Below are 57,671 nucleotides of genomic sequence, written 5' to 3'. Positions count from 1 at the left end.
CTGGCTATGGAGAGGAAACTAGCGAAGATGTTGATAATCCAATCCTTGAAACCCCTCCTGTTGTCCAAGAAGAATGGGTCAAAGAACTGACCAAGATTCCTGGGGTTGATGGCTACTATGTTGGTAATACAGCCAATGCTACTATCTCCTTTCAGAAGAAAAAATCTGAAGGGGTGAATATTATGGGAGTCAATGATACCTATTTCTCTGTTAGAAAATTTGAATTGGTTTCAGGAAGAAAACTAAATGCCTCAGATTACCAGAGTTTTTCTCGGGTCATCATGCTGGATGAAGGCTTAGCTTCGACCTTGTTTGGAACGGAAAGTGCTCTCAACCAAGTGGTTGCTGTCGGAGACAATAACTATCGGGTGGTAGGAATCTTCAAGGATCCAAATGCTGGATCTGCATTATATGGGGCTTCTTCTGGAGGAAGTGCCTTGATGGCTAATACCCAAGTAGCTTCAGAATTTGGAACAGAAGAAATTTCCACTATTGTGGTGCATATTCCTGATGTCAAACAGATTAAATCAACTGGAATCGAAGCAGCGAAAAAATTAACCGAGCTATCAGGAGTTCGCCAAGGGGAGTTCCAAATTTTTAATATGGATAGTCTCTTAGAGCAGACCAATCAAATGCTCAGTATTATGACAACAGTCATTGGTGCGATTGCAGGAATTTCCCTTCTCGTTGGTGGGATTGGGGTCATGAATATCATGTTGGTTTCTGTGACTGAGCGGACACGTGAAATCGGTCTAAGAAAAGCACTTGGAGCTACTCGTAGCAAAATCTTGATTCAATTCCTCATCGAATCAATGGTCTTGACCATGATGGGAGGAATTCTCGGTTTGGGATTGGCCTATGGTGTCAATGCTCTCATCGCCACAGCTGCTGCAGGTGCTCTAGAAGGGCCTCCAGTCGTCTCCATGTCAGTGGCTATTGGAAGTATCATCTTCTCAGCTTGTGTCGGAATTATCTTTGGTATCCTACCAGCTAGCAAGGCATCAAAACTAGACCCAATTGAAGCCCTACGCTATGAATAAGGTAGAATGACTTGAATGATGGATTGGGACAATCGTCGTGTTCCCTTCTGAAATCTAGGAATGTGATAGGAAAGGTAGCAAACTCCCTTTCCTTCCATTCCTTTTTTCATTTTTCCTGCTCAAGAATAGTGTATTTCCCCGGTAAATATGATAAAATAGGGGAGAATAACTTAGGAGGTTCCAAATGACTACTGAACATATGGAAGAATTAAATGACCAGCAGATTGTCCGTCGCGAAAAAATGGCGGCCCTTCGTGAACAAGGAATCGACCCATTTGGAAAGCGATTCGAACGTACTGCTGATTCTGGTCAATTAAAAGAAAAATATTCAGAATTAGATAAAGAACAACTTCATGACTTGAACGAGACAGCTATTATTGCAGGCCGTCTCGTGACCAAACGTGGAAAAGGGAAGGTTGGTTTTGCCCACCTTCAAGACCGTGAAGGTCAAATCCAAATTTACGTTCGTAAAGACGCGGTTGGTGAAGAGAATTATGAAATTTTCAAAAAGGCCGACCTTGGAGATTTCCTTGGTGTAGAAGGAGAAGTGATGCGGACAGACATGGGTGAGCTTTCAATCAAAGCTACTCACATCACTCATTTATCTAAAGCCCTTCGTCCCTTGCCTGAAAAATTCCATGGGCTTTCAGATGTGGAAACCATCTACCGCAAACGCTACTTGGACTTGATTTCTAACCGTGAAAGCTTTAACCGCTTTGTAACTCGTTCAAAAATCATTTCAGAAATCCGTCGTTACTTGGATGGTCAAGGCTTCCTTGAGGTAGAAACACCTGTCCTTCACAACGAAGCTGGTGGAGCATCTGCGCGTCCATTTATCACTCACCACAATGCCCAAAACATTGATATGGTCCTTCGGATTGCGACTGAGCTTCACTTGAAGCGCTTGATCGTTGGTGGAATGGAACGCGTCTATGAAATCGGACGTATCTTCCGTAATGAAGGAATGGATGCTACCCACAACCCTGAATTCACATCAATCGAAGTCTACCAAGCCTATGCTGACTACCAAGATATTATGGACTTGACAGAAGGCATTATCCAACACGCTGCTAAAGCCATTCATGGGGATGGTCCAGTTAACTACCAAGGAACTGAAATCAAGATCAATGAACCCTTTAAACGGGTTCACATGGTGGATGCCATCAAGGAAATTGCTGGCGTTGATTTCTGGAAGGAAATGAGCTTTGAAGAAGCAGTAGCCCTTGCCAAAGAAAAACATGTGCCAGTTGAAAAACACTACACTGAAGTAGGTCACATCATCAATGCCTTCTTCGAAGAATATGTGGAAGAAACCTTGACACAACCAACCTTTGTCTATGGACACCCTGTAGCTGTATCTCCATTGGCCAAGAAGAATGATGAAGATCCTCGTTTCACGGATCGTTTTGAGCTCTTCATCATGACCAAGGAATATGCCAATGCCTTTACAGAATTGAACGACCCAATCGACCAATTGGAACGCTTCAAAGCGCAGGCACGCGCCAAAGAATTGGGAGACGATGAAGCGACTGGTATTGACTACGACTATATTGAAGCTCTTGAATATGGTATGCCACCAACAGGAGGACTCGGAATCGGTATCGACCGTCTCTGCATGCTCCTTACTGACACAACTACTATTCGGGATGTTCTTCTCTTCCCAACTATGAAATAAGATAAAAGAAAACACTGATCGCAAGATCAGTGTTTTTTAGTCTTCCAAATAAGAGGTGTCATTCCAAGTTTCTAAGTGATAGTGCTCAAAATCATCTGTTGTCAAAATGGTCACACTGGCATTATTGAGGCCACCGTTTTTACGGAGTTCCTCTGGTTTATAGCCAAGTAGGGTCCGAATGGAAGCTGTTAAATTCGCCCCATGTCCAACGATAAGAACGGTATCGAACTCTTTTCCTTTCAGGCTTTTCACAAAATCACAGGTACGCTTGGTTGTTTCAGAAACGGATTCTGCCTCAAATAGGTCGTGATGGAATTGTGATAGATCGTGTCGGAAAGCCTTCATTTCCTCAGGATAGAAAGCTTTCAACTCCACAATTTTTCCACCTTCTAGCCTACCAAGCTGCCATTCCCGTAGAGCAGGAGTCTCTTGGAGGGAGATGGGATGCTGATTTTGTTTGAGGATGATTTGAGCAGTATGGACAGCTCTTGGCAAGTCGCTTGCATAAGCTGCATCAAAGCATGTTTGAGATAGATGCTGACCCAAGGCTTTCAACTGCTGGATGGAAGATTCTAAAAGCGGGGAGTCGCCATTTGCCCCTTGAATACGGCCTTCCTCGTTCCACTCCGTGCGTCCATGACGGACAAAATATAGTTTCATAGTGGTTTTATCCTTTACTCGACCAAGTCCTCAAAGCTAGCCTTGACAAAATCAGCTAAGTCTTGCGCCTTGATTTGAATACTGTGACCAACTTCACCTGCAGAGACAATCATCTGATCAAGTTGCAAGGCAGATTGGTCAATGAAAATGGGGTAGTTGTGTTTTTGTCGAATGCCAACAGGATTATTGGCCCCGTGAACATAGCCTGTTGTTTTTTCTAAATCTTTCTGTGGAATCATACTGACTTTTTTATTGCCAGATAGTTTGGCCAATTTTTTCTCTGACAAGTGGGCAGAGATGGGAACAATTCCGATAACAGGACCAGTTTTATCACCTGTAAGGGCCAATGTCTTATAAATTTGCTCAGTCCTAATTCCTTCTGGAATCATTCCTTCAAGGGCATTGATTTGTAATCCCATATGGGGGATTTTTGCTTTTTGTAAAATTTGTTCAACCAATGTTTTTTTTACTTTTTGTTTTTTTGCCATCTCACTATTGTCTTTCTCTAAATTTCCTAATATTATATCATACTCTTTGAGTTGCAGTTTAAGAGAAAAAGAGGCAGAGGCCTCTTTTAATTCTTTTCTACTGTGAATAGTTTTCGGTAGATTTTTTCTTGATCTTGTGTGGGTGCAATCTGGTTCAAGTCCAAGTAGTGGGTGAAGCCATTCAATTGCCCTTGAGAGGTGTACTGGTGAAGATCATACTCATCATCAGTAGATGGCGCCGCATTGTAATAGCCATCATCATAACCATAAGTTGGAATCCAGAGGGCGGTAAATTTATCAGTGGAGATACTATGTTCTTCCATGAAATAGGTCCCAATATAGATTCCGATATTTTTGGCTCCCAATGATGCTAGCTTGGCACGGAAGGCTTCCACTCCAGCGTTCATATCACCCATGGTTTTTTCTTCTACATCCAGCCAATAATAGGTTGGTTTGTATTTTTTGGATGCCTGATAGAACTCTTCTGCTTCCTTTTCCATTTCTTTCTTGTCCTTGGCAGCTACGTAAGCATATACCGCAACTGGAATATCTCGTTTTTGAAACTCTTTAATATGAGTTTCGTATGATTTGTCTATTCCATTTAAATAAGTCGCAGCATTTTCTTTTTTAGCTTGAGCGCCACTATGAACGCGAACAATGACTCCAGAAACATTCTGTGCTAAGAGATCATAATCAATCTCGCTTGGTAATTGCCAACCAGAGATGTCAATAATTGGTCGATTCAAAAATTCTTGATCTAGTTCTTCTACTGAGTCAGAAGAAGAACTAGATGGGACTTTTGATTGATTGGTTTTCTTTGCCTCTTGTGTAGTCTTGCTTCTAGCAAGTTGATTCCTTTGAATATCTGCTACTGTTTTAGAAATGAGCAGAAAGGAAAAGATGCTTAGGAAAAAGACGAAGAGGACAATTGGTTTAATCCTTTTTCTCATACAGAATCATTTTACCGCAAAAGATGGAAAAAGGCAAAACAAAGAGTCTGAAAGCACAAAAACAAACGATTGTCGTAAAGATGCGGATTACTTTTTTGGACTAAGCTAGTAGGAGGAATAAAAAAGGGCTAGACTGATCTGATTAATCCTCTATGACAGGTGAAAACCGAATCTTATTTGGTATTTCCTTTTTTTTACTATTGAAAGGTGATATAATGAAGACTGAAAATTAGAAGTATGGGTGTTACATGAAATTAGAAAAACGTCATTTTTTAAACTATTCAATCCTGATTCCGTACCTCCTTTTGTCAATATTAGGATTGATTATTGTCTACTCGACAACGAGTGCATTAGCCATCCAAAAAGGAGTTAGTCCTTTTGGGATGATCAAAAGCCAGGGAATCTTTTTTGTTCTGAGTTTGGTTACCATTCTCTTTATCTATAAGGTGAAATTGAATAACCTTAAGAAAAAGGCTTTCATTGGGATTGTTATCATTGCGGAGACGATCCTTCTCTTGCTATCGCGTTTTATCACAGACACGGTGAATGGGGCGCATGGGTGGTTGAATTTTGGAGGTTTCTCTATTCAGCCAGCTGAGTACTTGAAAATTATCCTAGTTTGGTATTTGGCCTTAGTTTTCTCTAAAAAGCAAGAAGAGATTCAGCAATATGATTACCAGGCACTTACCCATAATCAATGGATTCCTCGTGATTTGGCAGATTGGCGTTGGATGGTGCTCTTCTTGATCGCTATTGTAGTCATCATGCCAGACTTAGGAAATGCGACCATTCTTGCACTGACAACCTTAATTATGATTAGTGCAAGTGGGATAGCTTACCGCTGGTTCTCAAGTCTATTAGCTATCCTAGTGGGGGGATCGACTGTTCTCCTTTATTCCATCAAGTTAATTGGGGTTGAGAGATTTTCTAAAATCCCTGTCTTTGGATATGTAGCGAAACGTTTCAGTGCTTTTTATAATCCCTTTAATGATTTATCAGATTCTGGACACCAATTGGCCAATTCCTATTACGCCATGAGTAATGGGGGCTGGTTTGGCTTAGGGCTTGGAAATTCGATTGAAAAGCAAGGGTATTTGCCAGAAGCACATACAGACTTTGTCTTTTCGATCGTCATTGAAGAACTTGGTTTTGTGGGAGCTAGTCTCATCTTAGCCTTGTTGTTCTTCTTAATTTTGCGTATTATTCTTGTGGGGATACGGGCAAGAGATCCATTTAATTCGATGATGGCCATCGGTATAGGAGGGATGCTTCTGACTCAAACCTTTATTAATATTGGTGGGATTTCTGGGTTGATTCCTTCGACAGGGGTGACCTTCCCCTTCCTATCACAAGGAGGAAATAGTTTGTGGGTCTTATCTATTGCGATTGCCCTTGTCTTGAATATTGATGCGAGTGAAAAGCGCGCCCTAGCTACTCAAGAGGCCCCTTCTTACGAGAAGCCTCAGAAAATCCAAAGCTATTACTAAACCGGAGTGAGTAAAGAAAGGAGTTATCATGACTTTACAAAAACTAGAGAGCTATACCAACAAAGAGATTATCAAAGAAGAAGTTGAGATTTTAACCACTATTTTAGAAGACATTGCTAAAAATTTGGTGAGTCCAGAAACCTTTGATAAGATTCTTGAATTGAAAAAACTATCTGTCTCAAAAGACTATTTAAAATTGGATCAAATTGTTAGAGAGCTATCAAATGAAGAGATGATCGTGATTTCTCGATACTTTGCCATTCTCCCCTTATTGATTAATATCTCTGAAGATGTCGATTTGGCTTTTGAAATCAATCATCAGAATAATGTGGGACAGGACTATCTAGGAAAACTATCGTCAACCATCCGCCAGGTGGCTGAGACTGAAAATGCTCAGGAAATTTTGGAACGCCTCAACGTGGTACCAGTATTGACAGCTCATCCTACCCAAGTGCAACGGAAAACCATGTTGGACCTAACCACTCAGATTCACAGCCTTTTGCGCCAACATCGGGATGTGAAAGCAGGCTTGATGAACGAGACCAAATGGTACAATAATTTGCGTCGAAACATTGAAATTATGATGCAAACCGATATGATCCGTGAAAAGAAACTCAAGGTAACAAATGAGATTACCAATGTCATGGAATACTATAATAGTTCCTTCCTTCAGGCTGTTCCTAACTTAATGTTGGAATACAAACGTCTTGCCAAGGAGCAAGGGATCGAGTTACAGCAACCTAAACCGATTACGATGGGAATGTGGATTGGTGGAGACCGGGATGGGAATCCTTTTGTAACTGCTGAGACCTTGAAGCGATCAGCTACCATTCAAAGTGAAGTTATTCTAAACTACTATATTCAGAAAATATCTAGCCTATATCGGAATTTCTCCCTTTCTACCAATCTTTCAAAAACCAGTCAAGCGGTTGAAGAGATGGCGGCCCGTTCGAGTGATACCTCTGTCTTTAGAGAGAAGGAACCCTACCGTCGAGCCTTCCATTATATTCAATCCAAATTGGTCCAAACCTTATTGAATATTAAGGAATGGTCAGTAGTTGGCTCAACAGTAGATGAGCGCCATCCGATTGAACGTCTTCTCGGTGCTCACACCCATCAACAAGGAGTGGTTTCCGATTATATCGGTACCCGTATCAGTGGTGCTATCCAAGAGTTGGCAGAAGATCGTCCTCCTTATTACGAAACAGTTGAAGAATTTAAACAGGATTTGACCCTGATTCAAGAATCATTGATTGAAAATAAGGCAGAGGCTTTAATCTCAGGTGAGTTTGCTGAGTTATTAGAAGCAGTAGAGGTCTTTGGTTTCTTCTTGGCTTCGATTGACATGCGTCAAGATTCGAGTGTTCATGAAGCCTGTGTGGCAGAACTATTAAAAGAAGCAGGGATTAATGATCACTACAGTGATTTGTCAGAAGACGAAAAGTGCGAGTTGCTGTTACAAGAGTTGTTAGAAGATCCTCGGATTTTATCTGCTACCCATGCAGAAAAATCAGAATTGCTTGAGAAAGAATTAGCTATTTTCCAAACAGCGCGTGAATTAAAAGACCGCTTAGGAGAAGATGTCATTCGTCAAACCATTATTTCTCATGCAACCAGTGTATCGGATATGCTTGAGTTGGCCATCATGTTGAAAGAAGTGGGACTGATTGACAAGGAAAGCGCACGTGTGCAAATTGTTCCTCTCTTTGAGACGATCGAAGACTTGGACCAATCTGAAGATACGATGAGAAAGTATCTGTCACTTCCAATTGCTAAACGCTGGATTGCTTCTAAGAACAACTACCAAGAAATTATGCTTGGATACTCAGATAGTAATAAAGACGGTGGTTATCTATCTTCTTGTTGGACTCTTTATAAGGCCCAACAACAATTAACAGCGATTGGCGACGAATTTGGTGTCAAGATCACCTTCTTCCATGGCCGTGGTGGAACGGTTGGTCGTGGTGGTGGCCCAACCTATGAAGCTATCACCTCACAACCATTGAGATCCATCAATGATCGAATTCGTTTGACTGAGCAAGGTGAGGTCATTGGCAACAAATATGGGAATAAGGATGCAGCTTATTACAACTTAGAAATGTTGGTCTCTGCAACGATTAACCGGATGATTGCTAAGAAGAAGAGTGAAAAGAGCATGTCCGACCAGTACAATGAGATTATGGATCAGATTGTCAATCGTAGCTACGATATTTATCGTGAACTGGTTTTTGGCAATGAACATTTCTATGATTACTTCTTCGAATCCAGTCCAATTAAGGCCATTTCTAGTTTCAATATTGGTTCGCGTCCAGCAGCCCGTAAGACCATCAAAGAAATCGGTGGCTTGCGTGCCATTCCTTGGGTCTTCTCATGGTCACAGAGCCGCGTGATGTTCCCTGGCTGGTACGGTGTAGGGTCCAGTTTTAAAGAATTTATTGATGCAGACCCTGAAAACATTGAAACCTTGCGTTATATGTACCAAAAATGGCCATTCTTCAAGTCTCTTCTTTCAAACGTAGATATGGTGCTCTCAAAAGCCAATATGAACATCGCATTTGAATATGCCAAGCTGTGTGAAGAAGAGGAAGTTCGTGATATCTTCAATATTATCCTGGATGAATGGCAACTGACCAAGGATGTTATTTTACAAATTGAAGGGCATGATGAACTCTTAGCTGAGAACCCTTATCTAAAAGATAGTTTAGATTATCGTATGCCATACTTTAATGTTCTGAACTATATCCAATTAGAATTAATTAAACGCCAAAGACGTGGTGAATTGCCTGCAGATCAGGACAAGTTGATTCATATCACAATCAATGGTGTCGCGACAGGATTGCGTAATTCTGGTTAATCGTGAACCCTAAAAACCAATCTCAATTAGAGGGATTGGTTTTTTACTGGAATAAATTGGAAATGTTTGTGAAAAAACAGAAAATAGGAGAGAAATAATGAAATAACTAGCTGTTTGTTTCAAAGAAGTAATGGAAGTATAAATTCACAAACTTCCATTTGGACAAATTCATTTAAGAAAAAAGAAATAAGAAAAAAAGCTAGTAAAACACTTGCAATTTAGACGAAATTTGATAAAATAGTAAGGAAAGTTAGACTGTATTGCCTACTGTCTATCTATAAAATATATTTTATTGGAGGCTTTTACTCAAATGGCAAAAGAAAAATACGATCGTAGTAAACCACACGTTAACATTGGTACTATCGGACACGTTGACCACGGTAAAACTACCCTAACTGCAGCTATCACAACTGTTTTGGCACGTCGCTTGCCTTCATCAGTTAACCAACCAAAAGACTATGCGTCTATCGATGCTGCTCCAGAAGAACGCGAACGCGGTATCACCATCAACACTGCGCACGTTGAGTACGAAACTGAAAAACGTCACTATGCTCACATCGACGCTCCAGGACACGCGGACTACGTTAAAAACATGATCACTGGTGCTGCCCAAATGGACGGAGCTATCCTTGTAGTAGCTTCTACAGATGGACCAATGCCACAAACTCGTGAGCACATCCTTCTTTCACGTCAGGTTGGTGTTAAACACTTGATCGTCTTCATGAACAAAGTTGACTTGGTTGACGATGAAGAATTGCTTGAATTGGTTGAAATGGAAATCCGTGACCTTCTTTCAGAATACGATTTCCCAGGTGATGACCTTCCAGTTATCCAAGGTTCAGCTCTTAAAGCTCTTGAAGGTGATTCTAAATACGAAGACATCATCATGGACTTGATGAACACTGTTGATGAGTACATCCCAGAACCAGAACGCGATACTGACAAACCATTGCTTCTTCCAGTCGAAGACGTATTCTCAATCACTGGACGTGGTACTGTAGCATCAGGACGTATCGACCGTGGTATCGTTAAAGTCAACGACGAAATCGAAATCGTTGGTATTAAAGAAAAAATCCAAAAAGCGGTTGTTACTGGTGTTGAAATGTTCCGTAAACAACTTGACGAAGGTCTTGCAGGGGACAACGTTGGTGTGCTTCTTCGTGGTATCCAACGTGATGAAATCGAACGTGGACAAGTTATTGCTAAACCAGGTTCAATCAACCCTCACACTAAATTCAAAGGTGAAGTTTATATCCTTACTAAAGAAGAAGGTGGACGTCACACTCCATTCTTCAACAACTACCGTCCACAGTTCTACTTCCGTACAACTGACGTAACTGGATCTATCGAACTTCCTGCTGGAACTGAAATGGTAATGCCTGGTGATAACGTGACTATCGACGTTGAGTTGATCCACCCAATTGCCGTTGAAAAAGGTACTACATTCTCTATCCGTGAAGGTGGACGTACTGTTGGTTCAGGTATGGTTACTGAAATCGAAGCTTAATTCGATCTAGTTCCCAGATTAACAATTATATAGACAGACAAAAAACCCCGTGAAGACGGGGTTTTTATTATGCTAAAAAGCAAAATGATCTTGTGCAACCTTTCATTATGACGAAAATTATGGTAAAATAGGTTATATAAAATTAGAAAAACGAGGTGTGTGAAATGTCACGTAAACCATTTATTGCTGGTAACTGGAAAATGAACAAAAACCCAGAAGAAGCAAAAGCATTCGTTGAAGCTGTAGCATCAAAACTTCCTTCATCTGACCTTGTTGAAGCTGGGATTGCAGCTCCTGCCCTTGATTTGACAACTGTTCTTGCTGCGGCTAAAGGTTCAAACCTTAAAGTTGCTGCTCAAAACTGTTACTTTGAAAACGCTGGTGCCTTCACTGGTGAAACTAGCCCACAAGTTTTGAAAGAAATCGGTACTGATTACGTCGTGATCGGTCACTCAGAACGTCGTGACTACTTCCATGAAACTGATGAAGATATCAACAAAAAAGCAAAAGCAATCTTTGCTAATGGTTTGCTTCCAATCATCTGTTGTGGTGAGAGCCTTGAAACTTACGAAGCAGGAAAAGCTGCTGAATTCGTAGGTGCTCAAGTATCTGCGGCTTTGGCTGGATTGACAGCTGAGCAAGTTGCTGCATCTGTAATCGCTTATGAGCCAATCTGGGCTATCGGTACTGGTAAATCAGCTTCACAAGACGACGCACAAAAAATGTGTAAAGTGGTTCGTGACGTTGTAGCAGCTGACTTTGGTCAAGAAGTAGCTGATAAAGTACGTGTTCAATACGGAGGTTCAGTGAAACCTGAAAACGTTGCAGAATACATGGCTTGTCCAGATGTTGATGGAGCTCTTGTTGGTGGTGCATCACTTGATCCAGAAAGCTTCTTGGCATTGTTGAACTTCGTAAACTAATGCAGAATAAAAAAGGCGAGGGACTTCTCGTCTTTTTCATATGAAAAAACCAGCTAGAAGGCTGGTTTTTTTTATGAACGTCCTAAGATTCGTTTGATCAAGGACAAGGTTTTAAATTTCAGAGGATTTGGGTAATATCGGAAGGTTCCCATCTTACGGACAATATATCCGTTGAAGTTTTGTTTGAAACGAAGAACACCGTCTGAGCCGTCAAAGATTCCTTGAATGCCTAGGAAATTGTATAAGGTGATTCCTTTTTCTAGTGCGCGCTTCATTGCATGGTATTGAATCAAGAAGGCGGCAGAAAATTTCTGATATTTGGTATACGAACCACCAAATAAATAGGTCACTTCTGATGGATTATAGATGATGAGGGCGCAGGCCAAAGGAACAGTTTCAGCAGTTTCATCAGCCAAGGTCTCTCGGACAATTGTCTTTTGTTTCTCTAATTTTTGTAGCTGTTGCTCATATTGTTTAGATGAAGGATTTAGTAAGGAAATCTTCTGGTCTAAGTAAGCAAGTGCATCAGTTGTATTGATTTCAGCAATGAGAAATTCTGCATTATCCTTAAAGGTATCATAGAGATCGTAGTAGTAGTCTAGACTCTTGTCTTCAAATCCTTGACGTTTTCCAGTTTCTTCAATAATTTTTTTAAACTGAGGGATCTCATCTCTACTAATATTTCGGATGGAAATGTCATAGTTAAGGGCAGTCGTAATATTACGGCTACAGTTTTTGTTGAAGGATTTTAGGAGAGATTTCGCATCATAATCAGTTAGGTCTTTCAGATAATGCCAAACAGGTTCTCCTCCTGGATAGCCTACTTGTAAGCCATCAAATTGATAGCCAAGATCCAGTAATGAATGGAGAAGTTGTTTTTGCTCTTCTTCGGTCGGGTTTCCATTGCTATCGAAAACTTGATAGTGGTCATAAGGTTTTAAAATAAATTCGATACCACCATTTTCTTTTACATAATCCTGCAATGCTTCGTAAAAATCTGGTAGGTAGCGAGCATCCGTCACGATTGGTCCACTATTGATTTCGTAATGCAAGCCTCCCGTCATGGGTAGGCTATATAAAATGGCAGAGATAGCTAATGTTCCTTGCTCTTCCCATCCAATATATTGAATAGTTGCGCCTCTTTTTTGAAGCAAATCAGCCATTTCAATACTCTGTAAAAAAGAGTGATTGGAAGTAGTGAGAGAGTGTTGGTAAAATTCTTCCCTACTAATAATATTGAATGTCATAGGTCACCTTACTGTTTATTTCTTAGTTTTTTTCGTAATTGATAGGCTTTGTTAACAAGGGGATAAAGAATACTTGTTGGGAGGTTGAATTCGCCAACAAATTCTTCGATCATTGGATTAAATTTTGACTTGAAGTGGTAGAGTCCTCCATCTAAATGGTTCTCAACTCCTCCCATATTTTGCCAATCAGCTCCACGGTCAAAGGCATGCTGGGCTGTTTCATACCAAGTCAAAATAGCTGGTTGATAACGGCGGAAGTTCTCATCCATCCCTGCATAGACATTCTCTGAAGTGCCTCCAAATTCAAGAGTCAAGGTTCCAGAAAGAGAAACGATTTCTTGGCCGTCTTTTAGCTCTTGATTGAGAAATTGGATTTCTTCTTCCAAACGTTCTTTTTCTTGACGGTTGTTGTCAATCTTGCCTGGTTTTGTTTTTTCGTTAAAACGACTAGCTTCTGCTTGATTTTTTTCCAGTTGCTCTTTGAGTGAAGCAAGGCGTTGAGCCAAGTTAATTCTTGATAGAGTGATGTAAGATTGTCCTGCATAGGTTGTTAGCAGTTTCTCATAATAGTCTTTTCCACGAAGATGGATACCTTTACGAGCCTCTGTTTTTTTCATTAGAGCTGCAAATTCGTCTAAGAGTTCAGTGCCTCCAAAGATGACTTCGACTCCTTTATTTCGGGCGGTCCGAATGGCTTGCTTGGTGGATTTAGACAGTTGGTCCTCTGTGAAGTATTCCTTGTAGATATTGGCCTGGAAACGTGGTTGAATGGTTTCCCCCATATCTTCCGTCCGACCAACCCATTCCACTCCACATTCTTTTAAAGATTGGATAATCTCTAAAGTAGCCTCTTGATCCTTTGCCTCTTGGCCAATTAACCCTTTTCTAAGGAAAAGAGAGGGATCAAATTTGGCGAAAACAGCTCGCTTACTTTTAGCATATGTTTTGATGGATTGGAGCATAAAGGACACTAATTGGCTATTTTGGTAATCCATTATAGGTCCACGTGGGATATAGAGCATAGTAAAACCAAGTGGGAGTGGTTGGATTAAAATACTTGCAACTGCAACTAGTTTTTGATCTTGGTAAATCCCAAGGCGTTCATTGCCCCAGTTATCTTTGATCTTTGCCCAATCTGAGCTTTGAAGCAAATTGGTTTGGGGGCTATTTTTAACGAATTCATCATGTTCTTCGGCTGTAATACCGATTTTATAACTATACATTAATGGAGTACCCACTTTCTAAGGGCGTAAGCGACACCCGACTCATCGTTGGAGCGCGTGACGACTTTAGCGATCTTTTTTAATTCAGGACTGGCATTGTCCATTGCTACAGGGAGACCAGCAACCTCTAGCATAGCCTGGTCGTTTTCTTGATCTCCGACCGCCATCACTTGGTCTGGACTTAGGTTTAACTTGGACGCTAACTGTAAGAGGGCTTGACCTTTATTTACTGTCTTAGGTAATATCTCAAGGTAAAAAGGTGCGGAACGCACAATCGTAAAACGATCGTAAAAATTATCCGGAATAGCGGAGAGGACCGTTTCTAAGATGTCAGGTTCATCGACATACATACACTTGAGAACCGTATGATGCTCCATTTCTTCAGGAGTCCGATAGAAAAGATCCGAGTGGACCAATTTGGCTTCATGGATGGTATAGGTACCAATGTTACGATTAGCTGTATAAATGCCAGACTTGGTACTAGCGTGCATAGGAACAGCTAACTTACGAGCTAGCGCTTCAATATCCAAATAATCGTTGTAGGAGAGGTGTTCTTCATAGAGAGTTTCACCAGTGTGGGCGTCTTGAATCAGTCCCCCATTGAAGGTGATGACGAGGTCACCTGGTTGATCCAAATGAAGTTCCTCCAACAATCGAAGGACACCAGAACGAGGACGACCAGTTGCTAAGACAACATGAACCCCTTGAGCTTTGGCATCTTGGATAGCCTGGAAAACTTCGGGGGTTACTTGGCCGTCAGACGTTAAAAGGGTTCCATCGATATCCAAGGCAACAAGTTTAATGTTCATGTTTCTCTCCTGTGAAGGTATCGTTGATAATATAGGACTGGAATAATTGTAGTTGAGGTGTAAACAAGCTATTTTCAAGCAACATTTCTTTCGGGAAATAGAAGCGGTTATCCCCTTGTCTACTACCAGCTAAGGAAGCAACGATAGGAGAGAGTAGGGATAGCTCAGCTAATTTACCATCCTTTTGGATGATCTCAATTTGAGTACGAGGTTTTTCTGAATCTGGCCGGTAAACGTCGTAAGGAAGGTCAAAGTTTCGATGGATAGCTGTATAATAGATTGGATCAAAACCAACCTCTTGAATCAGTTGTTTGAGAGCAGCTAATTGTTCTTCATCCTTATCTTGAAAGAGAATGGATTTGAAAACCTTGCGATTGATAAAACGCTGGGCCAAATCAGAGAGAACAGAATCAGGACTCTCCATCCAAGATTGAAAATAGGTATTCATGACGCCGTCGTCCAAAGCCAAGTAATCGGCAAGGTTCACTTGGTGTTCAAAGAATGGAATCAAGCGAGGTGAAGTCGCGTGAAAGAACTCCTTGTGCGTAGCATAGAGATGACGTGCTCGCTTGAGTAGGTTTTGCAATAGGACTTCCATTGCTCTAGTGGCTGGGTGAAAGTAGACCTGCATATACATTTGGTAACGAGAAACAACATAATCTTCAACCGCATGCATCCCATTGACCTGAAAGGCAATCCCGTTTTCTACTGGACGAATAACACGCAAAATACGAGTTAAATCAAAGTTTCCGTAAGAGGCACCAGTGAAGTAGGCGTCTCGTAGAAGGTAATCCATGCGATCGACATCAATCTGACTAGAAATTAACTGCACCACTTGTTTATTAGGGTAGGTGTGGTCGATAACACTGGCAACCTTTTGAGGGAAATCTGGAGCTACTTGAATTAAAATCTGGTAGATTTCCGTTTCAGGACAGGTAATGATTTCCTGGGTCATTTTTTCATGATCTGTATCAAATAGTCCTTCAAAGGTATGTGAATAGGCCCCGTGTCCAATGTCATGGAGCAAGGCGGCAACCATGGTAAGGAGGGATTCACTCGAGTCCCATTGGTCGGTATATTTCTCATCAAAGATAGATAAGATACGACGAGCAATTTCGTAGGCTCCTAGACAGTGCGAAAAACGACTATGCTCGCCCCCATGAAAGGTAAACCCAGAGGTTCCCAACTGTTTGATGCGACGTAGTCGTTGAAATTCTTTTGTATTAATGAGCTTGTAAATGACTGGGTGATCCACGTGGATATAGTTGTGCACAGGATCCCGAAATACTTTTTCATTCATGCCTCTATTATAGCAGAAAACAGCTTAAATTGGTATCGAGAGATGGTTGCAATAGGAAAAAGAAAGAAGTTTTTGGTAAAATAAAGGAAAGAGGGAAAGGATGGGAACTTTTGAAAATTAGAATACAAAATCAGATTCAATTTGATGATCAACTCGAAGTGATGGATCAATATTACGAAGGGGAATGGAAGGAAAAGGGTGGCTATCACTATCTGCTTTACGTCAACGAAGAAGGAGAAAAAGTAGCTTTGAAATTCCATGATCAAGAATTGACCATGACTCGCTTCTCAACTCCAAAATCCATCATGAAATTTATGACTTCAGAGAAAGGTCATGCACTCATTCCAACTCCCCTAGGCATGCAGCAATTTGTGATTGATACCAAGGAATATGTATTGGAGCAAAATAAGCTTGGTTTGTCCTATCAGTTGTTGACGGCAGATGAAAGTCAGCAATTCGCTACCTATCACTTAGAATTGACTTGGGAAGACTAGTTTATCAGTAGTTTTTCTTGATTTTTTTACGAGTTGTGGTATAATGAAACCACTCAAGGGAGTAGCTGGCGGATTTCCCGCGATAGTGTCGTCATTACGAATTATTTCCGGCACTATATTAAACAGCGAGACTTGTTTTTTTAAAAAACAGGTCTCTTTTTTGTAAAAAGAGGCCAAAAAAGGAGGAGACTGTTTTGTCAAAAGAACAAAATAAAGACTTGTTTTACACTCAAACCGCAGAAGAAGTCCTAAAGAAATTGGACTCATCTATCGAAGGTTTGTCAACTGCTCAAGCTCAAGAACGCTTAGCGACTTATGGTCGTAATGAGTTAGAAGAGGGTGAGAAACGTAGCCTACTAGCTAAATTCCTTGATCAATTTAAGGATTTGATGATTATCATCTTGCTAGCGGCAGCGGCACTTTCTGTGATTACAGAAGGGATGGATGGTTTAACAGATGCGATTATCATCTTAGCTGTTGTTGTCTTGAATGCTGCCTTTGGGGTTTACCAAGAGGGGCAAGCTGAAGCGGCCATTGAAGCTCTGAAAAATATGTCTAGCCCCATGGCCCGTGTTCGTCGTGATGGTCATGTTATTGAGATTGACTCAAAAGAACTGGTGCCTGGGGATATCGTCTTGCTAGAAGCGGGAGATGTGGTGCCTGCTGATATGCGCTTGTTTGAAGCAGCTTCCCTTAAAATTGAAGAAGCAGCTCTTACAGGGGAGTCTGTTCCAGTTGAAAAAGATGTGACAGGACTTGTTGAAGCAGATGCTGGTATCGGGGACCGTGTTAACATGGCTTACCAAAACTCTAACGTAACTTACGGTCGTGGTATTGGTGTCGTAACCAACACTGGTATGTATACAGAAGTTGGTAAGATTGCGGACATGTTGGCCAATGCAGACGAAACGGAAACACCGTTGAAGCAAAGCTTGACTCAATTGTCTAAGACTTTGACTTACTTAATAGTTGTGATTGCAGTGATTACCTTCTTGGTTGGCGTCTTCGTTCGTGGAGAACATCCATTGGAAGGTTTGATGGTGGCGGTAGCCCTTGCGGTTGCGGCTATTCCAGAAGGACTTCCTGCTATTGTCACCATCGTTCTCTCTTTGGGAACGACAACCCTTGCAAAACGGAATTCCATCGTCCGTAAATTACCAGCGGTTGAAACGCTTGGTTCAACAGAAATCATCGCATCTGATAAAACAGGTACTTTGACGATGAACCAAATGACGGTTGAGAAGGTTTATACCAACGGTCAATTGCAAAGCTCGGCAGCAGAAATTGCTGCTAGCAACAATACGCTTCGTATCATGAACTTTGCCAATGATACCAAGGTGGACCCAGCTGGTAAGTTGATTGGGGATCCAACTGAGACTGCTTTAGTACAGTTTGGTTTGGACCACAATTTCGACGTCCGTGAAGTCTTGAAGGATGAGCCACGTGTGGCTGAATTGCCATTTGACTCAGACCGGAAACTCATGTCTACCATTCATAAGGAAGCTGATGGCTCTTACTTTATCGCTGTGAAGGGTGCCCCTGACCAATTGCTCAAACGTGTGACTCGTATTGAAGTCAATGGGGAAGTTCGCCCAATCACAGAGGAAGATAAGAAAGCTATCCTTGCTACCAACAAAGACTTGGCCAAACAAGCCCTTCGTGTCTTGATGATGGCTTATAAGACAAGCAATGAAATTCCAACCTTGGAATCTGAAATTGTTGAATCTGACCTTATCTTCTCTGGTTTGGTCGGCATGATTGACCCTGAACGTCCAGAAGCTGCAGAAGCTGTTCGTGTCGCTAAGGAGGCAGGCATTCGTCCAATCATGATTACTGGTGACCACCAAGATACAGCGGAAGCTATCGCCAAACGTCTTGGAATCATCGATCCAAATGATACAGAAGACCATGTCTTCACTGGTGCTGAGTTGAATGAACTCACTGATGAAGAATTCCAAAAAGTCTTCAAGCAATACTCTGTTTACGCGCGTGTATCGCCTGAGCACAAGGTTCGGATTGTGAAAGCATGGCAAAAAGAAGGCAAGGTTGTTGCCATGACTGGTGACGGGGTCAACGATGCTCCATCACTTAAGACTGCTGATATTGGTATCGGTATGGGGATTACTGGTACAGAGGTTTCTAAGGGAGCTTCTGATATGGTCCTTGCCGATGATAACTTCGCAACCATTATCGTAGCAGTTGAAGAAGGACGTAAGGTCTTCTCCAATATCCAAAAATCCATCCAATACCTCTTGTCTGCTAATATGGCTGAGGTCTTCACTATCTTCTTTGCAACCCTCTTTGGTTGGGACGTTCTTCAACCAGTGCATCTATTATGGATTAACTTGGTAACAGATACCCTACCAGCTATCGCTCTTGGTGTGGAACCAGCTGAGCCAGGTGTCATGACCCACAAACCTCGTGGACGTAAGTCCAACTTCTTTGACGGTGGGGTCTTTGGAGCCATCCTATATCAAGGAATCTTCCAAACTATCTTGGTACTTGGCGTATACGGATGGGCAATTCTTTTCCCAGAGCACCAGAGTCACGCAGAAATCCATGCGGATGCCCTTACTATGGCCTTTGCAACTCTCGGTTTAATCCAATTGCTCCATGCCTTTAACGTGAAATCGGTCTATCAATCGATCTTTAAAGTGGGACTCTTCAAGAACAAGACCTTTAACTGGTCTATCCCAGTAGCCTTTATTCTCTTAATGGCAACCATTATGGTACCTGGATTTAATAAACTCTTCCATGTTTCAAACTTGAGTTTGACGCAATGGTTGGTGGTTGCTGTAGGTGCAATTATGATTGTGGTTCTTGTTGAAATTGTCAAAGCCGTCCAACGTGCACTCGGTAAGGATAAAAACGCTATTTAAGCATTGAAAAGTCATCTTCGGATGGCTTTTTTTGTGTGCAGAAATGTCTGGGCATATTTCTTGAGTCCAGAATTGATTTTTGATAAACTAGACGACAGTTTGAAGAAAGGAAACTATATTATGAAAAAGTTTTTTGCTGAAGTAATCGGCACATTTATGCTTGTCTTTATCGGGACTGGCGCTGTTGTTTTTGGAAATGGAACTGAAGGTCTTGGGCATCTAGGAATTGCCTTGGCATTTGGTTTGTCAATTGTTGCAGCTGCATACTCTATTGGGACTGTTTCCGGTGCCCACTTGAACCCAGCTGTTTCTATTGCTATGTTTGTCAACAAACGCTTGTCATCTAAAGACTTGGTCAACTACATTGTAGCGCAAGTAGTGGGAGCTTTCCTTGCGACTGCTTCTGTCTTCTTCCTTTTGTCCAATTCAGGTATGTCAACAGCTAGTCTTGGTGAAAATGCCTTGGCTAAAGGAGTAACCCCATTTGGCGGTTTCTTGTTCGAAGTGATTGCATCCTTTATCTTTATCTTGGTCATTATGACAGTGACATCAGCTTCTAAAGGAAATGGTAAAATCGCTGGTCTTGTGATCGGTTTGAGCTTGACCTTGATCATTCTTGTTGGTTTGAATATTACAGGACTTTCTGTTAACCCAGCTCGTAGCTTGGCTCCTGCTCTCTTTGTAGGTGGTGCAGCTCTTCAACAAATTTGGATCTTTATCCTTGCTCCAATCGTTGGTGGTATCTTGGCAGCTCTTGTTGCAAAGAATCTCCTTGAAACAGAAGAATAAGCTATTTTAACGAAAAAAGATTTCGACTCCTTATGGGATCGAAATCTTTTTATTTTTTTTAGCAGTCAAGGATGGTTAAAGCTTGACGAAATTCATTTGCTAAATGTTGTCTTTTGTATTGATGAAATTCAGGTAAGCCCTTCACAGCATTGTAGCGTTTATGAAGGCGATACATTTGGGAAATCTTGTACTGAGGGAAGGACTTGAAAAAATCCTCCGTCAATTGCCATTCTCGAATATAGCCAAGGGGCCGCATGTGATAGTGAATGCCATCGATGACTCTGGAAGAATGGCGATGATGCAAGTGACCAAAGATCACATCTCTTACCCCATGTTTTACAAAGAGATCATGAAAAGCTTGACTACCTAAGAAGGCATTGAATTTCTGAAAGTAGGGGTGGCTAACGAGAAAATCCTTGTGGGGAACAAAGTGAAGAGCGACGATGATTCTACCATCTAAAGAAGCTAGTACCTGATCCAATTGGGAGAGAACTTCTTGCGTGATTGTTGGGTCGTCTAAGGGACGTTCCAATCTTCGATCAAACCAGAAAGTATTTTTGGTACGTAGGTGGACCTCCTTGCTCTTTTCAGGGACAAAGCTATAATCGTACCAACCAGCAAGACTGACTAAATGGCTATCTCCAAAGGTCTGGACTTGAAAATCATACTGATGGATTTCCTCCTCTGAGAGGTATAACATATCGTGATTGCCCAGATTAAAGGAAACAGGGAGCTGGGTTTGGAGCTCCTGAATAAAGGGGAGACTCATCTGCTTAAAGTTATTGGAAATGTCACCAGCTAGATGAAGGTGATCAATCTGTTCTTCTTGTAGGACCTGAAGGAGTTGCATGCGTTCGACCTCGCCAAACTGATTGGAATCCAGGTGCAGGTCACTCATAAAACCAATACGTGTCATATCACTAGTGTATCACAAGTTGATAAGAAAAAGAAAGTTAACCAACATGTAACAAATCTAACAATTATGTAACAAGGGAAGTGACAACGGCTTGGTTTTATACGATTTTTGTAGGATAAATGATTCCTACTATCTCTTACTATGTGCAAATGACGGGGTTTGTGGTATAATAGACTGATACTTAGAAAGAGGTACTTATGGATATTTCAGAAATCCGTCAGAAAATTGACGCGAATCGTGAAAAATTAGCTTCTTTCAGGGGGTCTCTTTGACTTAGAGGGTCTGGAAGAAGAAATTGCCATTTTGGAAAACAAAATGACAGAACCTGATTTTTGGGATGATAATATTGCAGCGCAAAAGACATCTCAGGAATTAAATGAGTTGAAACAAACCTACGAGAATTTCCATCAAATGACAGACTTGTTTGATGAATCCGAAATCCTTCTTGAGTTTCTCTCAGAAGATGAATCCGTTCACGAAGAGCTAGAAGAGAAGTTGATAGAGTTGGATAAGATGATGACCAGTTATGAAATGACGCTTCTCTTATCAGAACCCTATGATAATAATAATGCAATCTTGGAAATCCATCCAGGATCTGGAGGTACTGAGGCTCAGGACTGGGGAGATATGCTCCTTCGGATGTATACCCGCTTCGGAAATGCTCATGGTTTCAAAGTGGAAGTCTTGGACTATCAGGCAGGAGACGAGGCTGGGATTAAATCAGTGACGCTGTCCTTCGAAGGACCGCATGCCTATGGCTTGTTGAAATCAGAAATGGGTGTCCACCGTTTGGTACGGATCTCGCCATTCGACTCAGCTAAGCGTCGCCATACTTCCTTCACGTCAGTTGAAGTCATGCCAGAATTGGATGATACGATTGAAGTGGAAGTCCGAGATGATGATATCAAGATGGATACCTTCCGTTCAGGTGGAGCTGGTGGACAAAATGTCAACAAGGTTTCAACAGGTGTTCGATTGACCCACATCCCAACAGGGATTGTAGTGGCTTCGACGGTTGACCGGACTCAGTACGGAAACCGTGACCGTGCAATGAAAATGTTGCAGGCAAAACTTTATCAATTGGAGCAAGAAAAGAAGGCAGCTGAGGTGGACTCCTTAAAGGGTGATAAAAAAGAAATCACCTGGGGAAGTCAGATTCGCTCCTATGTCTTTACACCATATACCATGGTGAAGGATCATCGTACGAGTTACGAAGTAGCCCAAGTTGATAAAGTAATGGACGGAGATATTGATGGCTTTATTGATGCCTATTTAAAATGGCGTCTCAATTAAAGTCCTCCTTCTATATAAAATGTGGAAAGGAATTTTCAATACATGTCAATGATTGAAATGAAAGATGTTGTCAAAAAGTATGACAACGGAACGACAGCTCTTCGTGGAGTGACCGTTCATATTGAACCAGGAGAATTTGCCTATATTGTAGGACCTTCTGGTGCAGGGAAATCAACCTTTATTCGCTTGCTTTACCGTGAGGTGAAACATGATAAAGGAACCTTGAAAGTAGCTGGTTTTGACCTAGATAAAATTAAAAAACGCGATATTCCGATGTTGCGTCGAAATGTTGGAGTAGTCTTCCAAGACTACAAATTGCTTCCTAAAAAGACGGTATATGAAAATATTGCCTACGCAATGGAAGTAATTGGAGAGCGTCGTCGCAACATTAAGAAACGCGTTATGGAAGTGCTAGATCTTGTTGGTTTGAAACACAAGGTTCGTTCATTTCCAAATGAGCTTTCAGGTGGTGAGCAACAACGGATCGCCATTGCGCGTGCTATTGTGAACAATCCTAAAGTATTGATCGCGGACGAACCGACAGGGAACTTGGACCCAGATAATTCTTGGGAAATTATGAATCTCTTGGAGCGAATTAATTTACAAGGAACCACTGTTTTGATGGCGACTCATAATAGCCAAATTGTAAATACACTTCGTCACCGTGTTATCGCCATTGAAAATGGACGTGTTGTACGGGATGAAGCGGAAGGAGAGTACGGATACGATGATTAGAAGATTTTTCCGCCATCTCATTGAATCATTTAAAAGTTTAAAACGGAATGGCTGGATGACCATTGCTGCGGTTAGTTCGGTGATGATTACACTCGGACTAGTAGCGATTTTTGCCTCAGTGATTGCGAATACGATTAAGCTATCAGATGATATTCAAAATAGTGTACGAATTGTTGTCTATATGCGCAAGGATATACAAGATCAAAGCCCGCAGATAGAAAAAGAAGGGCAGATGGTTGATAATGAAGACTACAAGAAAGTCTATAATGCATTGACAGCCATGAAGAATGTTGATAAGGTTGAGTTCTCTAGCAAGGAAGAACAATATGAAAACTTGATCAAGACTGCCGGTAACAACTGGAAAATTTTTGATGGGGATGCCAATCCTCTCTATGATGCCTATTTTGTAGAGACAACGGCTCCTAAATATGTGAAAGAAGTTTCCAAGGCCGCTAAGAAAATTGAAGGGGTGTCTGAAGTAAAAGATGGAGGAGTTGATACTCAACGTCTCTTTGCTCTCGGAAACTTCATCCGTATTTGGGGCTTGATTGGTGCCGGTTTACTAATCTTTATCGCAGTCTTCTTGATTTCCAATACGATTCGGATTACCATTATTTCACGGAGTCGAGAAATCAAGATTATGCGTCTGGTAGGTGCTAAGAGTGGCTATATTCGTGCTCCTTTCCTTTTGGAAGGTGCGTGGATTGGCTTGATTGGTGCAATTCCACCTGCTCTCTTGCTCTATTATGTCTATAATATTGTCTACAAGTCCATGTACAATACCCTACAAGATCAGAAATTGTTCTTATACAGTCCAAACATTCTTGTTCCGATTATGGTCGGTGGATTGTTTGGTCTCGGTATTTTAATTGGAGCACTAGGTTCATCGATTTCAATGAGACGTTTTTTGAAGATTTAAGAATATAAAAGAGAGGCTGGGACAAAAGTCCTAGCCTCTCAATTGTCTTTGGATTGTCGAGCAAGACGCAGTGGTTGAGTGGGCTCTACTACGCTAATTTCATCAGCTTTTATAGCCCCCATTCAACTGTGCGGAGGTGGGACGACGAAATCGAATTCTAACGAATGACCGATTTCTGTCCCACTCTCTTTTTTAACGATTTCGAAAGAAGGGATTAAACATTTTTTCATGACCGATGGTGGTATCATTGCCATGACCTGGGTAAACTGCGTAAGAGGAGGGAAGAGTGAGTAATTGTGTCTCGATGCTTTCTAGGAGTTGGGGACCGCTTCCTGTCGGCAAATCGGTCCGGCCAATGGTTTCTCGGAAAAGGGCATCACCTGTCAAGACGAGATGATCGTTAGGAAAAACAATAGAGACACCTCCGATGGAATGTCCGGGTGTGTGAAGGACATAAAAATGGAAGTCCTTCAAATGGTAAGCTGTTCGGTAGTCAAAATGCTTTTCGGCTGGCTGGCAGATCACATCCATTAAGTCAGAATGTCGGTCTAGTCCGGAAAGATTGTCCACAGGACTTTGGAGCCAAGTCGCTTCATGAGCATCTACATAAACAGGTGGATGGCCATAAGTTTCCCGCACTTTCTCTAAACTCATGATATGGTCGTAGTGGGTATGGGTTAGGAGAATAGCAGCAATTGGTTTTGCGAGATGATCAATGCGCTTTCGGATATTTTCCCAAGCACTGCCAGGGTCAACAACGAGAAGATCGTGCTCGTTTTCAAGTAGGTAGGTGTTTTCATAAGCGATGGGGTTGACAATACGGTGGATTTTCATAAGAGCTCCTTTCTCTATTAGTCTATCAAAAATATGATAAAATAGCTGACTAAAACGCCTCTAGAAACCGAAGAATCATCGCTTGGTTGGATTTGGCTCCTTCAATGTCATAAAAACCCAAGCAAAGCGAGTCGGAAAATGATATAATTTTAAGTGCTATGACGACGAATGTTAAAAGAAAATATGCTGTCGTGGACCTGGAAGCAACCAGTGCAAGCAGCAATGCAAAAATAATTCAAATCGGGATTGTCATCATTCAAGATGGGCAGATTGTAGAGACCTATGAGACAGACGTCAACCCGCATGAACAACTAGACGAACATATTCGCCAACTGACGGGAATTACCAATCAGCAACTAAAAAAGGCTCCTGATTTTTCACAAGTGGCCAGACAAGTTTACGAAATGATTGAAGATGCTGTCTTTGTTGCTCATAATGTCAAATTTGATGCCAATCTCTTGGCAGAATCTTTGTTTTGGGAAGGATTTGAGCTCACAACACCCCGGATCGATACGGTTGAATTGGCTCAAGTCTTTTTCCCAACCTTAGAAAGATACAATTTAAGTAGCTTATGCGAAGAATTAGCGATCCCCTTGGACCATGCTCATTCAGCTATATCAGATGCCCAAGCAACCGCCCAGCTCTTTCTTAAGCTTCGTGAAACGATTGCTTCCCTACCAAGAGAATTGGTGGAAACCTTGCTGCCATTTTCTGATAATCTAATTTACGAGTCGAGACTCTTGATAGAGGATGCTTTCGAGGATACGGTAGCTTTTCATGGTGAGGACTTGACCTCCCGTCATGGGATTTTTCTTCGTAAGCCCCTTATCAGGAGCGATGCTAAGAATTTTTCTGATCAGTTTGATATTAATATCCAGTTGATGGGGATGGAAGCCCGCCCCTTGCAGAAAGAGTTTGCTCAGGCAATCGAAGAAAGTCTTCAGTCCTCTAGAGATGTAGCCACCTTTGTTGAGGGTCCTACTGGGATTGGAAAAACCTATGGCTACCTCCTTCCTTTACTAGCGCATACAAAGGACCAGATTGTTGTTAGTGTTCCGACCAAGGTCTTACAAGACCAAATCATGCAGCAGGAAGCAAAGATGATTGAGGACGTTTTTCAGACCTCTTTTCATAGTTTAAAGAGTCCTCAAAATTATTTAAAACTAGATGCCTTCTATCAAATTTTGCATGAACCTGAGGAAAATCGCCTCTGGAATCGGTTCAAAATGCAATTATTGGTCTGGTTGGCTCAAACAAGGACAGGTGATCTAAACGAAGTGGGGCAGCTTCATCGCTACGGGAATTTTGTTCAACGAATCCGTCATGATGGGAACCTATCAAAAAAATCTTTATTTTACACAGAAGATTTTTGGCGTCTCGGTCAAGAAAAAGCCAAAATGAGCCGAGTCGTGCTTACCAATCATGCCTATCTATTGACTCGTTTAGAGGACGATCCTTCATTGGTAGAAAATCGAACCCTAGTGGTGGATGAAGCACAAAAACTTTATTTTTCATTGGAGCAGTTTTCAAGGGCTTCCTTATCACTATCTGATTTCATGCTAGATCTGCAGCGTGAGATAGAAACAGAAAAATCCTTGTTGAAACGGAGGATCCTTGAAAGTCTCCAATTTGAATTAAATGCCATCCTCAAACATCTTGAATCAGGCAACAAAAAGATAGAGCTGAGAGCAGAACAGGTTCAAAAGATTCGCCAGGATTTATCTGAACTAGATAGTCCAGTTTTAGCGGAATTAAAAACGGTCTTTGACCCTCGTTTTCAAATTTTTTGGATTGACCGGACACAAGAGGACCAGCATCCGATTATTCGACTGCAATCTGGAAGAGAGGGCTTGGTTTCGCTTCAGGACTTTATTCCGACGACCACTAGACTTCTTTTGGTCTCAGCTACCTTATCGATTAGTAAAAAGGTCAATCTAGCTTCGATTTTAGGAATTGAGAACTACCAATTCATCGGGAAAGAACTGTCCTACCATCAAGGTCAAACCATCTTCATTGATCGAGAATTTCCTGATTTGACCAACCTGACTCAAGAGGAGTTAGCAATCTCTTTAGCGCGATATTTGGATGAACTAGCAGCTACTGGCTTGCCTCTCTTTGCCTTGTTTACTTCCAAAGACTTACTTCTAGCAACTTCACATCAGATGACAGTGAGTCATCTGGCTCAGTATAAAAATGGCGAAGCGGCAAATATTAAACGGCGATTTGATAGAGGGGAAGCTTCCGTTCTATTAGGATCCGGTAGCTTTTGGGAGGGTGTCGATTTTGCCCAGCAAGCAAAAATCATTCAAGTCATTCCTCGTATTCCTTTTGATAATCCAAGTGATTTTTTCGTACAAAAGCTACATGAAACCTTGCGTCTAGAGGGGAAAAATCCTTTTTATGATTATAGTTTGCCTCTAGCGATTTTACGCCTAAAGCAGGCTCTTGGACGCTCGAGTCGTTCGAGCGAGCAAGAATCTCTGGTTATTTTATTAGATCAACGCTTATTAAACCGTCAATATGGCTCGCAGATTCAAGCCAGTTTAGAGAAAATCGCTCCTCTTGTCATCGCTAAGACTGGAGAAATAAAAGTAGTTGTTGAACAATTTAGGAGTTAAAATGAATAAAAAATCTAATTGGTGCCAGTATCTTCCAGGCCTTATGATTGCAGTTTTTGCAGCAGGACTATCTATGGTATTAGGAAAAGCAGTGCCTATCCTTGGCTCTAGTCTCTTTGCCATCTTATGTGGCATCCTTTTGAATGCTAGCCAAGTCTTGCCTCAAACGAGTAGATCAGGTCTATCCTATTCAGGGAAAAAAATCTTGCAATATTCGATTATCTTGATGGGCTTTACCTTGTCCTTTCAAAAGGTGACCAAATTGGGCCTGTCTTCTTTGATCGTTAGTTTACCGACCATCAGTATTGCCTTTCTCTCTGCTTTTGCAGTGGGCTACCTTTTAAAAGCTCCAAAGATCTTAACGACCTTGGTTGGAATGGGGACAGCAATTTGTGGAGGATCTGCAATCGCGGCGGCTTCCCCTGTTCTAGAAGCTGATGAAAACGACATCGCTCTGTCCATGTCGACCATCTTTTTCTTCAACATCTTAGCGGTCTTCCTTTTTCCTTTCTTTGGTCACCTTCTTGCGATGACAAATCAGCAATTTGGTTTTTGGGCAGGAACGGCCATTAATGATACTTCATCTGTTGTAGCGGCGGCATTTTCCTATAGTAAAGAAGCTGGTGAAATTGCGACTGTTGTCAAGCTGACACGGGCCTTAATGATTATTCCAATCTGTTTTGGAATGCTGGGTATAAAACTTCTTGGACGGTCGAAACAGGATCGAGAAGGGAAGCAAGTGAAACTAAGTAAAATCGTTCCTTGGTTTATTTTCTACTTCCTTTTGGCCTCTTTAGTGACCTCCTTTGGCTGGTTTCCAAGTTCTTGGATTCCGTTCTGTAAATGGTTGTCACAATATTTGATGGCTATGGCCTTGGTTGGCATTGGAAGTCAAGTGTCTATTCAAGCCTTTCGCAAGCAGGGGGTAGCTCCTCTTCTTATTGGCCTTGTTGCCTGGGTAGCTGTATCCATTTCTAGTCTGCTACTTCAATACTTTTTAGGAATCTAAATGAAAGGGAGATGAAATGAAGAGACGTCAGTCTTTCAAACTTAGAGGAGATTTCTCCTTGATCACCACTGTTTTGTTGTTATTGGCATTTGGAGTGGTGGCAGTCTACATTGCAGTTTCAAATGATTATCCGGACCTGGTTTGGCCCATTTTAGGGCAACAGGTTGCCTGGATTGTTTTGGGCTGTATGATTAGTTTTGTCGTCATGCTTTTTAATACAGAATTTTTATGGAAAGTGACGCCTTATTTGTATGTCTTTGGTTTGGTCTTAATGGTTTTGCCCCTTTATTTTTACAACCCAAACTTGGTTGCTTCGACTGGTTCTAAAAACTGGGTAGCCTACAAGGGGATTAGCCTCTTTCAACCATCAGAATTTATGAAAATTTCTTATATCTTGATGGTCTCTCGTTCGATTGTTCATTTTTTACGAAACAATAGGGAAGAAGATCGAACGCTAAAAAAAGACTTTTTTCTAATTGTACAAATTGCGGCCTACACCATACCAGTTCTTGGACTCTTGGCCTTTCAACATGATTTTGGAACTTCCTTGGTATTTATGGCGATTTTCTCAGGAGTCGTCCTCATTTCAGGGGTCTCCTGGAAAATCATTTTACCAGTCTTTTTAACCCTCGTAGGTGGGATCGCTCTCTTTTTGGCCGTCTTTCTATCAAACGGTGGGCGAGCCTTTCTCCATCAAACTCTGGGGATGCCTACCTATCAGATGAATCGTATTTTAGCCTGGTTGAATCCTTTTGACTATGCTCAAACTATGACTTTTCAACAGGCACAAGGACAGTTGGCAATCGCAAGCGGTGGTTTATTGGGGCAAGGCTTTAATGTATCCAACCTGTTGATCCCTGTCCGGGAGAGTGATATGATTTTTACGGTCATTGCGGAAGATTTTGGCTTTGTAGGAGGTTTGGTTCTTCTCCTCTTATACATGTTTTTAGTCTATAAAATGTTGCGGATTACTCTGAAATCCAATAATCAGTTTTATACTTATATCTCGACTGGGTTTATTATGATGTTAGTCTTCCACATATTTGAAAATATTGGGGCTGTAACAGGAATATTGCCTCTAACTGGAATTCCCTTGCCTTTTATCTCACAAGGGGGATCAGCTATTGTTAGTAACCTCATTGGGATTGGCTTATTGTTATCGATGAGCCACCAAAACCGGGTAAGTGAAGAACGAAAAAAAGAAAGTCGACTATTGAGACAGAAACAACTCAGTCGGCTACAAGAGAAAGGAATCATTTAATATGGCAAAAGTAGCAGTAATGTTAGCAAGTGGGTTCGAAGAAATAGAGGCCTTGACTGTTGTCGATGTCTTGAGAAGAGCAGAAATCGAGTGTCAGATGGTTGGATTTGATCAAGAAGTGACAGGTTCTCATGGCATCACAGTGAAGGTAGATGAGGTCTGGTCCGGTTCATTGGATCATTTTGATGGCATTGTCCTTCCAGGAGGGATGCCTGGTGCGGCGAATCTACGCGACCATGAAGGCTTGATTCAGTCTTTAAAAGAAGCCCATGAACAAGGAAAAAGTCTTGCGGCTATTTGTGCAGCTCCGATTGTGTTGGATCGGGCAGGCCTGCTAGATAAAAAACACTACACCTGCTATGATGGCTTTGAAAAAGAAATTGGAAGAGGACACTATGTGAAAGAAGCGGTGGTTCAGGATGGTCACATCTTGACCAGTCGGGGCCCTGCAACGGCACTTGCTTTTTCTTATGCACTGGTCAAGCATTTTGGTGGAGATGCAGCAAAATTAAGAGAAGGCATGCTCTATCAAGATGTTTTTGGAACGTCGGCACCTTAGATGGTGAGAAGAAAAATGAAGGTAGGAAATTTCCTGCCTTTATTTTTTTATCGTCTGGATTTCTTAAAATATAAATGCTTTTTGAATGAAAGTAAAATAGGAGGGAGAAGACTGTAAAAAAACCGTGAAAACATTGACTTTACAAGCAATTTTTCGAAAATTATGGTATAATTGAAGCTATGGATTATCATGATTTTATATGGGATCTTGGTGGGACTTTATTGGACAATTATGAGACCTCTACAAAAGCTTTTGTAGCGACCTTACAGTATTTCCAAAGGGAGGCTGATCATGATTCTGTTTATGTAGCTTTAAAGGTTTCCACGGATTATGCTGTTCAGCAGTTTGCCTCAGATCTTCCAGACTTTTTGGGAGAGTATAAAAAGCGAGAGATAGAAGCTCTTGAAATCCCCTGCTTATTCGAGGGGACTGAGAAGTTGTTGGAACGTCTGACAGCAGTCGGAGCCCGTCATTTTTTGGTATCTCACCGTGACCATCATGTAGAGACCATCCTAGAAAAAACAGGAATTCGTCATTACTTTACAGAAGTTGTGACAGCTGATGACGGTTTTCCACGTAAACCAGATCCTACTTCCATGTTGTATTTAAAAGACAAGTATGCAATTGAGTCAGGCTTGGTGATTGGAGATCGCCCGATCGATATTGAAGCTGGCCAGAGAGCTGGCATGGCGACCTATTTGTTTGACTCAATGGATCAATTAAGTGCCTATATTTTTAATTAGAAAAGGGAAAGAATGACAGAAGAATTGAAACAAGAAACGACTGGCCAAGAATATGATGCCAGTCAGATCCAGGTTTTAGAAGGTTTAGAAGCAGTTCGGATGCGTCCGGGGATGTATATCGGATCCACTTCTAAAGAAGGTCTTCACCATTTGGTCTGGGAAATCGTCGATAACTCTATCGATGAGGCCCTTGCTGGCTTTGCTAGCCATATCGAAGTCTTTATCGAAGCTGATAATTCGATTACAGTCATCGATGATGGACGGGGAATTCCGGTTGATATTCAAGAAAAAACAGGCCGTCCGGCAGTAGAAACTGTCTTTACCGTTCTCCATGCAGGAGGAAAATTTGGCGGTGGTGGTTACAAGGTTTCTGGAGGACTACATGGAGTTGGGTCATCCGTCGTAAATGCCTTGTCGACTCAGCTAGATGTACACGTCCATAAGAATGGCCAAATTCATTACCAAGAATACAAACGCGGTCAAGTCGTTGCAGATCTTGAAGTGATCGGTGAAACAGATCGAACTGGTACTACAGTCCACTTTACTCCAGACCCAGAAATTTTCACAGAAACAACTGAATTTGATTTTGAGAAATTGAACAAACGGATTCAAGAGTTGGCTTTCTTGAACCGTGGTTTACGGATCTCGATTACAGACAAGCGTGAAGGCCAGGAGCAAACGAAAGATTACCACTATGAAGGTGGGATTGCTAGTTATGTAGAATACATCAACGAAAACAAGGATGTCATCTTCGAAACTCCGATTTATACTGATGGCGAAATGGATGATATCACGGTTGAAGTGGCTATGCAGTATACGACTGGTTATCACGAAACCGTCATGAGCTTTGCCAATAACATCCATACCCATGAAGGTGGAACTCATGAGCAAGGTTTCCGTACAGCCTTAACCCGTGTTATCAACGACTATGCTCGTAAGAATAAACTTCTCAAGGACAATGAAGAGAATCTCACAGGGGAAGATGTTCGGGAAGGATTGACAGCCGTCATTTCTGTTAAACACCCAAATCCACAGTTTGAAGGACAAACCAAGACCAAACTTGGAAACTCTGAAGTGGTGAAGATTACCAACCGTTTGTTCAGCGATGCTTTCTCTGATTTCTTGTTGGAAAATCCGCAGATTGCTAAGAAAATTGTTGAAAAGGGAATTCTGGCTGCCAAAGCGCGTGTTGCTGCTAAGCGAGCCCGAGAAGTCACCCGCAAGAAATCTGGTTTAGAAATCTCAAACCTCCCTGGTAAATTAGCAGACTGTTCATCTAACAATCCAGCTGAGACAGAACTCTTCATCGTCGAAGGAGATTCTGCCGGAGGATCTGCTAAATCAGGTCGGAACCGGGAGTTCCAGGCAATTCTCCCTATTCGTGGGAAAATCCTCAACGTGGAAAAGGCTAGCATGGACAAGATTTTGGCCAACGAAGAAATTCGTAGTCTTTTCACAGCTATGGGAACCGGTTTTGGTGCAGAATTTGATGTATCAAAAGCCCGTTATCAAAAATTAGTCATCATGACGGATGCCGATGTCGATGGAGCTCATATTCGAACCCTCCTCCTAACCTTGATCTATCGCTATATGAAACCCGTTTTGGAGGCTGGCTATGTTTATATCGCCCAACCACCAATTTATGGTGTAAAAGTCGGTAGTGAGATCAAAGAATACATTCAACCAGGAGTCAACCAAGAAGCAGAATTGGCTGCGGCTTTAGAACGCTATTCTGAAGGTCGCTCCAAACCAACGATTCAACGATACAAAGGTTTGGGTGAGATGGATGATCATCAGCTCTGGGAAACAACTATGAACCCAGAACACCGCCTCATGGCTCGTGTAACAGTGGATGATGCAGCAGAAGCAGATAAAATCTTTGATATGCTCATGGGAGATCGAGTAGAACCTCGCCGTGAATTTATCGAAGAAAATGCCGAATATAGTACACTTGATGTATAAAATTCTGCGATATTTGCCAATTATTCGAATATTTATGATATAATAACTACGATTACTTTCAAGTAATTTAATGAAGGAGTTTTTATATGTCTCGTGGACTAATTATTCTCATTATTGTCATTGGGGTCCTTTTGGTTTTAGGATATGTAGTGGCAGTCTTATTGAGAAAGCGTAACGAAGCCTTACTAGCAGCACTGGAAGAACGAAAAGAAGAGTTGTATAACCTTCCGGTAAATGATGAAGTAGAGGCTGTGAAGAATATGCATTTGATTGGTCAAAGTCAAGTTGCATTTCGTGAATGGAATCAAAAATGGGTGGACCTATCCCTCAATTCTTTTGCTGATATTGAGAACAACCTCTTTGAAGCAGAAGGCTACAACAATTCTTTCCGCTTTTTAAAAGCCAAGCAAGCAATTGGAAATATTGAGAGTCAGGTTCAATTAATTGATGAAGATATCAAGGCCATCCGTCAAGCTTTATCTGAATTAAAAGAAAAAGAAGAAATGAATAGCGGTCGAGTTGTTCATGCCTTGGATATGTTTGAAAACTTGCAAAAACAAGTGGCTTCTGATCCAGATGCGTATGGCCCAGCGCTTCCCGAAATTGAGAAGCAATCTGAAAATATTCAAGTTGAGTTTTCAAAATTTGTAACCTTGAATTCATCAGGTGACCCTGTTGAAGCTGCTGAAATTCTTGACACAGCAGAAAACCATATTGTAGCCTTGACTCACATTGTTGAAAAAGTTCCTGCAATTGTGAAGGATCTACAAACAACTCTTCCTGACCAATTGGAAGATTTGGAATCTGGTTATCGCAAACTATTGGAATCTGGTTATCATTTTACAGAGACCGACTTGGAAGCACGTTTCCAACAACTGCATGCGGCATTGAAAGCCAATCTTGCCAATGTTGCTGCTCTTGAATTAGATAATGCACTCTATGAGAATGAGCAGATTCAAGAAGAAATCAACGCCTTGTATGATATTTTCACTCGTGAAATCGAATCACACAAAGTGGTTGAAAAATTGGTCAAAGCATTACCAGGTTACCTTGCCCATGCTAAGGAAAATAACAAGAGTTTAGCAGAAGAAGTTGAACGTCTCAGCAAAATATTTGAAAGCAAAGTACTCAAGGAAAATCACTTGAAGGAGTTAGAAGCTGAATTAACAGCTCAAGAGCTTGTTGTAGAGGATGCCTTGAATGATACATCTGAAACTCAAAAAGCTTACTCTATTCTTCAAGAAGAGTTAGAAGCGATTGAAGAACGTCTGAAGGAAATTGAAGATGATCAGATTGCACTGAGCGAAACCTTGTCTAAGATTGAGAAAGACGATACGAATGCTCGTCAAAAGGTAAATATCTACGCTAACCGTTTACATGCTATTAAGCGCTACATGGATAAGCGTAACTTACCTGGAATTCCTCAATCCTTCCTTACTATCTTCTTCACTGCAAGTGATAACACAGAAGCTCTTTTGGCTGAGTTAGAAGGTCGTCGTGTCAATATTGAAAACGTCAATCGTCTCCTGGATATTTTGACCAACGATATGACAGAGTTAGAAGAAGAAACTTATAAACTGGTACAATACGCTACTCTAACAGAGCAGTTGCTTCAATACTCAAATCGTTATCGTTCGTTCGATGATCATGTCCAAGCAGCTTTTGATGAAGCTTTGTACATTTTTGAAAAAGAGTATGACTATCCTGCTTCCTTCAAAGTCATTTCAGAAGCATTGGAAACAGTAGAACCAGGAGTAACAGAGAGATTTGTTAGCTCATATGAAAAAACAAGAGAATCCATCCGATTCTAATCCAAAACATCCAGGAGAATATTCCTGGATGTTTTTTTATGGAGATAAGATGTGATGGGAAATACCAACATAGAAAGAGATAAAGGAGGTGACTCCATGAAAATTTTAATTGCTCCAGATTCATTCAAAGAGTGCCTACCCGCGAAAGAAGTAGCGGAAATGATTGCGGAAGGCTTGCGACAGTCTATTATCGATGTAGAACCGATTACTTGTCCTATTGGAGATGGAGGGGAAGGGACAGTGGATGCCATCCGATACTCGTTAGACTTGATGGAAACCTTTGCCCTTGTTACAGGTCCATTTGGAAAGCCGGTAGAAATGCGGTATGTGGAGAAGGAAACTATGGCTCTCTTTGAAGTAGCCGACTTGATCGGCTTAGGAAAAATTCCAGTTGATCAACGTCATCCACTTGACATAGAGACCCGAGGAATTGGAGAACTGATCTGTTATTTGATCAATAAAGGAAAAAAGGATATTTATATCGGGGTTGGAGGAACAGCCACCAATGATGGTGGGCTTGGTCTTGCAGTAGGTCTAGGCTATCAATTGTATGATAGAGAAGGAAAGCAATTGAAGGCCTGTGGACAAAGTCTTTTAAAGTGTGATTCCATCCGTAAAGAGAAAGCGATAAAGATTCCAGAGGATGTCCAGATACATATCTTAGCAGACGTGTCGAACCCTCTATGTGGACTAGATGGAGCAACCTATATTTTTGGAAAACAAAAGGGGCTTAGCCCCACTATGTTTGATAAAGTGGATCAAGCTATTTACAGCTTTTATGAAAAGAACTGTCCTAGTGTGTTGACCCAAGCAGGGATGGGAGCTGGTGGTGGCCTTGCGGCAGGTCTCTGTGCCTTCGCGCATGCAAGGATTGTTTCAGGAATTGAAACTTGTTTAGAGCTAATCGACTTTGACTCCAAGGTAGCAAATGCAGACTTGGTCATTGTCGGTGAGGGGCGACTGGACCATCAAAGTCTATCAGGAAAAGCTCCGATAGGAGTTGCGAGACGAACCCCAAAGGGAATCCCTGTCATAGCTATTTGTGGAAGTCTTGCAGATGATTTACCAAGTCTCCCATTTGAAAATATAGTCGGAGCTTTTTCCATAACGAAACACCCTGATAGTTTAGACCAACTTCTGAAGAACGCAAGGGAAAATCTTCTCTTTACAGCTAGAAATATTGGAAATCTATTAAGCATAGAAAAAAGCGGTTAAACCGCTTTTTTCTATGTAATCTTTTGCTATTGATATAAATGCCTAGGGGACAGTCATGATCAACCAAACCATTTCTTCCAAAGAGAAGGTTTGCTCGGTTTCTTTTCTTCCTCCCAGAGATCTGCAAAAGCAGAGCGAAGGTCCTTGTCAGTAGTGGTCACTGGTGCATCTGTATGTATCACGAGCCCAAAAGGAGAGGAGTCATGCTCTTCCGAAACAATGGTAGCCTGGCAACCGAACTCTTTTGCTTGTTTTAGATAGCTCAATTGGACGCTAGAATCAACATTTGGGGAGATTTTTACAAAGAGAGGGTCAGCTTGCTCACTGAAGCTTTTAAGCACCTTCAAAAAGCCCTTTTGAAGCTGAGGACTGTTGCTTGTTCTTAAATCAGCATACCCTAGGACGCGCTCTTCAAAAGTACCTAGAAAGCGACGTTGTTCATCAGGATTTAATTTTAAGCCACCGTGGGCCTTTTCCATAATTTCTTTAGATAGATCAGTCATAAGAATAGTATATCATACTTTAACTACAAAATGACAAACGAATGGAGCTGGATTTCAAGATAAAGAAAGCGATTTCTTGCTAAAGTTAAGGAAAATCTGCACAAAGATAACGTTTTTTCTTGAAAAACGCGTATTTTTAAGGTATCATAGAGGTGTAAAAAATTTAAACTCAAAGGAGAGTAAGAAATGACAATTATTACTGATGTTTACGCTCGCGAAGTCCTAGACTCACGCGGTAACCCAACACTTGAAGTAGAAGTTTATACTGAATCAGGTGCTTTCGGACGTGGTATGGTTCCATCTGGAGCTTCTACTGGTGAACACGAAGCGGTTGAACTTCGCGACGGTGACAAATCTCGTTACGGTGGTCTTGGAACTCAAAAAGCTGTTGACAATGTAAACAACATCATTGCTGAAGCAATCATCGGTTACGATGTTCGTGATCAACAAGCTATTGACCGTGCAATGATCGCTCTTGACGGTACTCCTAACAAAGGTAAATTGGGTGCGAACGCAATCCTTGGTGTGTCTATCGCTGTAGCTCGTGCTGCTGCTGACTACCTTGAAATCCCACTTTACAGCTACCTTGGTGGATTCAACACTAAAGTTCTTCCAACTCCAATGATGAACATCATCAACGGTGGTTCTCACTCAGATGCTCCAATTGCTTTCCAAGAGTTTATGATCTTGCCAGTTGGTGCACCTACATTTAAAGAAGCTCTTCGTTACGGTGCTGAAATCTTCCACGCTCTTAAGAAAATCCTTAAATCTCGTGGTCTTGAAACAGCCGTAGGTGACGAAGGTGGATTCGCTCCTCGTTTCGAAGGAACTGAAGATGGTGTTGAAACTATCCTTGCTGCGATCGAAGCTACTGGATATGTACCAGGTAAAGACGTATTCATCGGATTTGACTGTGCATCATCAGAATTCTACGATAAAGAACGTAAAGTCTACGACTACACTAAATTCGAAGGTGAAGGCGCTGCTGTTCGTACATCTGCAGAACAAATCGACTACCTTGAAGAATTGGTTAACAAATACCCAATCATCACTATCGAAGATGGTATGGATGAAAATGACTGGGAAGGTTGGAAAGCTCTTACTGAACGTCTTGGTAAGAAAGTCCAATTGGTTGGTGACGACTTCTTCGTAACAAACACTGACTACCTTGCACGTGGTATCCAAGAAGGTGCTGCTAACTCAATCCTTATCAAAGTTAACCAAATCGGTACTCTTACTGAAACTTTCGAAGCTATCGAAATGGCTAAAGAAGCTGGTTACACTGCCGTTGTATCACACCGTTCAGGTGAAACTGAAGATTCAACAATCGCTGACATCGCAGTTGCAACAAACGCAGGACAAATCAAGACTGGTTCACTTTCACGTACTGACCGTATCGCTAAATACAACCAATTGCTTCGTATCGAAGATCAACTTGGTGAAGTAGCTGAATACCGTGGATTGAAATCATTCTACAACTTGAAAAAATAAGCTAGTTTACTAGACTAAAAAGATCCTTGAGTTTTCTCAAGGATCTTTTTTTGCTATCGAGCTAAACAAAAATTCTCAACCATGTGGTTGAGAATTTTAGTGATTAGAATAAACCTTTGATTTTGTCTACAGCACCACTTACTAGATCGTTTCCAGCAACAAGAGCTTTTGCTTGTTCTAAGTAGTCACCAAGGTTATCCTTGTTGTCATCGATAAATTTTTTAGCAGCATCGAAATCTTTCTTTTCGATCATTTCTTTGACTTGGTTAAATAAATCCATTGGGTTCATGAGTTTTCTCCTATAACCTATTTATTATTATCACTATTTAATCATTTTTCAACCAAACTAGCAAGCGTTTTGATTGTTAGTTGAAGAGGACACAAACCGCCTCTGGGACGTGGAAATCATGGCTTAATTCAGTCAATCTACCACTCGTTTTATCGCGTTTAAAAACAGTGGCATTGTCTGAATCTTGATGAACTGCAATGAGATATTCTTGGTCCGGACTAAGAATGAAATCACGTGGATTGAGTCCATTGGTTGGAACGATTTCCAGAAGCACTAAGCTACCATCTGCCAAGATTTCATAAACTGCAATGGAGTTATGGGCACGATTTGAGGCATAGAGGAATTTCCCATCCTCTGAGAGGCGAATAGCAGCGGCCCATTTTTGACCTTCATACTCTTTAGGTAGGGTTGAGATGGTTTGGAAATGTTCAAAGTAGCCAAGTCCGTCATAGAAAAGGACATCGATGGTAGCGTTTAATTCGTTAATGAGGTAGGCGGTCTTGTAATGAGAGTGGAAAATGATATGACGTGGACCAGCACCTGGAGCTGTTTGATAGGTTTGAGTCTTCGTTAGTTTACCAAGATCATCGACTTGATAGACCACTACTTGATCGGTACCCAAATCACAAGTGATGAGTAGCTTATCGGGAGTGAGATCTGCATAATGTACATGGGGACTCGCTTGGTTTTCGTGAGGTCCAGAACCCTGATGAGTCGCTTGGTCGACAAAGGTTAAATGACCATCTTCATGGATGCGATATGAGAGGACTTGTCCCTTGTGGTAGTTAGCTCCATAGACCAAGCCACGCGCCTCATCAACAGAGACATAACAGAGGGGCGCCCCTTCCTCGACCACATGATTGATTAACTGGTGATCAGGACTAAAGCTTGCAATGCCGCCAAGACCTTGCTCCGCACCCACACTGTATAAGAAACCAGCTTTTGAAAAAGCGAGATAGGTTGGGTTTGGCTCTTGAGCAACTAGTTCTAAGTCGCTAAGTTGACCAGTTCTTTCATCGAAGGAAGCCTTATAAATTCCTTTAGAGTCTCGTTTGGTATAGGTTCCGAAATAAATATCTTGCATCACATGCACCTCGACTTTGTTGATAGCTCCATTATATCAGAAAAGAAGGGGATGGAAAACGATTAGGTGAAGGATTGACAAGCTAAGCATTAAAAAAAAGCTCACATTTCAGCTATATCGTGAAATTATGGACTAAAAATGCTAAAATAAAGACAGATTGAAAACGAAGGAGATTCCCGTGGAACATAAAGAAAAAGATTTTAGTTTATCCTGGTTTTTTAAATGGTTTGTAGATAATAAAGCCATTACTGTTTTTCTAGTAACCTTACTGATGGGATTGAATATTTTAGTTCTCAGCAAGATTAGTTTTATTTTTACACCCCTGTTAGAGTTTGGAGCAGCAGTCATGCTACCAGTCATTATTTCAGGGCTCCTCTATTATTTGTTAAATCCAATCGTGGACTTTTTGGAAAGGCACCGAGTCAAACGGATCATTGCAATTTCCATCGTCTTTATTTTGATCGCGCTTCTCATTTTATGGGGCTTGGCTGTCGCTATTCCAGCTATTCAACATCAAGTTCTTAGTTTTATGAAGAACCTGCCAGATTACTTGGAAAAGGCCAATAGGACCATCGATGATGTCTTAGACAACAAAGTGTCGCCAGAAATCAAGCCTCAGCTGGATGAATGGACCAGCCAATTGTCGCAGAATATTACCAGTTGGGCGAGTTCTTTTTCCGCCCGAGCAGTCAACTGGGTCAGCAATCTGATTACTGTCGCCTCTCAGGTCATTATCGCTTTGATTATTATGCCTTTTATCGTCTTCTATCTTTTGAGAGATGGAAAGAACTTAAAAGGGCAAATCATCCGTTTCTTGCCAACCAAGATTCGTAAATCTGCAGACAAAGTACTGTCTGATGTCAATACACAATTGGCTAATTATGTCAGAGGTCAGATTACTGTTGCTATCATCATAGCTTTAATGTTTATTCTTCTGCTTAAGATCATTGGGCTTCGTTACGCTGTGACACTCGGTGTAACCGCTGGTTTTTTGAACTTGATACCATACTTGGGCAGCTTCTTGGCCATGCTCCCAGCCTTAGTCTTGGGGTTGGTGGCAGGACCAGAGATGTTTGTCAAAGTCGTCATTGTCTTTATTGTTGAGCAAACAATCGAGGGACGTTTCGTTTCCCCACTTGTCTTGGGGAGTCAGCTCAATATCCACCCAATCACGATTCTGTTTGTATTGATTACTTCTGGCTCTATGTTTGGAATCTGGGGAGTCTTCTTAGGAATCCCGGTTTATGCTTCGGCTAAAGTAGTCATCAGTGCTCTATTTGAATGGTATAAAGAGGTCAGTGGTTTGTACGAAAAGGACGAAGTTGAGGAAATTCAAAGTGAAGAATAGTCAAAAAATTCTAGAAGCAATTGAGAAACAAGAGCTAGATCGTCTGCCAGCTTATTTGGATAAGGCTTTGCTAGAAGATGATCCAGCTACCTTGTTAGAATTGGGACAATATTTTGAAAGTATTGGTTTTTACCCAGAAGCCAAGCAAACCTACTTGCATCTGAGAGATGATTATCCAGAGGTCTATCTGAGTCTAGCCACTATCGTAGCGGAAGATGGACTAATGGAAGAAGCCTTTGCTTATTTGGAAGAAATCCCGGAAAGTTCGGAATGGTATCTAGCCAGTCTCTTAGTCAAGGCAGACCTCTACCAAAGTGAGGGCTTGGCAGATGTGGCTCGAGAAAAACTGATGGAAGCAGCGACTCTTTCAGATGACCCTATTATTCAACTAGGCTTGGCAGAGATTGATTTAGAACTTGAAAATTACCAAGAAGCCATTCAAGAGTATGCTCAGTTAGACAACCGTCTCATTTTAGAAGAAACGGGCATTTCCACATACCAGCGGATTGGCTATGCTTATGCGAATCTGGGTCGGTTTGAGTCTGCTATTGAGTTTTTAGAAAAGGCCTTGGAAATTGAGTTTGATGACCAGATTGCCTATGAATTGGCAACCCTTCTCTCTGACCGAGAAGAGTATCAACGTTCTCTGATCTACTTCAAGCAGATTGATACACTGTCGCCAGACTTTGAAGGGTATGAATACGGCTATGCCTTGGCTCTTCAAGCTGAAAATGACCGAGAAACAGCGTTAGCAATAGCAGAGCAAGGAATCCAAAAGAATCCTTTTGACGCTTATCTCCTCCTTCTAGCCTCCCAATTGGCCTACGAGTTGCACCAGCCAGAAAAAGCAGAGAAGTATTTGTTAGAAGCCAAAGAAGTTGCTGAGGATCTTGAAGATATCGCCCTTCGTCTGACAACTCTTTATCTGGAACAGGAACGTTATGAAGACGTCCTTGAATGGCAAGAAGTGGAAGTGGAAAATGTCGTCACCCGTTGGAATATCGCTCGTGCCTTGGTAGCACTCGAAGAGGTTGAAAAAGCGGCTCCGATCTATGAAGAGCTCTACCCAGATTTGAAAGAAAATCCAGAGTACTTAGAAAGCTATAGTTACCTCTTGAGAGAGTTGGGACAAATCGCAAAAGCCCGGGAAGTGGCAGAAGGCTATTTGCAGCTAGTCCCAGATGATGGGCAAATGCAAGCTTTCTATGAGAGCCTGTTAGAAGATTAACTACTTGACCCTTGAAGGGCGGGAATCAGAACAAGTGTGCATCCTTGTTCTGGCCCGCTCTTTTTTAATCAGTCTTTTCTGTCATTGTCCTTGAGAATGTGGTATACTGGAAGGGCTGAAAAGAAGACAAGATGAATGAGGGAGAAGATAATGGAACCGGTGAAATTGTTTCAATACAATACCTTGGGGGCTTTGATGGCTGGTCTCTATGGAGGATCCTTTACCATTAAAGAATTACTAGAGCATGGAGATCTTGGAATTGGGACCTTGGACTCCATTGATGGCGAACTGATTGTCTTAGATGGCAAGGCCTACCAAGCTAAGGGATCAGGGGAGGAGCCAGAGATTGTGGAAGTGGCCCCGGATGCGACAGTCCCTTATGCGGCTATCGTTCCCCATCAGGCCGAAGTGATTTTTCGTCAGCGCTTTGAGATGACAGATGAGGAATTAGAGGCTCGCATTGAATCTTATTATGATGGCGAAAATTTGTTTCGTTCCATCAAGATTCACGGTGATTTCGCCAAGATGCATGTGCGTATGATTCCCAAATCAACTTCAGACACCAAATTTGCAGATGTGGCGACCCATCAGCCTGAATTTACGCGAGAAAATGTTACAGGAACTATTGTTGGTTTTTGGACACCAGAGATTTTCCATGGGGTCAGTGTAGCAGGCTATCACCTTCACTTTATCTCAGATGATCATACCTTCGGAGGTCATGTCATGGATTTTGTTATCAAAGAAGGGATTGTTGAAGTTGGGGCCATTGATCAATTGGATCAACGTTTCCCTGTCCAGGATCGCCAATATCTCTTTGCTAAGTTTAATGTTGACCAGGTCAAAGAGGATATCAATAAAGCAGAATAAAAGGTTGAGCGTCGCTCAACCTTTTAAAATGTAGACAAAGTTATTTTACATATAAGAACCTTAGTATGCTTAAAAAATGAGGTATACTTTGAGGTTCATTCAAACATACACTGAAACTTTTTATCATCAATATGAGAAAAGCTGGGACAAAAGTCCTAGCCTCTCAATTGTCTTTGGATTGTCGAGCAAGACGCAGTGGTTGAGTGGGCTCTACTACGCTGATTTTTTTCAGCTTTGACAGCCCTACTCAACTATGCGGAGGTGTGAAGACGAAATCGAATTCTAACGAATTACCGATTTCTGTCCCACTCTCTTTTTGTCATTCATCTGCGAGTTTCATAGATTTAATTTTTTCTTCTTCAGGAGTGACCCGTAGTGTTTTCTGACCAGTATAGGTTACAAATCCAGGTTTTCCTCCGGTCGGTTTGTTAAGTTTCTTGGTTTCAATCATGTCGACTTGGACCAGATTAGAGAGGCGTCCCTTAGAGAAATAGGCCGCTAGCTCAGCTGCATCTGTCTTGACCTCATCTGAAGGATTGAGGTTACCAGTAATAACCACGTGACTACCTGGAATATCCTTGGCGTGGAACCAGAGTTCATCTTTCTTAGCCATCTTAAAGGTCAATTCTTCGTTTTGAAGATTGTTTCGGCCGACCAAGATAATGGTTTTTCCGTCAGAAGCTAAATACTTCTCTGGTTTTTTGCGTTTGTGGATCTTTTCTCGGTTGCGTCGTTTGATAAAGCCTGTTTGGATCAGCTCTTCTCGAATCTCGGCGACTTCAGAAAGGCTTGCTTGGGCTAGAGCTGTTTCGACTGTTTCCAGGTAGGAGATGGTTTCCTTGGTTTCCTGGATGAGAGAGGTCAAATGTTTAACAGCTTCTTTTAACTTCTGGTAACGCTTGAAGTAGCGTTGCGCATTTTGACTGGGGGTCAAAGCCTTATCCAAGGCAATGGTTATAGGTTGGTTGGTATAGTAGTTGTCCAAGGTGACCTGATCTTGATCATTTGGGACTTGATGGAGGAAGGTGGTGAGAAGCTCCCCTTTTTGCCGGAAGTCTTCGGCATTTTCTGTCGCTGCTAGTTCAGCTTCCTGTTTGGCCAACTTTTTCCGGTTTTTTTCTAGTTCATTGTCCACCTTGCGGATGAGTTCTCCAGCTTGTTGTTGGACCCGGTCGCGCTCGGCCTTATCCAAGTAATAGTGGTCGAGTAGATCCGATAAGGTCTCAAAGGTTTCCTCCTGGCTATCAGCAAAAGTGAGAGCAGCAAAGGATTTTTTCGTTAGACGAGGATCTGTTGGAGCTTCAAAGAATGCTCGGAAGGTTTTTAATTTTTCTCCAGTTTCTAATCGACTGGCCAATTCTTGAGCAGTATCTCGACCAAGACCCTGGAAATGAGTTTGAAGGTTTTTAGGTGTCAACTCTTCCCGGTGGAGAAAGGCGAATAATGCTTCGTCCTTGATTGTAAAAGGGTTGGCCGCATCGGTTTTTGGAGGAGCTAGATAGGTCGAGCCTGGCAAAATGGTCCGGTAGCTATTTTGAGAGAAGCCAACATGTTTGATTGCTTCGATAATTTTTCCAGTTGCCTTGTCCAGAAGAATGATATTGCTGTGCTTGCCCATGATTTCAATAATCAAAGTCACAGAGATATCATCTCCAATTTCATTTTTATTAGAGACAGCGATTTCTAAGATGCGGTCATTCTCCACTTGCTGGATCTGCTCAATGACTGCTCCTTGGAGATACTTGCGCATGACCATGATAAAGGTATTGGGGAAGGCAGGATTCTCGAAGTTGGTCTGGGTCCGTTGGATCCGTCCAAAAACAGAGTGAGAAGAAAGCAAGAGTTTTTGATTCTTGCGGTTGCTACGAATTTGTAAAACCAACTCTTGTTCAAAGGGTTGGTTAATTTTTTGGATGCGACCATTTAAGAGTTCGCTTTGTAATTCATCCACCATATGGTGTAAAAAAAATCCATCAAAAGACATGGGTTTCCTCAACATTCTAGACTAGTTCTAGTAAATTATATCAAAAAAGTGACTGAAAACCTAGGAAGAAGAAGGACAAACATTTTGCAAAAACAACCTCACTAGGAAAAGAATTTCAGGAAATGACGAACGTTTTCAAAAAAAACATAAAAAAGTATTGACAAGGCTTACAGAAACATTTACAATGGATTCAATTAGAAAAGTAGTAAATGAAAATTTATTAGAGAGCTCACGGTTGGTGAAAGTGGGTAGTGGACATTTATGAAATTGGACTAATGATGAGATGAATTTGAAACAATAAAAATTCGGTCGGCACACCTTATCGTGCAACTTGTTGCTAGACAAGACAGAGATGTGGGAGGAGTTTATCCATTTTCCCATAAGTGAGGTGGCACCGCGATGACACGTCCTCACATAGCTTTCGCTATGTGTGGGCGTGTTTTTTGTTTCAAGAAAGAAGGGAGAAAAGAAGATGAAGAAACGATGGCGACTCAGTCTCTAACAAAGATTCAAGAAAACGAAAAAATAAATGATTGAGGTAAAAAATATGAAAAACAAACGTGTATTGGGAATGATTGGTGCTTTACTAGCTGTTATTTTGGTAGCTGTTGTTTATCCAATGCTAACCAATAAAAATGATGCGAATAAAACAGATGGAACTAAAAAGGTAAAAGTAGGTGTCTTGCAGTTAGTCAGCCACCCATCGCTAGACGAAATCTACAAGGGGATTCAAGATGGCTTGGCTGAAGAAGGCTACGACAAGGACAAGATTGAGATCGAATTCCTCAATGCAGAAGGAGACCAAAACAAGGTTGCTACCATGAGCAAACAATTGGTCCAAAACAACAATGACGTCTTGATCGGAATCGCAACCCCATCTGCTCAAGGTTTGGCTAGTGCGACTAAGGACAAACCAATCGTCATGGGTGCTATCACAGACCCAGTCGGCGCTAACTTGGTCAAAGATTTGAAAAAACCAGGTGGTAATATCACAGGAGTATCTGACCACAATCCAACGGAACAACAGTTGAAGTTAATCAAAGAGTTGACTCCAAACGTGAAAACAATCGGGGTTCTTTACTCAACCAGTGAAGATAATTCTAAAACCCAAGTAGAAGAATTTACAAAATTGGCTGAAAAAGCAGGCTACAAAGTAGTTCCTTATTCAGTCCCTTCTACAAATGAAATTGCTTCAACGGTTTCTGTCATGACTGGTAAAGTGGATGCTATCTGGGTTCCAATCGATAACACCATTGCATCAGCCTTCTCAACGGTAGTCGAAGCAAACAAAACAGCTAAAAAACCAATCTTCCCAAGTGCAACGGCCATGGTCGAAGCAGGTGGTTTAGGATCTGTGGTCGTAGACCAACATGATCTTGGAGTGGCAACTGGTAAAATGGCTGCGAAGATCTTAAAGGGTCAAAAACCAGCTGACACACCTGTTGAAATCTTCACAGATGGTAAGTCTGTCATTAACAAAAAAGTGGCTGAAGAATTAGGCATTACCATTCCAGAATCTGTCTTGAAAGAAGCTGGACAAGTCATCGAATAAAAACCAAACGAATAACAAGAATGGCAAGTGAAGAAAAACAGGCTTCACTTGTCATTTTTTGTAAAATCTGCTAAACTAGAATGTAACTGAATAGAAATCTGCAAGACTAGTACCTCAAGGGAAGTGCAACAGGGAGAAGAGCCGTGACTGAAAGCTCTTTGCATGAAAGCTGAGTGAATTCACTTGCGCAAGGATTTAGAAATTAAGGTCTGAGTTTCAGATAAAAAACGGATGGTACCGCGTGTCAACGCTCCGAATATGGGTGTGGCACGTGGTTTTTTCTATGTCTGAGTGAAGACCATGATGGAGGAAATATGTCAACGATTGAAGAACAACTAAAAGCGCTTCGGGAAGAAACGCTGGCAGCCTTGAAGCAGATCTCTGCTGAAAATAAAAAAGAGATGCAAGAGCTACGCGTCTCTGTCCTTGGGAAGAAAGGGTCGCTAACCGAGATCCTCAAAGGGATGAAAGATGTCTCTGCTGAGATGCGTCCGGTCATCGGGAAACATGTTAATGAAGCCCGTGATGTCTTGACTGCTGCCTTTGAAGAAACAGCCAAGCTCTTGGAAGAAAAGAAAGTTCAAGCTAAATTGGCTAGTGAAAGTATCGACGTGACCCTTCCTGGACGTCCAGTTGCAAGTGGTCACCGTCATGTCTTGACCCAAACCAGTGAAGAAATCGAAGATATCTTTATCGGGATGGGCTACCAAGTCGTAGATGGCTTTGAAGTCGAAAAAGACTACTACAACTTTGAACGCATGAACTTGCCAAAGGATCACCCGGCTCGTGATATGCAGGACACCTTCTACATCACAGAAGAAATCTTGCTTCGGACCCATACTTCGCCAGTTCAAGCGCGTGCCATGGATGCGCATGACTTTAGCAAGGGGCCTTTGAAGATGATCTCTCCAGGGCGTGTTTTCCGTCGGGATACAGATGATGCGACCCACAGTCACCAGTTCCATCAGATCGAAGGCTTGGTTGTTGGGAAGAACATTTCTATGGCAGACCTTCAAGGAACGCTTCAGTTGATCGTGCAGAAGATGTTTGGTGCAGAACGTCAAATCCGTCTGCGTCCTTCTTACTTCCCATTTACAGAGCCATCCGTTGAGGTCGATGTATCTTGCTTCAAATGTGGTGGAGCGGGATGTAATGTATGTAAGAAGACAGGTTGGATCGAAATCATGGGGGCCGGTATGGTTCACCCACGCGTGCTCGAGATGAGTGGCATTGATTCGACAGTCTATTCAGGATTCGCCTTTGGACTTGGTCAGGAGCGTGTAGCCATGCTTCGTTATGGAATCAATGATATCCGTGGCTTTTATCAAGGAGATGTTCGCTTCTCAGAACAGTTTAAATAATCATGTTAGTTAGAGTAAAAATCGATCAATTGCAGACCTTACGTGACCTAGAGGTGGAAACCTATCGGGAGACCTTTGGTCCCTATATTGTTGAGGAAGACTTGGAAGAGTACTTCTCTACGGTGCTCTCTTTGGAGCAAATCGAGAAAGATCTGTTAGATCCAGAATCCGAAACCTATTTTGTCCTCAATGAAGAACAAGAAATCTGTGGTTTTCTCAAGATCAACTGGGGGCAAGCGCAGACGGAGCCAGTAGAGATGGAAAAGTCCTTTGAGATTCAACGGATCTATGTCAAAAAGGAATATCATGGAGCTGGTTTCGGTAAGGAAATGTTTACCTTTGCGCTGGATCAAGCCAAGAGCCGTGGCTTTGAGTGGGCCTGGCTAGGTGTCTGGGAACGCAATTTTAAGGCACAAGATTTTTACTACAGTTTTGGATTTGAACGATTTAGTGAACACGAGTATCCTACCGGTGATACGGTTGATATTGACTGGTTGTTGAGAAAGAAATTGACCTAGAATGGACAAGAAACTTCTATTCTAGAGAAGGGGAGGTTATTAGACCTACCTAAGCCAGCCTCGAGCTGGAAAACACAAAATGAAAGGATCTAAACGAGGGCCAAAAGAAATCTGGGAAAGTCATCTAGATTTCAGTAGAACCCTTGGTATCTTACATATGTTAGTTAGTTATAAATGGTTAAAAGAATTGGTGGACATTGATGTGCCATCACAAGAGTTGGCTGAAAAAATGTCAACTACAGGGATCGAGGTAGAAGGTGTGGAATCACCAGCTGCTGGTCTCTCAAAAATTGTCGTCGGAGAAATCTTGTCTTGTGAAGATGTGCCCGAAACTCATTTGCATGTCTGCCAAGTCAATGTGGGTGAAGAAGAAGCCCGTCAAATCGTCTGTGGAGCACCAAATGTGCGCGCAGGTATCAAGGTCATGGTGGCTCTTCCGGGTGCCCGCATCGCGGATAACTACAAGATCAAAAAAGGGAAAATCCGTGGCTTAGAGTCATTAGGGATGATCTGTTCACTTGGTGAATTGGGTATTTCTGACTCAGTTGTACCGAAGGAATTCGCAGATGGCATCCAAATCTTGCCGGATGATGCAGTACCAGGTGAGGAAGTATTCTCTTACCTAGACTTGGATGATGAAATCATCGAACTTTCCATCACTCCAAACCGTGCAGACGCCCTTTCAATGCGTGGAGTGGCGCACGAAGTGGCAGCCATCTATGACAAGGCAGTCACCTTCAAAGAATTTACTTTAACAGAAACAGACCAAGCTGCAGCAGATGCTCTTTCAGTCAGCATTGACACAGACAAGGCACCTTACTATGCAGCCCGTATCTTGGACAATGTGACTATTGCACCAAGTCCACAATGGTTGCAAAACCTCCTCATGAACGAAGGTATCCGTCCGATTAACAATGTCGTCGACGTGACCAACTATATCCTGCTTTACTTTGGTCAGCCCATGCATGCCTTTGACTTGGATACCTTTGAAGGGACTGACATTCGTGTGCGTGAAGCGCGTGCTGGTGAGAAATTGGTGACCTTGGATGGGGAAGAACGTGACTTGGAAGTAACTGACTTAGTGATTACGGTTGCTGACAAACCAGTAGCCCTTGCAGGTGTCATGGGCGGACAAGCTACAGAAATCTCTGAAAACTCTACTCGTGTTGTCCTTGAAGCTGCTGTCTTCAATGGTAAATCAATCCGTAAGACCAGCGGTCGCCTCAACCTTCGTTCGGAATCATCTTCTCGCTTTGAAAAAGGCATCAACGTGGCAACTGTTAATGAAGCCCTTGATGCGGCAGCAAGCATGATTGCTGAATTGGCTGGTGCGACAGTGCGGAAGGGAATCGTTTCAGCAGGCCAGTTGGATACTTCGGATGTAGAGGTTTCTTCCACCCTTGCAGACGTTAACCGTGTCCTTGGTACAGAACTTTCCTACGCGGATGTAGAAGATGTCTTCCGTCGTCTTGGATTTGGTCTTTCTGGAAATGCAGAGAGCTTCACAGTTAGCGTACCACGTCGCCGTTGGGATATCACCATCGAAGCGGACCTCTTTGAAGAAATCGCACGTATCTATGGCTATGACCGCTTGCCAACCAGTCTTCCAAAAGACGATGGGACAGCCGGTGAATTGACTGTGACTCAAAAATTGCGTCGTAAAGTTCGCACCATTGCAGAAGGAGCAGGACTGACTGAAATCATCACCTATGCTTTGACAACACCTGAAAAAGCGATTGAATTTACGACTACACCAAGCAACTTAACTGAGCTCATGTGGCCAATGACTGTGGATCGTTCAGTCCTTCGTCAAAATATGGTTTCAGGTATTTTGGATACCGTTGCTTACAACGTGGCTCGTAAGAACAAAGACTTGGCCCTTTACGAGATTGGAAAAGTCTTCGAGCAAACTGGAAATCCAAAAGAAGAATTGCCAAACGAAATCAACAGTTTTGCCTTTGCTTTGACAGGTTTAGTCGCTGAAAAAGACTTCCAAACGCCAGCTGTTCCAGTTGATTTCTTCTATGCCAAGGGAATCTTGGAAGCCCTCTTTGCTCGCTTGGGTCTTGAGGTGACTTATACCGCAACGCAAGAGATCAAGAGTCTTCACCCAGGACGGACAGCCTTGATTTCACTCGGTGACCAAGTCCTTGGTTTCCTCGGTCAAGTGCATCCTGTAACGGCTAAGGCTTATGATATTCCAGAGACGTATGTAGCAGAGCTTAACCTTTCAGCTATCGAAGCAGCCCTTCAACCAGCCGCTCCATTTGTGGAAATCACCAAGTTCCCAGCGGTGAGCCGTGATATCGCTCTTCTCCTCAAAGCTGAAGTGACCCACCAAGAAGTGGTCGATGCCATCCAAGCTGCGGGCGTGAAACGCTTGACAGACATCAAGCTCTTTGACGTCTTCTCAGGTGAAAAACTGGGTGTCGGAATGAAGTCTATGGCCTACAGTCTGACCTTCCAAAATCCAGAAGATAGCTTGACAGACGAAGAAGTCGCACGCTACATGGAAAAAATCCAAGCTTCCCTTGAAGAAAAAGTAGACGCAGAAGTGCGGTAAATCGTAAAAATTTGGAACAGTTGAGAATTTCTCAGCTGTTTTTTTCTTACAGAATTTACTTGATATAGAGCTTAAAACCCTATAAAAATAAAGAAATTCCTTTAAGGATTCAAAATATCCATGTCAACCATCTTTCTATTTTTGACAAATATTTTTATTTTTTTGACAAATATACTTGTCAAAAAGAAAAAGAAGTGTTACAATGATTTTAGTTGAAAGAAGAGGAGGTTTTCTTATGGGAGCCGTGTGGATTATTTTTATCCTTTTTCTGATTATCATTTATGCAAGCTCAGAAAAGAAGATAAAAAGGTTGAACAAACGCATCAAAAGATTAGAAAAACAAGTGAAAGGAAATCAAGACATGTCTAGACTTTTAGAAGAATTGAAAGGCCAAACGGCCACTGTTTTAGTAAGTGGTGTTGGATTCGAGTATGAAATTTTGGATATCGATGAAGATTGGGTTAAACTGACTCGTGTGAATCATAAACAACAAAGGGAAACCAAATTAGTCCGCATCGAAGATATTCAAGGTATTCAACTATAAGGGGGCGAAAGCCATGATCTTAAAAAATCGACTGAAAGAGCTGAGGGCGCGTGATGGACTCAACCAATCCGAGCTAGCTAAGCTAGCAGGGGTCTCGCGCCAGTCCATCAGTCTCTTGGAGCGGGGGGAATACACCCCCTCGGTTATTATTGCCATCACAATCGCCCAAATTTTCAAGGAACCGGTGGAGAATGTCTTTAGTCTAGTAGAGGGAGAGGAATAACAATGAAAAAGCAACAACAAGAACGATCCGCTCGTTACCGTTTTTGGAGAAATGTCGGAATCATCACAGGTTCCGGCTTGATTGGAGGAGTCATTGGTTTTTTGATAGGCATGTTCGGATCCGAAAAGCCCCTTGAAATCCAATCCTTCTTTAGTAAAGAAGTACTCCTTTTGGGCTCAATACTTTTGTTTCTTATCTTGTTTATGGTCACGATAGCCTTACTCATAAGCGCGAGAAAAGTCCATCAAAAAATGCTCCAGATAGAAGACGAAGACGAAGCCTATCACTATGACATCCAGAAGGAAAAACTGTATGGGTTAGCGACCATTTTTAAAGGTATCATGATCTTGCCATACTTTTTAGTCGTCATCTTTTATAGTCAATTGGTGTATATGGATAGACCTTCCACAGGGCACTTGGCTTTTATCTTTGGAACTTTTACCATGCTCTATCTCTTTCTTGTCTTGTTTGCCCTATTTTTCCTATCGGATATCTTCTTTCGCAAGACCTTCCATCTGATTTATGGAAAACCGATTCCCCGCAATGCCAATGCCAAGGAAGTGCGGGAATTTATGATGAGTATGATGGATGAAGCAGAAAAGCAGATTAACTACGAGGAAAATTTTGAAGTGGTGGTCAAGTTAAGCAATTATATCTTGCCGAGCCTTCTCATTGGTCTCTTAATCATTGGGATTGCCTTCCATACGGATATTCTCTTAGCTTTGTTCGTTGTCTCCATCATCTATATTTATATCCTTATTTCACAATACAAGATTACCAAACGTTATTATAAAGAGTAAAGGAGTCATCCATGTTAGAAATTAGAAATTTAGAAAAGAGTTTTGGCAAGAAGCAGGTCTTGTTCGGGATTGACTTGACTGCGAAAAAAGGATCCATCTTAGGTTTGATCGGGAAGAACGGAGCTGGGAAGACCACTATCTTTCATAGTATCCTCCGCTTCCTTGACTACAGTGGTGATATCCAATTGGATGGCCAAGCAATCAGTCAAGAAACCTATAAGGAAATTGGCTACCTGCCAGAAGAGCGAAGCCTTATGCCTAAGTTAACCATCTATGAGCAAGTCCGTTACCTTGCTAATCTCAAAGGAATGTCAACTGCTGAGGTCAAGGAGAAACTGCCAATCTGGATGGAAAAGCTCCAAGTAAAAGGGAAATTAACCGATAAGATTAAGAGCCTTTCAAAAGGGAATCAGCAAAAGGTTCAATTGATTATTACCATGATCCATGAGCCAAAATTGATCATTTTGGATGAGCCTTTTAGTGGACTGGATCCTGTCAATACGGAAGTGCTCAAGCAGGTCATCTTTGAAGAAAAAGAACGCGGTGCGACCATTATCTTCTCTGACCACGTCATGACCAATGTGGAAGAACTCTGTGATGAGTTGGTTATGATTCGTGATGGATCAGTGATTCTTTCAGGTCCCGTACAAGAAGTTCGCAATAGCTTCGGGAAGACTCGTCTCTTCGTATCCAATGACTTCAGTAAAGAGGAGTTGGAAGTGCTGCCTCACGTGACCAAGGTGACCATGACCAAGCAAGGTCTTTGGAAGTTGGTATTGGATGATGAAACAGCAGGTCCAGACCTCTTTGACCAGTTGACCAAGGGGCGCTATCTAGCAACCTTTGACCAACAAGCCCCAACCATTGATGAAATCTTTAAATTAGAATCAGGAGTAGAAGTATGAAACAGATGCTGATTGTTATCAAAGAAACTTATTTACGCCAAGTGAAATCATGGAGCTTTTTCCTGATGGTTCTTTCTCCCTTTCTCTTCATTGGATTGACGATCGGAATAAACTACTTCGTTGGCTCTTCTACCTCTGCTAAAAGCAACATCGCCTTGATTACAGATCAAGCTCCTGTCAAGGAAGGCTTGAAAGGAACTGATGGCTTGACCTTTGACTATAAGGATGAAGCAGCAGCTAAGAAGGCCATGAAAGAGGAAGAAATCAAGGGAATCCTCACAGTTGAAGAAAAGGATGGCCAGCTAGAGGCTCGCTACCAGAGTGAGGATGCCATGAAGCCAGATTTCAAATCAGTCCTTATGGCTAAATTGAGTCAGGTCCAACAAATGCTCAATGTTTCTAAGGCGGACTTAAGCCAAGAGCAGTTAACAGCCCTTTCGCAACAGGTCTCATTGACTGAAAAAATTGATGAGAAGAAAGAAGGGCTAAAAATGGTGCAGACCATGGTAGCTGGGGGGATCGGTTTTCTTCTTTACATGATTCTGATCTTTTATTCAAGTATCACTGCTCAAGAGGTAGCCAGTGAAAAAGGAACCAAGATCATGGAAGTGGTCTTCTCAAGCATTCGTGCAACTCACTATTTCTATGCTCGCATGATTGGTCTTTTCGGAGTGATTTTTACCCATATTGGTATCTATGCAGTCGGCTTGGGAGGCGTTTGGATTTTTAGAGATTCCATTCCTCTTGTGAAAGATATTTTAACTCCCGATTCACCTATCACCCAACATATTGGACAATCTATTTCCTTGAATACCTTCTTCTTTATCATTCTTGGAATCTTCATGTACGTGGTTCTTTCAGCTTTCCTAGGGTCAACAGTTGCTCGTCCTGAAGATACAGGAAAAGCCCTCGCTCCTCTGATGATGTTGGTGATGGTTGGATTCTTTGGAGTGACCACCTTGGGTAGCGCAGGAGATGTCCCTCTATTGAAGATTGGATCATACGTTCCATTCATTTCAACTTTCTTCATGCCATTCCGTACGATCAATGGCTATGCAAGTGGCCTTGAATCATGGGGGTCATTCGGAATTGCCTTGGCCTTCACGCTCCTCGGCACCATGATCATTGGAAAAATCTATTCTAGCCTCATCTTACAAACAGATGATCTAGGTTTAGTCAAGACTGTTAAAAAAGCTTTAAGCTATCGCTAAAAGAGGAGAGTGGGACAGAAATCGGTAATTCGTTAGAATTCGATTTCGACGTCCCACCTCCGCACAGTTGAGTAGGGCTGTAAAAGCTGATGAAATCAGCGTAGTAGAGCCCACTCAACCACTGCGTCTTGCTCGACAATCCAAAGACAATTGAGAGGCTAGGACTTTTTGTCCCAGTCTCTTTGCTTTGTGAAATCATTGCTGTTTAGTCCTCTTTACTTTATAATGAAAGTAGAATGAAAAGGAGGCGGACATGAACTATATTGAGTTTGCTGAAAATGAGCATCTGTCCACGATTGTCCTTGGGATGATGCGGATCAGCCAGATGAGTGAAGATGAGGTGGAGGCCTTGGTGGAGGCAGCCTTGTCAATTGGGATCAACACTTTTGATCTGGCGGACATCTATGGTGATGGCCAGTGTGAGGTCCTGTTGGGTAAGGTTCTCAAACGCCGTCCGGATCTTCGAGATCAGATGTGGATCCAGTCCAAGTGTGGCATTCGCAAAGACGGCTTTACCTATTTTGATTTTTCTAGGGACTATATTTTGGACTCCGTCGATGGCATCCTCGAGCGCCTGCAGATCGAGCGCTTAGATAGTCTCCTCCTTCACCGACCGGATGCTCTCATGGAGCCGGAAGAAGTAGCAGCAGCTTTTGATCACTTGGAGCAAGCGGGCAAGGTCCGTCATTTTGGAGTGTCCAATCAAAATCCTATGATGATGGAATTGCTCAAAAAGGCTGTCAAACAGCCTCTCAAGGTTAACCAGTTGCAGTTGAGTGCCGCCTTTACACCGAGCTTTGAAGCTGGTTTTCATGTCAATATGGAAGGGCCAAAAGCAGCCGTGCGAGATGGCAGTGTCTTTGAGTATTGTCGTTTAACGGATACAGTGATTCAAGCCTGGTCTGTCCTCCAGCATGGCTATTTCAAGGGGAATTTTGTCGGCAAGGAAGAGTTTGCGGCTCTCAATCATGTCCTTAATGACTTGGCGAAGAAATATCAGGTCACTCCGACAGCAATCGCCCTTGCTTGGGTCCTCCGCTATCCAGGGAAGATGCAGGCCGTCATCGGAACGACCAAACCCCAGCATGTCCTTGAAGCAGGGAAAGCAGCAGAAGTCACCTTGACTCGCAAGGAATGGTACCAAGTCTACCTGGCTGCAGGAAATGATTTGCCTTAGAATAGTTATTAGTAGACCAGCCCTCACTTGTATTAGTGGGCTGGTTTTTTGTCTTTTACTTTATAGATTTTTCTTGACAATTCTTTCTTTATTATGGTACTATTTTAGGAAACAAACGTTGCGCAACAAACGTTGCGCGAAAGGAGTCTTATGCCACCCAAGGTTAAATTTAGTAAAGAGACTATGATTGGGACAGCTTTACAATTGGTGAGAGAAGAGGGCCTGGCTAGTTTGACGGCTCGAGCATTAGCAGAGAAACTGGGAGCCACGCCAAGGGTCATTTTTGGGCAATTTGCTAATATGTCTGAGTTACAAGCAGAGGTTGTTGTTGCTGCGGAAATGGTAGTAGTGGAGTATATACGAAAGGCTTTAGAAGATGAGAAGCCTTTCCGTTCTGTCGGGATTGCTTATATCCTATTCGCCTCAAAAGAGCCCCAACTCTTTCAGTTGCTTTTCCAAAATCCTAGCAAAGATCCGATTGGTCGCTTTCAAGATTTTCTTCCCTTGAAGGATCATAGTTACCAATTGGTTCTGGATTCGATTGTCGCAGACTATACGTTGACGTTAGAGGAGGCTAGTCGCTTGTACCAGCATCTATTTATCTACTCACACGGGATGGCCTCTATGGTTGCTTCTGGTATTTATCAGTTCAGCATGGAAGAAGTGATTGGTTTATTGACAGAAGTTTGTCAATCTCTCATCAAAGAAATGGTAGGAAAGAAATGATTCAACTAGAAAATGTTCACAAAAGTTACGGCCAAACAAAGGTCTTAAAAGGGATTGATTTGCAGATTCAAGACCAGGATGATGTGGTGATCCTAGGTCCTTCTGGATCGGGCAAGTCAACTCTCTTAAACGTATTATCCGGATTAGAAAAGGTAGATGAGGGGCATATCCTCATCCAAGGACAGGATTTATCGCAACTCACGGATGCTCAATTGACAGCCTTTAGACGTGAGAAGATAGCCTTTATTTTCCAGCAATATTATTTATTGCCTAATCTGACGGTTAGACAGAATGTTAAGATGGGAGCTGACCTGGCGAGCAATCATGATTTTTTGCAGATCATCGAGGATTTGGGACTTGGCGATAAGCTGGACAAGTATCCGAGTGAATTGTCTGGTGGGGAACAGCAAAGAGTGTCTATTGCTCGGGCCTTGGCCAAAAAGCCAGAGATTCTTTTCTTAGATGAGCCGACGGGAGCTCTCGATGAAGAAACAGGGCGCAAGATTCTTGACTATATCTGGAAGTTGAAGGAAAAGCTAGGATTTACTCTAATCATGGTGACGCACAACCAAAATATTGCGGATATGGCGAGAACCATCATTCGTGTCAATAGTGGCAAGATTACTGAAGTGGTGACCAACGATCAGCCTCAGACTGCCTATGAGATTGGATGGTAAGCTATGTTTTCAGTAAAAGATATTCGAAAATTAGTTGTCGTCAGTATTATTGGGGCTTGTGCGGTCTTTGTGGCCAATCTCTTCTTGAATTTTTATCTGGATATCGAGCAGTTGGAGATTTCTAAAACCAATCCGATGATTACGACCTACTATGATGCCCAAGTTTCGCTATCTTGGATGGTGGCCATGGTCAGTGGAGTCGTCTTGTCCTTGACGTCGATCCTTCTCATGTGCTTTTATATTAAACAATTTGTCGATGACCACAAGGAACAATTAGGAATTTTAAAGGCCTTGGGTTATAGCAATGGCCAGTTGGCTAAACGATTTTGGGCCTTTGGACTCAGTTTTGGAGTTGGAGCGCTTCTTGGCTATTTCACTTCCTTTCTCATGATGGGACATTTTTATGACTTCCGCAACGAG

At 42.0% G+C, this 57,671-nt stretch carries 50 protein-coding genes and 1 other annotated feature (2 of these 51 cut by a window edge); of the genes, 37 read left to right on the top strand and 13 right to left on the bottom strand.

Features of this window, described 5'->3' with window-relative positions; all coding sequences use genetic code 11:
- A protein-coding gene (locus N596_RS04180; protein ID WP_023023869.1) for an ABC transporter permease crosses the window boundary here: on the top strand, window positions 1-1,040 show its 3' portion. Its footprint begins 313 nt before the window's first position; 1,040 of the gene's 1,353 nt are visible here — the last part of the coding sequence; its start codon lies beyond the left edge, outside the window; it ends in the stop codon at window positions 1,038-1,040.
- Window positions 1,041-1,224: 184 nt separating this feature from the next.
- Window positions 1,225-2,715, top strand: a complete 1,491-nt coding sequence (lysS, locus tag N596_RS04175) for a lysine--tRNA ligase (RefSeq protein WP_023027082.1) — start codon at window positions 1,225-1,227, stop codon at window positions 2,713-2,715.
- Between the two features lie 36 nt (window positions 2,716-2,751).
- Here the strand turns inward: lysS and N596_RS04170 are convergent, their stop codons facing one another.
- From N596_RS04170 to N596_RS04160, 3 genes are all read right to left on the bottom strand, one after another.
- Window positions 2,752-3,375 (bottom strand): histidine phosphatase family protein, encoded by a 624-nt coding sequence (locus tag N596_RS04170; protein WP_023027081.1) that lies wholly within the window; start codon window positions 3,373-3,375, stop codon window positions 2,752-2,754.
- Window positions 3,376-3,389: 14 nt separating this feature from the next.
- Window positions 3,390-3,863 carry an aminoacyl-tRNA deacylase gene (locus N596_RS04165; protein ID WP_023027080.1) on the bottom strand — a complete coding sequence of 158 codons (474 nt, stop codon included), beginning with the start codon at window positions 3,861-3,863 and terminating at the stop codon, window positions 3,390-3,392.
- An 86-nt stretch (window positions 3,864-3,949) separates the two neighbouring features.
- Window positions 3,950-4,813 carry a GH25 family lysozyme gene (locus N596_RS04160; RefSeq protein ID WP_023023860.1) on the bottom strand — a complete coding sequence of 288 codons (864 nt, stop codon included), beginning with the start codon at window positions 4,811-4,813 and terminating at the stop codon, window positions 3,950-3,952.
- 248 nt (window positions 4,814-5,061) lie between these two features.
- Here N596_RS04160 and ftsW point away from each other — a divergent pair, with 248 nt between their 5' ends.
- The 4 genes from ftsW to tpiA all read left to right on the top strand — a co-directional run bounded on the left by ftsW (window position 5,062) and on the right by tpiA (window position 11,584).
- Window positions 5,062-6,300 carry a cell division peptidoglycan polymerase FtsW gene (gene ftsW, locus N596_RS04155; protein ID WP_023027079.1) on the top strand — a complete coding sequence of 413 codons (1,239 nt, stop codon included), beginning with the start codon at window positions 5,062-5,064 and terminating at the stop codon, window positions 6,298-6,300.
- Between the two features lie 28 nt (window positions 6,301-6,328).
- Window positions 6,329-9,154 (top strand): phosphoenolpyruvate carboxylase, encoded by a 2,826-nt coding sequence (gene ppc, locus N596_RS04150; RefSeq protein ID WP_023023856.1) that lies wholly within the window; start codon window positions 6,329-6,331, stop codon window positions 9,152-9,154.
- A gap of 310 nt (window positions 9,155-9,464) precedes the next feature.
- A complete protein-coding gene (gene tuf, locus N596_RS04145; RefSeq protein ID WP_023023854.1) occupies window positions 9,465-10,661 on the top strand; it encodes an elongation factor Tu in 1,197 nt (398 codons plus the stop codon).
- 164 nt (window positions 10,662-10,825) lie between these two features.
- A complete protein-coding gene (tpiA, locus tag N596_RS04140) occupies window positions 10,826-11,584 on the top strand; it encodes a triose-phosphate isomerase (RefSeq protein ID WP_023027078.1) in 759 nt (252 codons plus the stop codon).
- A 71-nt stretch (window positions 11,585-11,655) separates the two neighbouring features.
- On the opposite strand, the gene N596_RS04135 is transcribed toward tpiA, so the two are convergent.
- The 4 genes from N596_RS04135 to N596_RS04120 are packed head-to-tail and all read right to left on the bottom strand — an operon-like array spanning window position 11,656 to window position 16,163.
- Window positions 11,656-12,831 carry an aminoacyltransferase gene (locus tag N596_RS04135; protein ID WP_023027077.1) on the bottom strand — a complete coding sequence of 392 codons (1,176 nt, stop codon included), beginning with the start codon at window positions 12,829-12,831 and terminating at the stop codon, window positions 11,656-11,658.
- 8 nt (window positions 12,832-12,839) lie between these two features.
- Window positions 12,840-14,054 (bottom strand): aminoacyltransferase, encoded by a 1,215-nt coding sequence (locus N596_RS04130; protein ID WP_023027076.1) that lies wholly within the window; start codon window positions 14,052-14,054, stop codon window positions 12,840-12,842.
- Window positions 14,054-14,863, bottom strand: coding sequence for a sugar-phosphatase (gene yidA, locus N596_RS04125; protein WP_023027075.1), 810 nt, complete (start codon window positions 14,861-14,863; stop codon window positions 14,054-14,056). Before yidA ends, N596_RS04130 begins: the two co-directional genes overlap by 1 nt.
- A complete protein-coding gene (locus tag N596_RS04120) occupies window positions 14,853-16,163 on the bottom strand; it encodes an HD domain-containing protein (protein ID WP_023027074.1) in 1,311 nt (436 codons plus the stop codon). Before N596_RS04120 ends, yidA begins: the two co-directional genes overlap by 11 nt.
- 110 nt (window positions 16,164-16,273) lie before the next feature.
- On the opposite strand from N596_RS04120, the gene N596_RS04115 reads away from it, so the two are divergent.
- The 3 genes from N596_RS04115 (at window position 16,274) to N596_RS04105 (ending at window position 20,325) form a co-directional block, all read left to right on the top strand.
- Entirely contained in the window at window positions 16,274-16,657 is a 384-nt protein-coding gene (locus tag N596_RS04115) for a YwiB family protein (protein ID WP_042361167.1), read from the top strand.
- 194 nt (window positions 16,658-16,851) lie between these two features.
- The gene (locus N596_RS04110) at window positions 16,852-19,536 is read left to right on the top strand and encodes a cation-translocating P-type ATPase (protein ID WP_023027072.1); all 2,685 of its coding nucleotides are present in this window, start codon (window positions 16,852-16,854) and stop codon (window positions 19,534-19,536) included.
- 120 nt (window positions 19,537-19,656) lie between these two features.
- Window positions 19,657-20,325: an MIP/aquaporin family protein gene (locus N596_RS04105; RefSeq protein WP_023027071.1), complete on the top strand. Its 669-nt coding sequence runs from the start codon at window positions 19,657-19,659 to the stop codon at window positions 20,323-20,325.
- A gap of 58 nt (window positions 20,326-20,383) precedes the next feature.
- On the opposite strand, the gene N596_RS04100 is transcribed toward N596_RS04105, so the two are convergent.
- Entirely contained in the window at window positions 20,384-21,241 is an 858-nt protein-coding gene (locus tag N596_RS04100) for a metallophosphoesterase (protein WP_023027070.1), read from the bottom strand.
- 197 nt (window positions 21,242-21,438) lie between these two features.
- Between N596_RS04100 and prfB the strand changes: the two genes are divergently transcribed.
- The 3 genes from prfB (at window position 21,439) to ftsX (ending at window position 24,188) form a co-directional block, all read left to right on the top strand.
- A protein-coding gene (prfB, locus tag N596_RS04095; RefSeq protein WP_111674402.1) for a peptide chain release factor 2 occupies window positions 21,439-22,534 on the top strand; the annotation gives its coding sequence in 2 pieces (ribosomal slippage) (window positions 21,439-21,510 and window positions 21,512-22,534; 1,095 coding nt in all).
- A 42-nt stretch (window positions 22,535-22,576) separates the two neighbouring features.
- Window positions 22,577-23,269, top strand: coding sequence for a cell division ATP-binding protein FtsE (gene ftsE, locus N596_RS04090; RefSeq protein ID WP_023023829.1), 693 nt, complete (start codon window positions 22,577-22,579; stop codon window positions 23,267-23,269).
- Window positions 23,262-24,188, top strand: a complete 927-nt coding sequence (gene ftsX, locus N596_RS04085; RefSeq protein ID WP_023027069.1) for a permease-like cell division protein FtsX — start codon at window positions 23,262-23,264, stop codon at window positions 24,186-24,188. Before ftsE ends, ftsX begins: the two co-directional genes overlap by 8 nt.
- Window positions 24,189-24,380: 192 nt before the next feature.
- Here the strand turns inward: ftsX and N596_RS04080 are convergent, their stop codons facing one another.
- The gene (locus tag N596_RS04080) at window positions 24,381-25,022 is read right to left on the bottom strand and encodes an MBL fold metallo-hydrolase (protein ID WP_023027068.1); all 642 of its coding nucleotides are present in this window, start codon (window positions 25,020-25,022) and stop codon (window positions 24,381-24,383) included.
- 158 nt (window positions 25,023-25,180) lie between these two features.
- On the opposite strand from N596_RS04080, the gene N596_RS04075 reads away from it, so the two are divergent.
- The 8 genes from N596_RS04075 to N596_RS04040 all read left to right on the top strand — a co-directional run bounded on the left by N596_RS04075 (window position 25,181) and on the right by N596_RS04040 (window position 36,200).
- Window positions 25,181-27,640, top strand: coding sequence for a bifunctional DnaQ family exonuclease/ATP-dependent helicase (locus tag N596_RS04075; RefSeq protein WP_023027067.1), 2,460 nt, complete (start codon window positions 25,181-25,183; stop codon window positions 27,638-27,640).
- Between the two features lies 1 nt (window position 27,641).
- The gene (locus tag N596_RS04070) at window positions 27,642-28,649 is read left to right on the top strand and encodes a YeiH family protein (RefSeq protein ID WP_023027066.1); all 1,008 of its coding nucleotides are present in this window, start codon (window positions 27,642-27,644) and stop codon (window positions 28,647-28,649) included.
- Window positions 28,650-28,665: 16 nt separating this feature from the next.
- Window positions 28,666-29,910, top strand: coding sequence for an FtsW/RodA/SpoVE family cell cycle protein (locus tag N596_RS04065; protein ID WP_023027065.1), 1,245 nt, complete (start codon window positions 28,666-28,668; stop codon window positions 29,908-29,910).
- A gap of 1 nt (window position 29,911) precedes the next feature.
- Window positions 29,912-30,469: a DJ-1 family glyoxalase III gene (locus N596_RS04060; protein ID WP_023027064.1), complete on the top strand. Its 558-nt coding sequence runs from the start codon at window positions 29,912-29,914 to the stop codon at window positions 30,467-30,469.
- A 179-nt stretch (window positions 30,470-30,648) separates the two neighbouring features.
- Window positions 30,649-31,212 carry an HAD-IA family hydrolase gene (locus tag N596_RS04055; protein ID WP_023027063.1) on the top strand — a complete coding sequence of 188 codons (564 nt, stop codon included), beginning with the start codon at window positions 30,649-30,651 and terminating at the stop codon, window positions 31,210-31,212.
- Between the two features lie 12 nt (window positions 31,213-31,224).
- The gene (gyrB, locus tag N596_RS04050) at window positions 31,225-33,174 is read left to right on the top strand and encodes a DNA topoisomerase (ATP-hydrolyzing) subunit B (RefSeq protein WP_023023814.1); all 1,950 of its coding nucleotides are present in this window, start codon (window positions 31,225-31,227) and stop codon (window positions 33,172-33,174) included.
- 86 nt (window positions 33,175-33,260) lie between these two features.
- Window positions 33,261-34,985 (top strand): septation ring formation regulator EzrA, encoded by a 1,725-nt coding sequence (gene ezrA / locus N596_RS04045; RefSeq protein WP_023027062.1) that lies wholly within the window; start codon window positions 33,261-33,263, stop codon window positions 34,983-34,985.
- Window positions 34,986-35,081: 96 nt separating this feature from the next.
- A complete protein-coding gene (locus tag N596_RS04040) occupies window positions 35,082-36,200 on the top strand; it encodes a glycerate kinase (RefSeq protein ID WP_023027061.1) in 1,119 nt (372 codons plus the stop codon).
- A 59-nt stretch (window positions 36,201-36,259) separates the two neighbouring features.
- Here the strand turns inward: N596_RS04040 and N596_RS04035 are convergent, their stop codons facing one another.
- On the bottom strand, window positions 36,260-36,703 hold the full coding sequence (locus tag N596_RS04035) for a DUF1694 domain-containing protein (RefSeq protein WP_023027060.1): 444 nt from the start codon (window positions 36,701-36,703) through the stop codon (window positions 36,260-36,262).
- A 186-nt stretch (window positions 36,704-36,889) separates the two neighbouring features.
- Here N596_RS04035 and eno point away from each other — a divergent pair, with 186 nt between their 5' ends.
- Complete coding sequence (eno, locus tag N596_RS04030; protein WP_023027059.1) at window positions 36,890-38,194, top strand: surface-displayed alpha-enolase; 1,305 nt, start codon at window positions 36,890-36,892, stop codon at window positions 38,192-38,194.
- 103 nt (window positions 38,195-38,297) lie between these two features.
- On the opposite strand, the gene N596_RS04025 is transcribed toward eno, so the two are convergent.
- Complete coding sequence (locus N596_RS04025; RefSeq protein WP_023023803.1) at window positions 38,298-38,483, bottom strand: hypothetical protein; 186 nt, start codon at window positions 38,481-38,483, stop codon at window positions 38,298-38,300.
- 76 nt (window positions 38,484-38,559) lie between these two features.
- Window positions 38,560-39,570: a lactonase family protein gene (locus N596_RS04020; protein ID WP_042361161.1), complete on the bottom strand. Its 1,011-nt coding sequence runs from the start codon at window positions 39,568-39,570 to the stop codon at window positions 38,560-38,562.
- Between the two features lie 175 nt (window positions 39,571-39,745).
- Here N596_RS04020 and N596_RS04015 point away from each other — a divergent pair, with 175 nt between their 5' ends.
- From N596_RS04015 to budA, 3 genes are all read left to right on the top strand, one after another.
- A complete protein-coding gene (locus tag N596_RS04015; RefSeq protein ID WP_042361159.1) occupies window positions 39,746-40,915 on the top strand; it encodes an AI-2E family transporter in 1,170 nt (389 codons plus the stop codon).
- Window positions 40,905-42,143: a tetratricopeptide repeat protein gene (locus N596_RS04010; RefSeq protein ID WP_023027056.1), complete on the top strand. Its 1,239-nt coding sequence runs from the start codon at window positions 40,905-40,907 to the stop codon at window positions 42,141-42,143. Before N596_RS04015 ends, N596_RS04010 begins: the two co-directional genes overlap by 11 nt.
- A gap of 135 nt (window positions 42,144-42,278) precedes the next feature.
- The gene (budA, locus tag N596_RS04005) at window positions 42,279-43,010 is read left to right on the top strand and encodes an acetolactate decarboxylase (RefSeq protein ID WP_023027055.1); all 732 of its coding nucleotides are present in this window, start codon (window positions 42,279-42,281) and stop codon (window positions 43,008-43,010) included.
- Between the two features lie 319 nt (window positions 43,011-43,329).
- Here the strand turns inward: budA and N596_RS04000 are convergent, their stop codons facing one another.
- A complete protein-coding gene (locus N596_RS04000; RefSeq protein WP_023027054.1) occupies window positions 43,330-44,994 on the bottom strand; it encodes an Rqc2 family fibronectin-binding protein in 1,665 nt (554 codons plus the stop codon).
- Between the two features lie 180 nt (window positions 44,995-45,174).
- Window positions 45,175-45,409 (top strand) — a binding site (T-box leader).
- Between the two features lie 114 nt (window positions 45,410-45,523).
- Between N596_RS04000 and trpX the strand changes: the two genes are divergently transcribed.
- From trpX to N596_RS03935, 13 genes are all read left to right on the top strand, one after another.
- Window positions 45,524-46,546 carry a tryptophan ABC transporter substrate-binding protein gene (gene trpX, locus N596_RS03995; RefSeq protein WP_023027052.1) on the top strand — a complete coding sequence of 341 codons (1,023 nt, stop codon included), beginning with the start codon at window positions 45,524-45,526 and terminating at the stop codon, window positions 46,544-46,546.
- Between the two features lie 314 nt (window positions 46,547-46,860).
- Complete coding sequence (gene pheS / locus N596_RS03990; RefSeq protein ID WP_023023788.1) at window positions 46,861-47,907, top strand: phenylalanine--tRNA ligase subunit alpha; 1,047 nt, start codon at window positions 46,861-46,863, stop codon at window positions 47,905-47,907.
- A 2-nt stretch (window positions 47,908-47,909) separates the two neighbouring features.
- Window positions 47,910-48,425 carry a GNAT family N-acetyltransferase gene (locus N596_RS03985; RefSeq protein ID WP_023023786.1) on the top strand — a complete coding sequence of 172 codons (516 nt, stop codon included), beginning with the start codon at window positions 47,910-47,912 and terminating at the stop codon, window positions 48,423-48,425.
- Window positions 48,426-48,582: 157 nt separating this feature from the next.
- On the top strand, window positions 48,583-50,988 hold the full coding sequence (gene pheT / locus N596_RS03980) for a phenylalanine--tRNA ligase subunit beta (protein WP_042361424.1): 2,406 nt from the start codon (window positions 48,583-48,585) through the stop codon (window positions 50,986-50,988).
- 235 nt (window positions 50,989-51,223) lie between these two features.
- Window positions 51,224-51,532, top strand: coding sequence for a hypothetical protein (locus tag N596_RS03975; RefSeq protein WP_023027050.1), 309 nt, complete (start codon window positions 51,224-51,226; stop codon window positions 51,530-51,532).
- Window positions 51,533-51,545: 13 nt separating this feature from the next.
- The gene (locus N596_RS03970) at window positions 51,546-51,755 is read left to right on the top strand and encodes a helix-turn-helix transcriptional regulator (RefSeq protein WP_003002675.1); all 210 of its coding nucleotides are present in this window, start codon (window positions 51,546-51,548) and stop codon (window positions 51,753-51,755) included.
- A 2-nt stretch (window positions 51,756-51,757) separates the two neighbouring features.
- Complete coding sequence (locus N596_RS03965) at window positions 51,758-52,555, top strand: DUF3169 family protein (RefSeq protein ID WP_023027049.1); 798 nt, start codon at window positions 51,758-51,760, stop codon at window positions 52,553-52,555.
- Between the two features lie 11 nt (window positions 52,556-52,566).
- On the top strand, window positions 52,567-53,460 hold the full coding sequence (locus N596_RS03960; protein WP_013903836.1) for an ABC transporter ATP-binding protein: 894 nt from the start codon (window positions 52,567-52,569) through the stop codon (window positions 53,458-53,460).
- A complete protein-coding gene (locus N596_RS03955) occupies window positions 53,457-54,671 on the top strand; it encodes an ABC transporter permease (protein WP_023027048.1) in 1,215 nt (404 codons plus the stop codon). Before N596_RS03960 ends, N596_RS03955 begins: the two co-directional genes overlap by 4 nt.
- A gap of 253 nt (window positions 54,672-54,924) precedes the next feature.
- Window positions 54,925-55,848, top strand: a complete 924-nt coding sequence (locus N596_RS03950; protein ID WP_023027047.1) for an aldo/keto reductase — start codon at window positions 54,925-54,927, stop codon at window positions 55,846-55,848.
- A gap of 150 nt (window positions 55,849-55,998) precedes the next feature.
- Complete coding sequence (locus N596_RS03945) at window positions 55,999-56,574, top strand: TetR/AcrR family transcriptional regulator (RefSeq protein ID WP_023027046.1); 576 nt, start codon at window positions 55,999-56,001, stop codon at window positions 56,572-56,574.
- Window positions 56,571-57,251, top strand: a complete 681-nt coding sequence (locus N596_RS03940) for an ABC transporter ATP-binding protein (protein ID WP_023027045.1) — start codon at window positions 56,571-56,573, stop codon at window positions 57,249-57,251. Before N596_RS03945 ends, N596_RS03940 begins: the two co-directional genes overlap by 4 nt.
- Before the next feature lie 3 nt (window positions 57,252-57,254).
- On the top strand, window positions 57,255-57,671 hold the 5' portion of the coding sequence (locus tag N596_RS03935) for an FtsX-like permease family protein (RefSeq protein WP_023027044.1). The gene runs 729 nt beyond the window's last position; the window shows 417 of its 1,146 coding nt (coding positions 1-417); the start codon lies at window positions 57,255-57,257; its stop codon lies off the right edge, out of view.

The sequence above is a fragment of the Streptococcus ilei genome (assembly GCF_000479335.1).
GTDB classification, from domain to species: domain Bacteria; phylum Bacillota; class Bacilli; order Lactobacillales; family Streptococcaceae; genus Streptococcus; species Streptococcus ilei.
Note: the sequence above shows the minus strand (reverse complement) of the source record. Positions and strands in the feature narration are given on the sequence as shown.

Bases quoted from the DNA above. Each gene is read 5' to 3' on its own strand.
- lysS (WP_023027082.1), top strand. From the start codon at position 1,225: ATGACTACTGAACATATGGAAGAATTAAATGACCAGCAGATTGTCCGT.
- N596_RS04170 (WP_023027081.1), bottom strand. From the start codon at position 3,375: ATGAAACTATATTTTGTCCGTCATGGACGCACGGAGTGGAACGAGGAA.
- N596_RS04165 (WP_023027080.1), bottom strand. From the start codon at position 3,863: ATGGCAAAAAAACAAAAAGTAAAAAAAACATTGGTTGAACAAATTTTA.
- N596_RS04160 (WP_023023860.1), bottom strand. From the start codon at position 4,813: ATGAGAAAAAGGATTAAACCAATTGTCCTCTTCGTCTTTTTCCTAAGC.
- ftsW (WP_023027079.1), top strand. From the start codon at position 5,062: ATGAAATTAGAAAAACGTCATTTTTTAAACTATTCAATCCTGATTCCG.
- ppc (WP_023023856.1), top strand. From the start codon at position 6,329: ATGACTTTACAAAAACTAGAGAGCTATACCAACAAAGAGATTATCAAA.
- tuf (WP_023023854.1), top strand. From the start codon at position 9,465: ATGGCAAAAGAAAAATACGATCGTAGTAAACCACACGTTAACATTGGT.
- tpiA (WP_023027078.1), top strand. From the start codon at position 10,826: ATGTCACGTAAACCATTTATTGCTGGTAACTGGAAAATGAACAAAAAC.
- N596_RS04135 (WP_023027077.1), bottom strand. From the start codon at position 12,831: ATGACATTCAATATTATTAGTAGGGAAGAATTTTACCAACACTCTCTC.
- N596_RS04130 (WP_023027076.1), bottom strand. From the start codon at position 14,054: ATGTATAGTTATAAAATCGGTATTACAGCCGAAGAACATGATGAATTC.
- yidA (WP_023027075.1), bottom strand. From the start codon at position 14,863: ATGAACATTAAACTTGTTGCCTTGGATATCGATGGAACCCTTTTAACG.
- N596_RS04120 (WP_023027074.1), bottom strand. From the start codon at position 16,163: ATGAATGAAAAAGTATTTCGGGATCCTGTGCACAACTATATCCACGTG.
- N596_RS04105 (WP_023027071.1), top strand. From the start codon at position 19,657: ATGAAAAAGTTTTTTGCTGAAGTAATCGGCACATTTATGCTTGTCTTT.
- N596_RS04100 (WP_023027070.1), bottom strand. From the start codon at position 21,241: ATGACACGTATTGGTTTTATGAGTGACCTGCACCTGGATTCCAATCAG.
- ftsE (WP_023023829.1), top strand. From the start codon at position 22,577: ATGTCAATGATTGAAATGAAAGATGTTGTCAAAAAGTATGACAACGGA.
- ftsX (WP_023027069.1), top strand. From the start codon at position 23,262: ATGATTAGAAGATTTTTCCGCCATCTCATTGAATCATTTAAAAGTTTA.
- N596_RS04080 (WP_023027068.1), bottom strand. From the start codon at position 25,022: ATGAAAATCCACCGTATTGTCAACCCCATCGCTTATGAAAACACCTAC.
- N596_RS04075 (WP_023027067.1), top strand. From the start codon at position 25,181: ATGACGACGAATGTTAAAAGAAAATATGCTGTCGTGGACCTGGAAGCA.
- N596_RS04070 (WP_023027066.1), top strand. From the start codon at position 27,642: ATGAATAAAAAATCTAATTGGTGCCAGTATCTTCCAGGCCTTATGATT.
- N596_RS04065 (WP_023027065.1), top strand. From the start codon at position 28,666: ATGAAGAGACGTCAGTCTTTCAAACTTAGAGGAGATTTCTCCTTGATC.
- N596_RS04060 (WP_023027064.1), top strand. From the start codon at position 29,912: ATGGCAAAAGTAGCAGTAATGTTAGCAAGTGGGTTCGAAGAAATAGAG.
- N596_RS04055 (WP_023027063.1), top strand. From the start codon at position 30,649: ATGGATTATCATGATTTTATATGGGATCTTGGTGGGACTTTATTGGAC.
- gyrB (WP_023023814.1), top strand. From the start codon at position 31,225: ATGACAGAAGAATTGAAACAAGAAACGACTGGCCAAGAATATGATGCC.
- ezrA (WP_023027062.1), top strand. From the start codon at position 33,261: ATGTCTCGTGGACTAATTATTCTCATTATTGTCATTGGGGTCCTTTTG.
- N596_RS04040 (WP_023027061.1), top strand. From the start codon at position 35,082: ATGAAAATTTTAATTGCTCCAGATTCATTCAAAGAGTGCCTACCCGCG.
- N596_RS04035 (WP_023027060.1), bottom strand. From the start codon at position 36,703: ATGACTGATCTATCTAAAGAAATTATGGAAAAGGCCCACGGTGGCTTA.
- eno (WP_023027059.1), top strand. From the start codon at position 36,890: ATGACAATTATTACTGATGTTTACGCTCGCGAAGTCCTAGACTCACGC.
- N596_RS04025 (WP_023023803.1), bottom strand. From the start codon at position 38,483: ATGAACCCAATGGATTTATTTAACCAAGTCAAAGAAATGATCGAAAAG.
- budA (WP_023027055.1), top strand. From the start codon at position 42,279: ATGAGGGAGAAGATAATGGAACCGGTGAAATTGTTTCAATACAATACC.
- N596_RS04000 (WP_023027054.1), bottom strand. From the start codon at position 44,994: ATGTCTTTTGATGGATTTTTTTTACACCATATGGTGGATGAATTACAA.
- trpX (WP_023027052.1), top strand. From the start codon at position 45,524: ATGATTGAGGTAAAAAATATGAAAAACAAACGTGTATTGGGAATGATT.
- pheS (WP_023023788.1), top strand. From the start codon at position 46,861: ATGTCAACGATTGAAGAACAACTAAAAGCGCTTCGGGAAGAAACGCTG.
- N596_RS03985 (WP_023023786.1), top strand. From the start codon at position 47,910: ATGTTAGTTAGAGTAAAAATCGATCAATTGCAGACCTTACGTGACCTA.
- pheT (WP_042361424.1), top strand. From the start codon at position 48,583: ATGTTAGTTAGTTATAAATGGTTAAAAGAATTGGTGGACATTGATGTG.
- N596_RS03975 (WP_023027050.1), top strand. From the start codon at position 51,224: ATGGGAGCCGTGTGGATTATTTTTATCCTTTTTCTGATTATCATTTAT.
- N596_RS03970 (WP_003002675.1), top strand. From the start codon at position 51,546: ATGATCTTAAAAAATCGACTGAAAGAGCTGAGGGCGCGTGATGGACTC.
- N596_RS03965 (WP_023027049.1), top strand. From the start codon at position 51,758: ATGAAAAAGCAACAACAAGAACGATCCGCTCGTTACCGTTTTTGGAGA.
- N596_RS03960 (WP_013903836.1), top strand. From the start codon at position 52,567: ATGTTAGAAATTAGAAATTTAGAAAAGAGTTTTGGCAAGAAGCAGGTC.
- N596_RS03955 (WP_023027048.1), top strand. From the start codon at position 53,457: ATGAAACAGATGCTGATTGTTATCAAAGAAACTTATTTACGCCAAGTG.
- N596_RS03950 (WP_023027047.1), top strand. From the start codon at position 54,925: ATGAACTATATTGAGTTTGCTGAAAATGAGCATCTGTCCACGATTGTC.
- N596_RS03945 (WP_023027046.1), top strand. From the start codon at position 55,999: ATGCCACCCAAGGTTAAATTTAGTAAAGAGACTATGATTGGGACAGCT.
- N596_RS03940 (WP_023027045.1), top strand. From the start codon at position 56,571: ATGATTCAACTAGAAAATGTTCACAAAAGTTACGGCCAAACAAAGGTC.